Origin of the sequence: Parafrankia elaeagni (assembly GCF_000374165.1) — a bacterium.
GTDB classification, from domain to species: Bacteria; Actinomycetota; Actinomycetes; order Frankiales; family Frankiaceae; genus Parafrankia; species Parafrankia elaeagni.
On sequence record NZ_KB893750.1, the window covers coordinates 171,701 to 229,371 of the forward strand.

Consider the following 57,671-nt stretch of genomic DNA (forward strand, 5'->3'; position numbering starts at 1 on the left):
AGGTGGCCTTGTAGGTGGGGGTCGCCACGATCAGGACGTCCGCCGTTTTCATGGACGTGACAGCGGCCTTCACCGCGGGGTTGCCCCAGCCGAGCAGCCCCGGGCCGAGCTCGCTGACCTCGAGGACCTCACTCACTGCCTCGACCTCGGCGGGAAACGCGGCCACGACCTGATCCGCCACCGCCTCCGCCACCGACCGGGTGCGCGACTTCGGCCTGGGGTTGCCAACGACACTCAGAACGCGGCGCTGCGGCATGGGACGACCCTTCTGTGGTTCGCGCGACTCGGTTTCAGCGACGTGCCGAGAACTGACCGTAGGCGCCCCGGAAGTACAGCAGTGGTTCGCCGGCGTCCGCGGCGCCCAGGCGCTCGACCAGGCCAAGAATGATCACATGATCGCCGGCCTCGTACTCACGGTGCAGGGAGCACTCCATCCATGCGAGGGCCCCGTGGAGGATGGGTGCCCCGTTTTCGCCCGGCGTCCAGCCTATCCCGCGCCACTTGTCGGTGCCGCTCATTGCGAACTGCTGGGATATCGACTCCTGAGAGTTGTCGAGCACATTCACGCAGAAGCGGCCGTTCGACCGGATCCGCGGGTAGCTCGTGGACGTCCGAGCCGGTAGAAACATGATCAATGGCGGGTCCAGGGAGGCGCTGCTGAATGACTGACAGGTCATTCCGACGGGTTCGGCGCCAATGACGGCGGTGACAATCACGATCCCGGAGCAGAAGTGACCGAGAACGGTACGGAAATCCGCCGCCTCGGTAGCGGTGAAGACTCTCGGCGGTGGGATCGTCCCCGCCGGGGGCTGGCGCTGCGTGATCACGCCACGCGCTGCCTGGGTCATCGGTGCCTCCGCGGGTTGGGCCGGGCCGGCGCCGATCGTTGGAGACCGGACGTGCGCCGGCGAACAGTGCCACGAGATCCCGCGAGTTCCGTCCGTCATCCGTGCCGGCCGAGTTCTCGCGGGCCACACTCGTACGCTCACGCCCGCAGGTGTCACGGCTGTTACACCACAGTGGTGTGCCCGTTGCGCTGTCTGCTGCCGCCAAGGTCGCCTGGTTTGTCGGCGGCGGCGGGGGGAATCTCCCGAATTCCGCTGGCCCGGCGATGACGTCCGGCGGGTGGCGTGGGTCAGGACGTCCGCCGGTGCGGGGGGCGTGCCGGGCCAGGCCGGGCCAGGCCGGACGGGTGTAGGCGCCGGAACCGGCGCCGGCTCCGGCGCGGGGTGGTCCGGGGTCGGTCCGTAAACGGCCGTCGGACCCGGAAGCGACTGTCCGCCGATCGGTGGTTGTCCGTTGATGTGTGGTCGTCCAGTGGCTTCTCGGATGGACCGGGGAGATCCCCTGCCGTTGTCCGGAGACCCTTACGTAAGGGTAGAGTTGACTCGCGTCTCCGTGTAGCAGGGCGCTCTGCGACAGGCGCCCGGGGGAGGAATTCGATCCATGGCTGATTCCGAGCGCCGCAGTGGGCGGAGCATCGCGGAACTGGCGGCGGCCGCCGCCTCGGTCGAGGTCCCGACAGCTGGGCTGTGCCGTGACCTCGCCCTGGCCCACGAGCGGGCAGGTGATCACACCGCGGCCGTGCGCTGGGCGCTGGCGCTGACCGACGCGGGAGGGGACCTCGCCGGCTGGACGGCAGCCGCCGGTGTGCTGCGCCGCGCGCTCCCGGCGGCCGACCTGCGGCTGCGGCCGGTGAAGGTCGCTGTGCTCGGCAGCTACACCACCGCGCAGTTCGCCGCGCTGCTGCCGCTGGCCGCGGCCCGCGCGGGCGTCGCCGTCGAGGTGTACGAGTGCGGCTACGGCCAGTACCGCCAGGAGGTGCTCGACCCCTCCAGCGGCCTGTACGGATTCGGCCCGGACGCCGTCGTCCTCGCGGTGCACGCCGGCGACACCGCGCTGCCGGCCTTCGCCGAGGACCCCGACCAGGCGGTCCGCGCCGAGGCGGCCCGTTGGACATCGCTGTGGGAAATCATCGTCTCCCGGCTGGGCGCCCGCGTCATCCAGCACACCTTCGTCGTACCGGAGGTCGACCCGTTCGGCCACCTGGCCCGGCGCACGCCCGCGGCGCGTTCCTCGCTCCTCGCCGCGCTCAACACCGCGCTCGGCGAGGCCGCGGCCGGCACGTCGGCCTCAGGCACGTCGACCCCGGGCGCGTCGGTGGAGGGCGGGCCGGTGGAACGCGGGTTCGCCGGTGTGTCCTTCGTCGACTGCGAGCGCCTCGCCGCGACGGTCGGCAAGCGTGACTGGTTCGACCCCCGCTACTGGCACCGCGCCAAGCAGGCGGTTGCCCTCGGTCATGTTCCCGCACTGGCCCGGCACACCGCCGCCGTGCTCGGCGCCCAGCTCGGGGTCAGCCGCAAGTGCCTCGTCCTCGATCTTGACAACACTCTGTGGGGCGGGGTGCTCGGAGAGGAAGGCCTCGCCGGCATCGCGCTGGGCGACGGCCCGGTCGGGGAGGCCTTCAGCGCGTTCCAGGAGTACATCGCCCTGCTCCGCGACCGCGGCGTGATCCTCGCCGTGTGCTCGAAGAACAACGACGCTGACGCCCGCGAGGCCTTCGAGCGGCACCCCGCCATGCGGCTGCGGCTCGGCGACATCGCGATGTTCAGCGCGTCCTGGGACGACAAGCCGACCCAGATCCGCCGCATCGCGCACACGCTCGGCATCGGGCTGGAGTCGCTGGTGTTCGTCGACGACAACCCGGCCGAGCGTGAGGTGGTCAGGCAGCTGCTGCCCGAGGTCGACGTGATCGCGCTGCCGCGGGACCCCCACGAGTACGTGCGCGCACTCGCCGACTACCCGTTCTTCGAACCAGGCGTCCTCACGTCGGAGGACACCTCCCGCACCGAGCAGTACCGGGCCCGCGCCCAGGCGGCAGAGCTGGCTGCGTCGGCGTCCTCCCTGGAGGAGTTCCACCGCGGGCTGGAGATGACCGCGACCGTGGTGCCGCTCGACGAGCTGACGCTGCCACGGGTCGTGCAGCTCATCGGGAAGACGAACCAGTTCAACCTGACGACCCGGCGCCGGGGTGCGGCGGAGGTCGCCGAGCTGGCGGCTGATCCCTCGTCGGTCGTCCTCTGCCTGCGGCTGGCCGACCGCTTCGCCGACCACGGACTGGTGGCAGTGGTGATCGCCCGCCGGCAGCGGGAGACCGGAGCCGCGGCTGTCGCCGGGGCCGGGGCCGGGGCCGGTGACAGTGCCGAGGCTGATCTGACGGTGCTGGACGTGGACACCTGGCTGATGAGCTGCCGGGTCATCGGCCGCACGCTCGAGAACGAGATCGCCGGGCTGATCGTCGAGGAGGCTCGTCGCCTCGGGTGCGCCGCGGTGCGGGGCCACTACCTGCCGACGGCGAAGAACGCCCTGGTGGCGGATCTCTATCCCCGGCTGGGCTTCGACCCGATCGGCAGCCGCGGCAGCGGCGGCAGCGGCGAGGGCGGCGAGGGTGCGGACGGCGCTCCGGGGGGTGAGCGCACCGACTGGCTGCTGCCCGTGACGCACGCGCAGCGCAGTCCCGGCCTCATCCGGATCGTCGACGGCCGCCCGGCCGGTGACAGCCGGTGCGGGCCTGGCCGACAGGAACCTGGTCCCCAGCCACCGCGGTCGCGTGAACTGCCCGAACCCCGGCCGCACACGGTCGGGACCGCGGAGTCGAGTGCCTCGGCGCCAATCATGGAACGAGCGATGGAGGAGGTGGCCGGCTGATGGTGCACGAGCGCCTCACCCAGGTCTTTCGGGAGATCTTCAGCGACGACGAACTGGTCGTCTCCGACACCACCACGTCGGACCAGGTTCCCGGCTGGGACTCCCTGGCCCACATCAACCTGATCTACGCGGTGGAGAGCGAGTTCGGCGTCCAGATTCCCGACGAGCGGCTGGGCTCGTTCGCGAATGTCGGTGAGCTGCGGACCTGCATCGAGGAACTCAGCAGTGTCGGGTGAGCGGCTTTCGCTGCGAGAGCAGCTACGCGAGGACAGGGCCGTCCACTACGGCTCCTGGCTGCACCCCGGCTACCAGGCGCTGGCCGTCCACCGGTTCGGCCGGTGGTGCCGGGAGCGCGGCGGGGTCGTCGGGCGGCTCGGCACGCTTGCCTTCAGGGCCGTGAACAACATCGTCATCCGTAACCTGCACGGCACCGAGATCTCCGTCGATGCGGCGATCGGGCGTCGGGTGCTCATCGGACACCACCAGGCGCTCATGATCCCGCGCCACTGCGTGATCGGCGACGACACGATCCTCCGCCACGGAGTGACCATCGGCTACGCGAACCCGCAGGCGCCCCCCGACGCCGTCCCGAAGATCGGCTCCCGGGTGGACATCGCGCCGGGTGCCCACCTGATCGGGCCGATCACCATCGGCGACGACGTCCGGATCGGGCCCGGCTCGATCGTGACCGTGGACGTCCCGGCCGGGTCGACCGTTTTCGCCGCACCGGCGCGGATCATGCGTCCGGCGGCTGCTGCGGCTGCGGCTGCGGCTCCTCCCTCGTGAGTGACGAGGCCATCGTGACGCCGTGCCGCTCCGCCTCTGCGGACCGGGTCGGGCCTGGTCGCATCGGGGGAGTGCCGACCCTGCCGTGACCGCGAGCGCCGCTGGCGCGATGTCGGCGCCGCGGGTGAGCGCACGATTCCAGCCGCCGCGCAGGACACGACGAGGATGACCGTGGTTGCGACGCCGTTTGAGACACCTGCTGGCGGGCGGTGGCCGGGCTGTGGCGGGCCCGGCCACCGGTGCCTCACCGGCGGTGCCTCACCGGCCGCCCGCCGGCCGTTGCGGATGGGCGGCCGCCGCCTGCGGGTGGGCAGTCGGCGGCTGCGCGGCCACGGTCGCGGCAGCGACCGCCGCCTGCGGTCGGGCGTCGTGCGCAGGCGGCGTCCCCTGTTCGGACAGCCCGAACCGGGCGCCGAGTCGGCGTACCGGAGCCGGCGCCCACCAGCTCGCGTGGCCGGTGATCCGCAGCAGGGCCGGTGCGAGCAACGCCCGCAGCACGCAGGCGTCCAGCAGGACCGCGAGGGCGAGACCCGTCCCGAGCAGCTTGATGCTGGTGACTGACGAGGTGATGAACCCGGCGAACACCGTGGCCAGCAGCAGTGCGGCGAAGGTGACGATGCGACCGGTATGACGCATCCCGCTGACGATCGCCGCGGCCGGATCGCCGGTGCGGTCGTAGTCCTCGCGTACGCGGGCCAGCAGGAACACCGTGTAGTCCATCGACACACCGAAGGCCACGCAGAAGACAAGTACCGGCATGGCCGCCGGCACCGACCCGACCGCGGTGAAGCCCAGCAGACCGGACAGGTTGCCGTCCTGGAACACCCACACCAGGACGCCGAACGTCGCGCCGAGCCCCAACACGTTGAGCAGCAGCGCCTGCAACGGCACAAGCACCGAGCCGAGCATTGCGACCAGCGCCAGCAGCGTGACGGTCGCGATGAAGCCACCGACGAGCGGGAGCCGGGAGAGCAGCGCGTCGGTGGTGTCGACCTGCGCGGCCGTCGGGCCGCCGACCAGCGTCAGGAAGGGCGGGCGCAGATCTCGGACGTCGTCCAGGAGCGCCTCGGCCCGGGCCGAGTTCGGGTCAACCGTCGGGACCACCGAGAGATACGCGGCGTCCCCGACGACGCGGGGTGCGGTCACTCGCGCCACGTCCGGCAGCGCCGCCAGCTCCGCGGCGAAGGCGTCCAGGCTCGCCGCGGAGCTGGCGCCGGCCCCGCCCGCCGCTGCGCCCAGACCCGTCGCGACGACGTCGAAAGCCCCGCTCTCCCGCCCGTCGAACTCCTGGCGGATGACCTCGGCCGCCTGACGGGACGCGCTGGAGGTCGGCAGGTTGCGGTCGTCATAGACGCCGAGCGTGAGCTGGCCGACCGGCAGCGCGAGCACCAGCAGGACCCCGACGACGAGCATCGCGACCACCACCGGACGTCGCATCACCGCACCGGCGAGGGGCACCCAGAACCCGCCGGTGTCGGTGGCTGCGCGGCGCCCGCGCGGAATCATCCGATCGCCGACCAAGGCCACGGCGGCCGGGACGACCAACACGGTGAACAGGGCAGCCAGCACCGTGGCGATGACGCCGGCAACGGCCATCGTGCGCAGGAACGGCACCGGGAACATCGCCAGCGCCAGCAGTGAGACAGCCACCGTCGCCGCCGAGAACATGATCGTCCGACCGGACACCCGGACTGCCGTGGCCATCGCGGCGTCCCGGTCCGCCGCCGTGTTTCGGTCCGCCGCGGTGGCCCGGCCTGTCGCGGCGTCCCGGCCCGGTGTCTTGGCCAGCTCCTCCCGGTACCGCGCGATCAGCAGCAGCACGTAGTCGATGGACAGCCCGAGCCCGAGCCCGACGACGATGTTGGTGCTGAACGTCGTCACCTGGATGACGCCGGCCAGCAGGCCCATCAGCGCGATGCCACCGAGCACGGTCAGCATGCCGACGGCGACCGGGACGAGTGCGACCCGCACGCCGCGCAGGAACAGCACCAGCAGCACCATGATCAACGGTAGGGCGACCAGCTCGGCGCGCAGCAGGTCCGTCGCGGTCCGGTCGCCCACCTCGGCCGCGACGACGTCGGGACCGGTCACGCTGACCGTGGCCGCCGGGGTGGAACGGCGCAGCCGCTCGGCGAGGTCGCCTGCCAGGGAGGCCCGTTCGCCGTCGTCGCCGCGCAGGCTTGCCACCACGAGCGCGTGCCGGCCGTCGGCGGAGCACAGCGTCCCGCCCGCCGAGCTCGCGGAATCCCAGCAGGAGACGACCGACGCGACCGCCGGTTCGGCGGCGAGCAGGTCGCGGACCAGGGAGCCCTCCGCGACGAGCGCCGGCGCATCCACCGGCCGCATCGCCTCCGGGCCCGGCGCACCGGTGGCGGCGATCACGGCGACCAGACCCGTGGGGGTGTGGTCGAAATGATCCGTCAGCAGGTCGGCCGCCCGGGCGGACTCGCTGTCCGGCGGCGAGACACCGCCTTCGGCGAGTGCGCCGCCCGCGACGACGCGCAGTCCCGTCAGCACGGCCAGGCCCAGCAGGACGCAGAGGAGGACGCGCCCTCGGGCAGCCACGAGCCGCTCGGAGAAGTCGGAGAAGGCGGAGAAGGTGGATGAAGGTCCTGAAGGCATGGCCCGAGTAGGCCACCGGCGCCGGCCGGGCACATCCGGCCCGCGGCCATCAGCCCCCGGGACGTGGGCCGGCCGGGGGCTGTACCGCGGTCCAGGTGCCCGGACCGTCCTGAGTACGAGGCGGCGCACCGGGCCGCCTCGTACGGTGAGATGCGTGGGCATGAACCTCGGGCGGTCCGGTGGTACGCCGCTCGGCCGGCCCGCACGAGACAGCGCCGCCGACCCGCTGGCCGGCATGGTGCGGCTCGCGGACGGTGCCGTCTACGGCCTCACCTGCCTCGCCGCGCTCATCAGCGCGCTGCTTGTCGGTGCGGAGCCGGTGGCGCTGGTGCTGATCCTGCTCGCGGTGGCGGCGCCGGCCGCCGAGATCGGCGGCCGGCGGGTCCCGCCGGCTCTGGCCGCACCGGTCAGCGTCGCGTCGGTGACAGGGCTGATCCTGCTGGACGCGCCGAAGTCCGCGCTGCTGGTGCTGGTGGCCGTTGCGGCCTGGGTCGCGCTGCGGTCGCCGTCGGTGCCGCTCAACGCGTCGATGGTCACGGCGGTCGTCGTCCTGTCGTACGTGGACTTCAGCCGCCAGCCAGCCGGGGAGCACGATGGCTACCTGGCCTCGGGCTCGATCGTCTGGGGTGCCGCCGCGCTGTACGCGACCGCCACCGGCGGGGTGCTGCGACGGACCGGCGTTCTCGCCGCCGAGCTGGCCAGGGCGCAGGACCAGCTGGTCGCCGCCGCGGCGACCGACGAACGCCGGCGGATCGCGCAGGACGTCCACGACCTGGTCGCGCATTCGCTGGCGGTGGCGCTGCTCAACATCACCGGGGCCCGCCGGCTGATCCGCAGCGAGCCCGCGCGCGCTGACGAGGCGCTGGCCCGGGCCGAGGACGTCGGGCGGGAGAGCCTGCAGGGGATCCGCCGGGTCGTCGGCCTGCTCGGCGGTGACAGCCGGGGCGGCGGTGGTGGCGGCAGCGGAGTGGGCGTCGGTGGCGGTGGCGGTGGCATGGGCGCTGGGCCGCTGCCGGCGGCGCACGACATCGGCGCCCTGGTCGAGGGCTACCGGCGCAGCGGGATGGAGGTCGCCTTCTCGGTCGTGGACGACCGTGGCCAGGACAGTCTCGACGGGCTCGACCAGGCCGCCGGTTCGGTCCTGTTCCGGACGGTGCGTGAGGCGTTGGCGAACGTCCTGCACCACGCCGGCGGCGCCGCGACGGCGATCAGCATCGAGGTGGTCGCCGCCGCGGTCCACGTGGTGATCCGCAACGATGCGCCCCGGTGGGGCCTCCGGGGCCCGGCGTCCGGCAACGGTGCTGGCGCTCCCGAGCGGCGGTTCGCGGCGCGCGGCGGCCAGCTCGCCGGTGGAGAATCCGGCTCTGGGGGGTCCGGCTCTGCCGGCAGGGCCGCCGCAGGTCTGGCAGGGCCGCGTCCGCCGGGGATGGGGCTCTCCGGGATGATCGAACGGGTCCACGCGCTCGGCGGTTCGATCACGGCCGGCCCCCGGGACGACGGCTGGGAGGTGGCCGCCTCGATCCCCATGATGACCGCCGGCGGCCCGGTGGGCCCGGTGGGGTCGGCGGCGGGAGGTGCTCGGTGAGCTACCCGGAGCCGGTGCTGCGCGTACTGCTGGTCGACGACCAGCAGCTGGTGCGCGCGGGCATCGCGCTTGTCCTGAGCGCGGAGCCCGGCATCGACATCGTCGGTGAGCGAGCGGACGGCGACGAGGTCCTTCCCGCGGTTCGTGCGCTGTCGCCCGATGTCATCCTGCTGGATATCCGGATGGCCCGTATGGACGGCGTCGATGCCCTGCGCGCTCTCGGGCGGGCAGGGGAGCACCCGCCGGTCCTGGTGCTCACAACCTTCAGCGACGACGACGTCATGTGGGGCGCGATGGCGGCCGGGGCGGCCGGGTTCATCCTGAAGGACCGCCCGGCCGAGGACATCGTCCGGGCCATCCGGCTCGTCGCCCAGGGCGGCTCCTGGATCGATCCGTCGGCGAGCGGGCGCCTGCTCGCCGCACTGCGTACCAAGGCCGTCGCCGATCTCGGGGTGCGGCGGAGGTTCGAGCGCCTTTCCGACCGCGAGCTGCAGGTCCTGCAGGCGATGGCGCGCGGTGCCACGAATCGTGAGATAGCGGCGGAGCTGCGGGTGGCTGAGCGCACGGTGAAGGCCCACGTCGGCAGCATCTTCGGAAAGCTGGAGGTGCGTGACCGGGCCGGCGCGATCGTACTGGCGCATGACGTCGGCTTTCGTGCCGACGGACCGGACGGATCCGGGCCGAGGGGCGTGCGGAACCTGAGCACCTGAGCGTATGGTGTGCATTCGCCAACAGCCGTCGTGGTGTTTGCGTCCCATTGTCGGCCGGCGGATCAGAGCCGTTGAATCGTGCCGGAGAGCGGTCTCGAAGGGGAGATATCTCAATAATCAAGGTGTTGGGGCTCGGCTGGCGGAAAAGAAGCTGAGTGATCTCCGCTGCACTTCTCTGCGAGTGATCAGGTCACTTGGTTACCCTGTCCGGGCATCCGCTACCGTGCCGCCGTGTCTTTGAGTTCGCTATCCCAGATGTCTGTCGGTCCGCCCGCGGCTCCCGCCGCGCTGCCGACACCCCCACCTATTCGCATGAATGGACAGTCCGTGCCCGGAGGGGCCGCACCGGATGGATCCTGGCCGGCTGATCTGCTGACCGGCTCGTCGGTATTCGCGGTACTCGCCGTGCTGCTCGCGGCGGCGCTGGTGAGCGCACTGGTGGCCGTCGCCGTCGGCGGTGCCCTGCGCCCCGCCCGTCTGACACCCGCCCACCCTGGTCCGGCCGGCGTCGGATCCACCTCGCGGGTGCCCGCCGGTGCGGTGTCCGCCGGCCTGGCGGCTGCGCGATCGAGATCAGCCGGCCGGCATGGTTACACGGCGGCCGGGGCCCACTCCTGGGCCTGGGTGACGAGGCCCGTCCAGTCGACTCCCCGGCTCCGGGCCCGGTTCGCAAGCGACATGATCCCGTTGGTCAGCCAGGCGGTGGGGCGTACTGCGGAGGTCGCCAGCGCTCGGGTGGCCAGCGTCTGAGCCTCGTCGAGCGCGTCGGCGTGCATCGCGGCGGACGCCTGGTACAGCCGCACCGCGGCCAGCGCCCCGGGGGCACGCGACCGGTCGAATGACGTCGAGGCGGCCGTGAGCCGGCGGCGCCCCTCGGCCAGCGCGCCCGCGCCCACCAGCGCGGCGCCCCCGAAGGTCGGCAGGTAGCCCGGATGCAGGCCGTCAAGGGCGTAGCCCTGCGCGGCGGTGGGTACGTCACGGGCCAGTTTCTCGGCGTCCAGCACCACCTCCATCACCCGATCGGCGGGCTCGCCCCGACCGGCGCGGATGTTGGCCTCGGTGGTCATCGCGAGGATCGCCGTATGCGATCGGGGCGCTGTGGAACGGGCCGCGAGCGCGAGGGAGAGCCCGTCGTCGACACTGTCGAAGGTGTAGGCGGCCAGCTCGGCCAGGACGACGCCCGCGTGGGCGGCGGTCGGCGCGTCGCCGACGTGGCGGGCCAGGACCAGCGCCGTGCGGGCCGACACGACCGCCCGCCCGGACCGGCCGCTGTCGCCCTGCGCCACGGCCGCCATGACCAGGACCCTGCTGTGGGTACGGCGCCAGTCCCGACGGAGGGCTGCGGGCTGGCGCCGGCCCGCCATCGTCTCGGTGTGGCGGGCGATGACGTCGAGCCGTTCGACGAGGTCCGAGGGGGCCATCGTCTCCCAGCGGCGCGCCATGGTCGCCAGACCGGTCTCGATCCGGTCGAGAGTGTCCCGGCCCGGGTCATCCACGGCAGTCATGAGACGTGATCCCCCGAGAGCGAGCGCGGCTGCGGTCGCACCCGCGGCAACGACCAGCCGCCTGTCCGCGGCTTCGTCCATCCCGTACTCCTGGGCGTCGTTGTCCGGTCGCGGCGGCAGAAGCCCGGATGATCCGGACGTAATCTCATGATTAGTCTCCGGAAAGAGATGATCGCGAAGCTACTCTGACGGTAGCGAGACCGCCGCGTTCTGTCGTCATCCCGCTGTAATCTCGGGACTTTCGTCATATGGCGGGGTGTTTCTGCGCGCCAGCCGGTTCGAGTGTGCTGTTTTCCGGTTGGTGGGTGTTGGTCGTTCCCGCGCTGAGTGAAGTGTGCGATGGCGGGCTGCCGCCTGATCGTGCCCCGGGCACCCGCATGCGGGCGTCGGAGCGTCGAGGCGTGAACAGCCGGGCGGCCGGGTGCGTCGGCGGCCCACCCCGGTGATTCGCCGCCTCAGACGGTGTCGAGCGCCTGGTCGAGGTCGGCGAGCAGGTCGTCGGCCGCCTCGATGCCTACCGAGAGTCGGACGAGATCGTCAGGTACCGCCAGCGGGGAGCCGACGACCGATGCGTGGGTCATCCGGGCTGGATGCTCGATCAGCGACTCGACTCCGCCCAGCGACTCGGCGAGGGTGAACAGCCGAGTGGCCGCGCACACCGCCAGCGCCGCGTCCGCGCCGGCCGCGAGCTGAAAGGAGACCATGCCGCCGAAGTCCCGCATCTGCTTGGCGGCAGTCTCGTGGCCCGGATGGCTGGCGAGGCCCGGATAGTGGACGGAGGAGACGGCCGGGTGACCGGCGAGAAGCGCGGCGACCTCCCGGGCGTTCGCACAGTGCCGGTCCATGCGCACGGGCAACGTCTTGATTCCCCTCAGCACGAGCCAGGCGTCGAACGGCCCGGGAACCGCGCCGGCCGCGTTCTGCAGGAAACGCACCCGCTCGGCGAGCTCGGCCGACGCTGTCACCACCGCACCGCCGACCACGTCGCTGTGCCCACCGAGGTACTTCGTGGTCGAGTGGACGACGGCGTCCGCGCCGAGGGCCAGCGGTTGGCACAGGTACGGCGACGCGAAGGTGTTGTCGACGACGAGCAGGGCGCCCGCCTGGTGGGCGGCACTGGCGAGAGCCGCGATGTCCGCGATGGCCAGCAGGGGGTTGGTCGGCGTTTCGCACCAGACGAGCACCGTGGCCCCGGGCCGGATCGCCGCGCTGGCCGCCGCCGGGTCGCTGAGGTCGGCGGCGGTGTGCTCGACGCCCCATTCGGCCAGCACCCGGGCGAACAGGCGGTAGGTGCCGCCGTAGGCGTCGGCGGGGATGACGACATGGCTTCCGGGTCGGCACACCGCACGGAGCAGCGCGTCCGACGCGGCCAGGCCGGAGGCGAAGGCGAGGCCGGCGGCGCCGCCCTCCAGCGCGGTGAGGCTCGTCTCCAGTGCCGCTCGGGTCGGGTTGCCGGAGCGGGCGTACTCGAAGCCGGCCCGGAGCCCGCCCACCCCGTCCTGCGCGAAGGTGGACGCGGGATGGATGGGCACGACCACGGCACCGGTCGCCGCGTCGGGCTCCTGCCCGGCGTGCACCGCCACGGTCTCGAAGCCCGCATTCCGATCAGCCATGGAGCCAACCTTCGCGTGTGAGGGAGCGGCCACGGGCCGGTGTCGGGCGGCGATCACCGGTGGCCGGCTCCAGCCGGGGAACGTCAGTGAACGGCGAGGAACGTCAGCAGGTCGGCCCTGGTCAGGATGCCGGCGGGGTTGCCCTCGTCGAGGACGAGCACGGCGGGGTTCTCCCCCAGCGCGGTCACGAGGACCGACAGCGGTTCGCCGGCACCGATCGTCGGCAGCGGCGCGGACATGTGGTCGCCGACCGGCGCGTCCACCGTGGTGCGGTCGGCGAAGACGGCATCGAGCAGGTCCCGCTCGGCCACCGAGCCGGCGACCTCGGCGGCCCGCACCGGCGGTTCGTGCCGCACCACCGGCATCTGGGAGATGCTGTACTCACGCAGGTAGGAGATGGCCGCCCCGACGGTCTCGGCGGGATGCACGTGGACGAGGTTGGGCGGCCCGGCGGTCTGGCTGGTCTTGTGCGCGAGCACCGAGGCGACGGTCGGCTCGTCCGACGGCGGCTCGAGGAAGCCGTTGTCGTACATCCACTCGTCGTTGAAGATCTTGGAGAGGTAGCCGCGGCCGGAGTCGGGCAGCAGCACCACGACGCAGCCGTCGGCCGTGCCGGCGGCGTCCAGCTCGCGGGCCACCCGCAGCGCGGCGACGACCGCCAGCCCGCAGGAGCCACCGACGAGGATGCCGGCGCGGCGAGCGATCTCCCGGGTCATCAGGAAGGAGTCGCGGTCGCTCACGGCCTCCACCCGGTCGACCACGGACTTGTCGTAGGTCGACGGCCAGATGTCCTCGCCCACTCCCTCGACGAGGTAGGGCCGGCCGCTGCCGCCGGAGTAGACCGAGCCCTCCGGGTCGGCGCCGACGACCTGGACGGCACCGTCGCTGACATCCTTGAGGTAGCGGCCGGTTCCGCTGATCGTGCCGCCGGTACCGATGCCGGCCACGAAGTGGGTGACCAGGCCGTCGGTCGCGCGCCAGATCTCGGGGCCGGTGGTGGCCCGGTGCGCGGCCGGGTTGTCGGGGTTGGAGTACTGGTCGGGGCTCCAGGCGCCGGGCGTCTCACGCTGGACCCGCCGCGCGACCGAGTAGTACGAGCGGGGATCGTCCGGTGCGACGGCCGTCGGGCAGATGATCACTTCCGCGCCGTAGGCCCGCAGGACCGCGCGCTTCTCCTCGCTGATCTTGTCGGGCATGGTGAACACACAGCGGTAGCCGCGCCGCGCGGCCATCATGGCGAGACCGACGCCGGTGTTGCCGCTGGTCGGCTCGACAATGGTGCCGCCGGGGCCGAGCCGGCCGTCTGCCTCGGCAGCAGCGATCATCGACAGGGCGATCCGGTCCTTCACCGAACCGCCCGGGTTCAGGTACTCGAGCTTGCCGAGCACCGGCGTCCTGGTGTCGGCGATCGTCGGTGTCAGCCGCACCAGTGGCGTGTCACCGACCAGATCGGTGACATGGTCGTAGACGTTCATAGCCCGCCGCCCCCTCGCCGAGGACCCTGCGCCGACTGCTGGCGCAGCCGCCGGGACAGACGCTACCGGCGGTCATCCCGCTCCGCCGTTCGGCCACGGTCCGGACACGGGGAGACACCGAGCGAGCCTTCCGAGGCCTGGCCAGAGCAGGCCTGGCGACCATGCCTGACCAGGCCGGGGACCGGTCGGCTCAGGTCTGGACGGGTCCCACCCCGGCCGTCATGGCGTTCACGATCGTGGTGTTGTCCCGGATCGTGGCGTCGTCCCGGGCGACGAAGTGGGCCCGGCTCGTCACGTCCCGCTGGTTCTCCATGTAGTACTTCATGAACGCCGCGACGGCCGGTCGGCGCAACGCCTCCTTGCTGGCGTAGATGTACAGCGGCTTGCACAGCGGCATGTACATCCCGGTGCCCGCGGTGACCGCGTTCGGTTCCACGCAGCCGCGGCCGGCGTCGAGCTGGACGGCGCGCACCTCGTCCGCAGCCGCCTGGAAGTTCGAGTAGTCCATGAACCCGATGGCGCCGCGGGCGTACTCGATCTCCGCCGGCACCTCGTCCAGCTCGACCTCCTGGTACTGGCGGGTGTTGTCGGAGGCGCCGGTCATGCTGGCGAGGAAGACCTTGGCGTGGACGGTGCTCGGTGCGGGGCCGACGAGCCGTACCGGCTCGGCCGGGAAGGAGGGATCGACCTGGTTCCAGCTGGTGACGGCGGAGTCCCGCTTCCACAGCGAGCCGATCTGCGCCGTGGTGAGGCACTGCGCCCAGGTGTTCTCCCTGGACACCACGATCGGCAGCAGGTGGTGCGCGATCTCGAATCCGACCACCTTGTCCTTGCAGGCCTGGTCGGTCAGCGCGAACGATGCCCCGGCGATGTCGGCCTGGCCGGCGCAGAGCTTGGTGAGGCCGTCGTCGGTGTCGGTCGCGTTCACCTGGACGGTGACGCCCTTCTGCGCCTCGCGGAACATCGCGTACGCGGTCCCCGTGATGGGTGCGACCTCGGCGGAGCCGGTCGCGATCACCGTGTTGGGGCCGGCCGGCACCGTGGTCCGGCTCGCGGTGGCGTCGTCGGCGCTGATCCCGGCGGCCTGCTCGGCGGAGCGCATCGAGTCCGCCGGGAGCTGGGGGTGCTGGTCGATGGTCGACGGCGGCAGCGGTCCGGTGTCGGCGGCGGTGATGGCGGCGGGGTCGCTCCCGTCGTCCGCGAGAACGAGGCCGAGAGTCACGCTGCCGGCGACGAAGACGACGAAAGCCGCGGCGGCGGCGAGGAGCCGGCGCGTCGACCCGAACGACCCGAACGACCCGAACGGCCGGGTCCCTGGCCGTGGCCTGCTACCCGGGCTTCCCGCCGCGGGCCCACCGGCCGCGGGCCCGGCGGTGCCTGCCGGGGGCTGGTGACCGGCAGCTGTCGCGCGCTCCGTCAGCGCGGTGAGTGCGGTGACCGGCGCCACGGGCTCGCCACCCGTGCCAGCGAGGCCACCCGTGCCAGCGAGGCCACCCGCGACGGCACCGGGCGGGACGTCGACCGGCGAGCTCACTGCCGGCGGCCGGCTCACCGGCGGAATACTGGGCGGCGGGGTGGTCACGTAGGCCGCCGGTCCGAGCACCACGGTCTGGGAGCCGGCGGGCTCGGCCGGGCTCTCCGCCGCGGCGAGCAGCGCCGCACCCAGCGCCAGGTCGGAGTCGGCCTCGGTCCCGCGGCGGCCGATGCCGCCGAGTGATGCGTCGAGCAGCCTGCCGACGAGCGGGAGGCGCGCTCCCGGGCCGCGCATGACCAGGAGCGACAGGTCCTCCGGCGTGGCCGGAACCGAGCGGATGGCCCGGGCGAGGGCGCGCACGGCATCCTCGATCATCGGCCGGACGAGGGTCTCGTACTCGTCCCGGGTGACCGTCACGCTGATCGCGTCGCCGGTACCGGAATCGGCGGCGCTCACCTCGATCCGGGCGCTCTCCTGGACGACCAGCTCCTCCCGCGCCGCCGAGCACGCGGCCAGCAGGGGGCCGGATGCCGGTGCCGACACCGGTGATGTCGTCGATGCCAGGGGTGGTGCCGGAACCGGAGCCGGTGGCGACGCGGTTTCCGCCGCGGCGGCAAGCACGTGGGTCCGCAGCAGCTCGTCCAGCATCGAGGTGGTCACGTCGGAGAGACCGACCGGGCCGCCCGCGACCACGAACCCGGCTGGCATGGCCGCGTGCACGGCTGCCTCGAACCAGCCGGCGCCCAGGTCGAACGTGCCCACATAGCTGCCTGGGGTGGCCCTGCCAGCCCGGTTGAACAGGGCCGCGGACGCTTCGGCCGCGGTGCGCACGGTGAGCGCGACGTCGGCCTCGACCCGGGCCAGCGCGTCCGCCAGGCCTTCGCGCCGGCGCCGCGGCCAGCTGCCGGGGACGACCACCAGCACCAGGTCCGGTGCTGTGCCGCGGGCGGTGGTGACCGTCTCCACCAGCCACGACAGGTAGCGCGCCACCAGCGCCGAGGCGCTGTAGCCGACGCCGCCGACGAGAATGGGAGTGGGATCGCCGAGCCGTTCGACGAATCGTTCCGCGATATGGCCCTGGTCGGACCGGGCGAGCCTGGCGGCGGCCGGGCCGCCGCGGGCGGTGCCGTCAGGGCTCAGGTGAAGAATCGTGGGCACCGCCGCCGATGTTCCGATCGGAACGAGGCTCGGCCATCCTGCCTCGGCGACCGCGACGGTTGTTTCGGATACTCCCAGATCGATTCCGAGCTGATACCCCATGCTTTCCCCCCTGGCGTCCCATCACAGCGCGAAGATGGTACCCAGAGGGATTGTGGGTGCGATACCGCACCCACACGGGATTCGTGCGGGCGGTGGGGCCGGGGCGGAACGCGGGGGCCGCACCGTGCCGGGTGTCGCTACCGGCGCACCGTGCGCCGGTAGCGCGCTGTCACGGCGGTGCTGGCGGGTTGCGGGTGCGGCTATGGCTCCTCGACCGGGACGATGTCCTTTCCGAGGGGCAGCAGCGAAACCGGAATGAGTTTGAAGTTGGCCAGGCCGAGCGGTATCCCGATGATCGTCAGGCAGAGCGCGATGCCGGTGGTCAGATGCCCGAGCGCCAGCCACCAGCCGGCGAGCAGGATCCACAGGATGTTGCCGATCAGTGACGCGCTTCCAGCGTTCGGCTTGTCCACCACTCTGCGTCCGAACGGCCACAGGGCGTAGTTGGCCATACGCAGCGAAGCGATGCCGAACGGAATGGTGATGATGAGGATGAAGCAGATCAGCGCGGCCAGGGCGTAGCCGATCGCCAGCCACACTCCGCACAGCACCAGCCAGATCACGTTGAGTAGGATGCGCATCGATGTCGCCGCCTCCCTGGGTCGTGCGCTCAGGTGTGCTCATGGAACTCCGTGGAGGCGGGGCAGGTGCCGCCCGCGCCGTTCTCCGGCACGGGAGCCGCCCTCCGCGGCCGGGTTCAGGTCGGTCCTGGGGCACGCGACCAAGACATTCACCGGCCCGGAACTCCTGCCCCGGATGGACCTCCCCGGACGGGTCGAGAGCCGTTCGGCCCGCCTTACCACGGTCACCCGCAGTGCGGGTGGGCCCGTCGGGTGGCGGTGGCCGTGTTCAGGCCCCCGAGCCGCGGCCCCTTTCCGCCTCCCTGTTGTCTTTTCCGTGGGCAGACGCGATCGCAGGCGCCCGCGCGGCGTGGTGCTCCTCACAGCTCGGGTGCGGCGCTGCCGGCCTCATGGTGCTTTCCGGGCATGGTCGCGGTGCCTGCATGCCCCGTTCTCGGGCCGCCAAACGATGGCGGGACGGCAATCGTGCCGGTGGCGCGTATGGGCTGGGGACCACCCGTGGCGCGCAGACTGGAGTACGGTTTGCGGCAGTTGATGAAATAGACCGTTTTGTCCGTTTGACAACACGACGTGAGCAAGCGGTGCCGGTGAATGAGTGGCAACGCGAAAGCGGTACTCCACGGGCGGGACTGAGGTATCCGGTGACGATCGAGACCGAGACGGCGGAGCTGGTGGACCAGTGGTTCGCCGAGATCACCGCGGTCGATCTCCTGCCGCTCACCGCCGCGGACGCCCGCGCCTGGCTGGCACGCCTGGCGGCGGAGCTCCTCCGGGCGGTGCGCGCCGAGCCGTTCCGGCCCGAGATCGGCTACGAGACCGGTGCCCGGCTCGTGCACGGGCAGGTGATCTCCGGTGAGGCGCTGGGCCGGACCGTGCGGCTGCTCGGCCGCCAGCTGGCCACCCTGGCCCATCGGACCGACCCGGCCCGGCCGGCGTCGGCAGCCGGCCCGGTGGTTCTCGCCGGGCGGATCGCGGACCTGCTGGGCGAGCTCGTACGAGGCCACACGGAAGCCCTCCGGGAGCGGACCCGGGACGGCCACGCCGCCGTCCGCCGGGCAGATCTCGGTGCCCGCGCCCACGCCGAGCGGGCACAGCGGATCTGGCAGCGCAGGCTGGACGCAGTCCTGAGCGGTGCCTCGCTGGGCATGCTCGTCGCCGACCGTACCGGGCGGATCGTCGAGGCGAGCGACTCCGCCCTGGACCTGCTCGGCCTGGCCGCGCACCGCCCGCCGACGGCCTGGCCGCTGCGTGAAATCGTCCACCCGGCGGACCGGGAGGTCGTCGGGCGGCTGTGGCGGGAGGCCCGCCGCGGGCGTTCTCGCGCCGAGTGCCGCATTCTGCGACCCGACGGGACGCCGATGTGGGTGGCGATGACCCTGTCGACCACCCAGGGCGGTGCCGGCGACTGGTTCGGTGTCGCCATGCTCGAGGACATCACCGAGCGCCGCCGGCTGCAGGAGGAGATCCGGCTGCACGCCCGGCGCGACGCGCTGACCGGGCTGGCGAACCGGACCGCGTTCCTCGACAGCCTGCAGGCAGCGTTCCGGACCGCCGGGCCCGCGACGCGGATCGGCCTGTGTTTCCTCGACCTCGACCGGTTCAAGATGATCAACGAGGGGTTCGGGTACGAGGCGGGCGACCAGCTGCTCATCGAGGTGGCCCGCCGGCTCGACCGGGTTGTCACCGCGTCGCCGCCCGCGGGCACCGTGGCCCGGATGGGCGGTGACGAGTTCATGATCCTGGTGCCGGACAGCGCCGGGATCGACGCGGTCACCGGCATCGCCCGACAGGCCCTGACCGCCCTGCGTGACCCCGTCCGCGTCGACGGCCGGGACCTGCCGGTCACCTGCAGCATCGGTGTGGTCGAGATGGCCGTCGCCGAGACCCGGCCCGCCGATCTCATCGCCGCCGCCGACGCCTCGCTGACCTGGGCGAAAAGCGGAGGGAAGAACCGATGGACGGCGTTCGACGCCGACCGGGGCACCCGGGAGGCGACCCGGGGCCTGCTGTCCCGCTCGATGGGCCCCGGCCTGGCCCGAGGCGAGTTCTCGCTCGTCTACCAACCGATCGTCGACCTCGGCGGCGGTGCGATGGCCGGTGCCGAAGCGCTGCTGCGCTGGGACCACCCCCGGCTCGGGCCGACCCGTCCCGGTGAGTTCATCGACCTGGCCGAGGACACCGGCTTCATCGTCCAGCTCGGGGAGTGGGTGCTCGAGCGGGCGTGCGAGACGGCGAGGGACTGGCCGGCGCACATGTTCATCAGCGTCAACCTCTCCGCCCGCCAGCTGCGTGAGCCGGGCCTGGTCGACGTGGTCGAGGGCATCCTGGCCCGCACCGGTCTGCCGCCGGAGCGGCTCCAGCTCGAGCTCACCGAGACCGTGCTCATGGACTCCGGCGGTCAGCAGCTCACCGCGCTGCACGGGCTGAGCACGCTCGGCGTGCGCATCGTCATCGACGACTTCGGCACCGGCTGGTCGAACTTCGCCTACCTGTCGACCATGCCGGTACGCGGGCTGAAGCTCGCCGGCCTGTTCGTCGCGAAACTCGGCCAGGGCACCGAGCCGAGCCGGGACGACCACCTGGTCGAGGCGATCGTGGAGTTCGCCCGCAAACTGCGGTTGTCGGTCACCGCCGAGGGCGTGGAGACACCTGGGCAGGCCGCGGCGCTGCGCGCGTTCGGCGCCGACCTGGGCCAGGGCCACCTGTTCGGCGAACCGGCCCGGGCCGACGAGTTCACCGCGACTTTGCTGCGCCAGGCCTTCGCCGCCACCTGACACCCCCGCCACCTGACACCCCTGCCGCTGACGCCCCTGCCACCCGACGCCCACCCCGCTGCCTGACGCGGGCTCGCCCGCCGGCCGCGATGTCGGATTCCTGCTGGACCTGGCCGGCTCCGCGCGCGAATCCTGGACAGGTGCCCACCCCCGACGAGCAGCTGCGGGCGGCGGGCGCCACGGGTCCCGTGGCGCCGCTGCCGGACCCCGAGCTGTGCGCGCGCGCCGTGCGGTCCCGCGATGCCCGCTTCGACGGGTGGTTCTTCGTCGCGGTCACCTCGACTGGCATCTACTGCCGACCCAGCTGCCCGGCGAGACCGCCACGCACCGAGAACATGCGCTTCCATCCGACCGCCGCGTCGGCGCAGCGCGCTGGCTTCCGGGCCTGCAAGCGCTGCCGTCCCGATGCCAGCCCCGGGTCCCCGGCCTGGAACCACCGGGCGGACGTGGTCGCCCGGGCCGTGCGACTCATCGCGGACGGCGTCGTCGACCGCGACGGCGTCCCCGGGCTGGCCGTCCAGCTCGGGTACAGCATCCGGCAGGTCGAGCGCCAGCTGCTGGCCGAACTCGGCGCCGGCCCGCTCGCGCTCGCCCGCGCGCAACGCGCGCAGACCGCCCGGCTCCTGCTCGAAACCACGACCATGAGCATGGGCGACGTCGCGACAGCCGCCGGCTTCGGCAGCATCAGAGCCTTCAACGGGACGGTGCGCGAGGTCTTCGCGACCGCCCCGGGTGACCTGCGGTCGTCAGCCATGGCGATCTCACCCACCACGGCCGGCTCACCCACCACGGCCACCTCGGCACCCACCACGGCCACCTCGGCACCCACCTCGGTGGTGGCGCCCACCACCACGGCGAGGTCGTCCGCTCCGGCGACGTCCTCGCTGACGGTGCGCCTGCCGTTCCGCGGTCCACTGCATCCCGACGAACTGTTCGGGCATCTCGTCGCGACGGCCGTCCCGGGTGTGGAGGAGTGGCGCGACGGCGCCTACCGCCGCTCCCTGCGGACGCCGCACGGGTACGCGATCGTCGCGCTGCGGCCACTGCCGGACCAGATCGCCTGTCGGCTCTCCCTCACCGACATGAGGGATCTCGGCCCGGTCATCGCCCGCTGCCGTCGGCTCCTCGACCTGGACGCCGATCCCGAGGCGGTCGACAGCCAGCTCGCCGGTGACGCCGCGCTGGCTCCGCTGATCGCCCGTGCCCCGGGTCGGCGGGTGCCGCGCACCGTCGACGCGGCCGAGTTCGCGGTGCGTGCGGTGCTCGGGCAGCAGGTGCCGGTCGCCGCGGCCCGCCGGCTTGCCGCCCGGCTGGTCCAGGCTGCCGGCCAGCCGATCCACGACCCGGACGGGGGACTCACCCATCTGTGGCCGAGGACCGTCGAGCTTGCCCGGCTCACCGCGGACGCCCAGGTGCCCGCCATGTCGGCGGCGCGGCGACGGACCCTGACCGCGCTGGTCGCGACCCTCACCGCCGGTGAGATCGAGCTCGGCGCAGGCGGTGACTGGGCGCGAAGCAGGGCAGCCCTGGCGGACCTGCCCGGAATCGGCCCGTGGACGATCGAGACCATCGCCATGCGGGCCCTCGGCGACCCGGACGCCTTTCCCGCCGAGGATCTGGGTGTCCGGCGGGGTGCGGCACGCCTTGGGCTGCCCACCGGCCGCGGCGCGCTGCTCGCCCGTGCCGAGGCCTGGCGGCCCTGGCGGGCGTACGCCGTCCAGCACCTGTGGGCACTGCAGGGCAACGCGCGAGGAGAGGAAGAGCAGTGACCCGTCACACGCACACCGTCATCGACAGTCCGATCGACCCGCTCACCCTGGTGGCGAGGGATGGCGAGATCGTCGGCCTGTTCATGTCCGGCGGACGTCACCTTCCCGACCCGGCCTGGTTCGGCGACCGCGACGACGCGGCCTTCGGTGACGCGGCCCGCCAGCTCGACGAGTACTTCGGCGGGGGTCGGACGGCCTTCGACCTGCCGCTGCGGCCGGCCGGCACGGATTTCCAGCGGCGGGTCTGGGCGGCGCTGCGCGAGATCCCCTACGCGGTGACGATCTCGTATGGGGAACTGGCACGGCGGATCGGCCAGCCGAGTGCGTCGCGCGCCGTCGGGCTGGCCAACGGCCGGAACCCGATCGGGATCGTCGTCCCCTGCCACCGGGTGATCGGCGCGAACGGCAGCCTCACCGGCTACGGCGGCGGTCTGCACCGCAAGAGCCGGCTGCTGGTGCTCGAACAACGCGCAGCGGGCGTCTCGCTGCTGTGAGCCGGGGCCACCCGCGGGCGGGTGCCCCGCGGGTGGCCCAGCGGGTGGGCTCAGCGCGGCCGGCCACGGCGGCGCTTCTCCCTCCCGACCAGAATGTCGAGCCCGAGGTCGTCGGACGGCACCGCCTCGGCGCCGGGCGCCCGACGCGGTGCCGCCGGGACGGGGCGGTAGCGGGTGAGCGCCGCGAGTGAGTACCCCACAGCCGGGCCTGGCACCTGCGCTGGGACTGCCGGGACTGCCGGGACTGCTGGGACCGCCGGTGCCGTGGTGTGCGCCGGCAGCCGCACCGGCGCCGGCAACGGCTCGCCGCTGCCGGCGGGGAAGCCCGATCGTCGACGCTGGGCCGCGCGGTACGCCTGGCGCCGCGCTATGGGAGCGGTGATCGGGTCGATCGGCGAGTTCGTCGACGGCTCCGAAGGGCTGGCCGAACCGCCGGTGCCGGGCTGGCGGCCGCCGGCGGCGGCTCTGGCAGCCTCCGGGGTTCCGGCAGCTTCCGCGGGCGCGGCAGCGGAAGCCCTCGGGGCGTCCGCGGTCCCGGCGGTCCCGCGGCGGCGCGACCGGTTCGGAGCCTGTTGCTCGTCCGCGGGCCCGAACCAGTCGAAGGACCTGCTCCGGCCGCGGAGAGCCGTGTTCTCCGCCTGGACGATGACCAGCAGCGCGGTCGCGAAAGCGGCCCTTGTCCGAGCCTCGTCCAACTGCCGTGACAGCTCGGCGACGTAAGCCGCGTCGACCGGGGGTTCATCGGCCTCGGGGGCCGGCTGCCCGTCCGGGTCGACCGTGACGCCGAAGGCCTCGACATGCATCAGGCGCAGCTGTTCCAGCTGCTGGGGCAGCTCCGGGTCGGCGGCGGTGAAAAGGAGCTGGAGGTAGACCTCGATGACGCGCCATTCGATCGCCTTCTCGCCACGGAACTGCCGGCTCAGATCACGTGTTCGCGAGCGTTGGACCTTTGTGGGCTCGCTCTTGCTCCACAGCTCGCGAGCCACCATTTCGTAACTGACACGGTAGGGGTTGTTCAGCTCGTTTAAGCGAGTGAGCAGGACTTTCTGCGGACCATCACCGAGATCGGCGCGCGGCCCTTTGGGGCGGGCTCCCGCGAGGGTCACCCACACACCGTCCGGGCGTGCACTGCCAGCCTGGCCGAAGGACGCGTTCGCGGCACGGCGTGGATCCTCTCTCTGCTTCGATCGTCCGCGTGCCCTCGGGGCGCCGGACGGCGGGACGGTGGCGCCAGTGCGGTCGCCGGCGGCCCCTTCTGATTGTTGCGCATGATACGTGGCGTGTGCCCGGGATGGGTCGACGTGCCGAATCTGGCCGGCAGATTCGTTGTCGGGCGAACGATCGTGGCGGGTGAAGTGTGGTCTCTTCTGGTTCCGATCGGACTGGATAGCCGCCGCCGGGTCGATCTCGTTCGCGCGCCGTGACGAACGGCTCCTGGCCGTGTCGCGCCGTACGCGTTCTCGCATCTGCATTCCCCTTTCCCTGGGTGCGAGCGGCGAGTGGGTACCGACTGGGTACCGGGTGGGTGCCGCAGGCTCAGAAAACTGGGTGCCGGGATGCGCGGCAAGCACGCACAACCGGATCAATCGGACATCTTCGCGCCGATCCTCCCGGCTCCGGCGAGGTGGTGTCGTCGCAATTTCGTCTCAATTGCACGTTGACGTGCCAGCTGGGACTTCAGGCTGTTCCGAGGTGCCTCAAGGGTCACCTGGGCGTCGTCGGGCGTCCGAAGCGGGGGTGAGCGGAGCCCGCTCTGTCGCAACCGGATCCGGGCTGGTCCGAGCCCGGTGCCCGTCCCCGTCCGGGCCGCCCGGGACCAGGCGCGGACCCGTCGCGGGCGGGTTGCGGACGGGTCCCCGGGTCGGCGTCCGAACGTCCACGGCTGATTCCCGGGACGGCTTCCCGCCCGTCCTGACGGGTTCCTGGTCCGGACCGGTAGTTGATCGACATGCCGTTCCGTCGAACGGCACGATCTTGTTTCGCTGGATCAGTAATTGAATTCCGGTTTTCGGATACACCGCTCTTGAATCCGGGAGCGTACTTCTCCGGGCAGAGGTTGGCGGGCTGAGGAGTATCAGTCGACGAGCGCGTCGACAACGACCCGGCTTGCCTCCGCCGCGCCGAATGTCGGCGGCTGCGGCCGGCTCTCCGGGGTACCCAGGCGGACGACGACGGTTCCCGAGCCGGGATCGATCTGCACGATCTGGTTTCCGAGCCCGATAGCCCAGAACATGTCATCCGGCGCACCGGGCACCAGTCGGCCCTGTCGGGTCGCCGGATCGGCCGCCGCGGAAATGTCGGAGGCAGCCAGCGGCTGCGCCAGGACACCCTCGTGGTTAAGCCACCACAGATATCCGTAGGCAGCGTTCATTTCCGTGGACGACGGCCCGGTCGCCGCGGTGACCCAGTCGCTCGAGACGATCTGGTCGCCGGCCCAGTCGCCGTCACGCAGCATCAGGTAGCCGAACCGGGCGAGGTCCCGGCAGGTCGACTGCAGGCCCATGAAGGCGAGGGTGTTGCCGGCGGCGTCGGTCGTCATCGTGCTGTCGTTCATGCCGATCGGCGCGAAGACCCGCTCACGGGCGAAGTCGATGACTTCCTGGCCGGTGGAGCCACGCAGGACCTCTTCCAGCGTCTGCACGGCCGAGTTGTTGTAGGCCCAGACCTCTCCGGGCCTCCTGTCCTGGGGGAGCCCGATGGCGAAGGCGGTCTTGTCCTGGGCTTTGATCAGCTCGTCGTAGTCGATCCCGACGCTCCACCGCCGCCCCGAGTCATTGCTGACCAGGTCGCGAACGGTCACGGCCTCGGCCGGGGTGCCCTTCCACGGGGCGACCCAGGTGGACGCGGAGTCGTCCAGGCTCAGGTCGCCGTCGTCCTGGGCGATTCCCACCAGGGTGGACATCAGCGACTTCGTCACCGAGTAGACCGCCGCGGGTGTCTCGGCGGTGGCCCCGCGGAAGTACCACTCGCCGGCGATCTTCCCGCCGCGGGAGACCAGGAGGCACGTCGACTTGCCCTGCTCCGCCGTGGTGGCGATCTTCTCCAGCTCGGCCGGGTCGAAGCCGACCGACCGCGGGTCCACCGTCTCCCAGGTGTCACCGGGTACGGAGGACTGGGACGGGGCCCCGGATGGTGCGGCGCCCGTCGACGATGGTGCGGCGGCAGGCTCGTCGGGCGTGGTCTCGCCGCCGGAACAGCCTGCAGCCAGGAGTAAGGCGCCTGCTGCCGAGGCAAGGCAGAGGGCGAGCCGGGATGGTCGTCGCATCGGGAACCTCGTTCGGGCCGGAGCTACGGAAACGAGGTGTGACCGTATCCGCACTCATCTGGCCCGGAAAACCAAAAGCCGCAAGACGGGCACTGGGTGCCCTGGTTGGTCAGGACCTGGCGAGGTGGCGGCTGATGACGAGGCGCTGGATCTGGTTGGTGCCCTCGAAGATCTGCATGACCTTGGCCTCGCGCATGTACCGCTCGACCGGGAAGTCCTTCGTGTAGCCGGCGCCGCCGAGGACCTGGACGGCATCCTCGGTCACCTTCATCGCCGCGTCCGTCGCGACGAGCTTGGCGATCGACGCGGCGCGCCCGTAGGGCAGGCCGGCGTCGCGGCGCCGGGCGGCGGCGAGGGTGGTGGCGCGCGCCGACTCGACGGCCGCGGCCATGTCGGCGAGCAGGAACCCGAGGCCCTGGTGGTCGATGATCGACTTTCCGAACGCCTGCCGTTCCCGCGCGTAGGCGACCGCGTCGTCGAGGGCCCGCTGGGCGAGCCCGACCGCGGTGGCGGCGATGCCGAGCCGCCCGGAGTCGAGCGCCGAGAGCGCGATCGACAGCCCCTGCCCGCGTTCGCCGACCAGCCGCGACGCCGGCACCGGCGTGTCGTCAAAGCTGATCTGGGTGGTGGGGGAGGCGGTCAGCCCCATCTTCTTCTCCGGCGGGTGGAACCGGATGGCGGGGCTGTCCGCGTCGACGAGGAAACAGGAGACGCCCCCGCGGGTGTCCTGGGACGTCCGCGCGAACACGGTGTAGAAGTCGGCGGCCCCGCCATGGGTGACCCAGGCCTTCGTGCCGTTGAGCACGTAGCCGCTGTCGGTGGGGGTCGCCGTCACCCGCATCGCCGCCGGGTCCGACCCCGCGTGCGCCTCGGAGAGGCAGTAGGCACCCAGCAGGTCGCCGGACAGCAGCCGGGGCAGCAGTTCCTCCTGCTGCGCCGGGGTGCCGAAGGTCGCCAGCGGATAGCAGGACAGCGCGTGGACGCTGACGCCGACCGCCACGGCCGACCACCGGTACGAGATCTCCTCCAGGACCTGGAGGTACACCTCGTAGGGCTGCTCACCGCCGCCGAAGCGCTCCGGGTAGGGCAGGCTCAGCAGGCCGGCCTGGCCGAGCACCGTGAACTCCTTGCGGGGGAACCGGCTCTCGGCCTCGTACTCGACCACGATGGGCGCCAGCTCGCGGTCGCAGATCGTCGCGGCGAGGTCGACCAGCTCCTTCGCCTCCGATGACGGGAGCTGGCGTTCGGCGGGCATCGTGACCTCCGGTGCGTCGGCGGCGACCGCCGCGGACTCCGGGCGTACCGGGGTCCGCGGCGATCCGGCGTCCATGTCGGAACGTGGGACCGCAGTAGTTTTGTACCGCGATTCGGCGGCCCGTGACGGGCCTGCCGGAACCGGAGCCAGGACGCGTGGGCCGGTCGACGGATCAGCAGTCCTTGCGGTGGGTGTTGCTGGGCGGGTAGGGGCACGGCTCGCCGGGCTGGCAGCCGGCAGCGGTGGTGAGCAGGCCCAGAGTCGCGGTGGCGACGATCGTCACCGCGATGCGGCGGACCGGGCGGGTGGAACGGTTCATGGCAGTGTCCCTTCAGACCATCCCCGATCCGGTCTTCCCTACCGTCTCCCGGATGCGGACGCGAAGCGGGCGCGCGATGTCACACCGTGTCCTCTCGTGTCCGTGCGCCCCCTGTCGCCGTCCCGCGCGGGATTGTGATGGTCTGCCGATGTCCTCCGGTTGTTGGCGTGTATCCGAGATACTGAGATGCGGGCAGGTCGCCGGAAGCCGGACAGTCGGGCCGGGTGCTCGCGGGTTCGTCCGAAGGTGGCGGAACCGGTCTCGGTCGCGGGTCGTCCTGAAGGACGATGCGAGGGTGCGCCCCTGCAACCGGGGGCGCACGGTCCGCGATGACCTGGGGTCGCGGGCCGTGGGGGGATCAGGCGGGGCAGGACGGACTGGGGGCCGTCGAGGGAGGAAGGTCGATGGTCAACATGAACCCGGGTGACCGTGGTTGGCAGGGAGAGCGGTTCGCCCAGGCCCGCCGGTTCGCCGGCCAGGCGAGGCAGGACCGCACGACTGGTTGGTACATCCCGCTGGTGATCACCGTGGTCGGGGCCGGTGCCTCGTTCGACGCGTTCGGGCGCGGGTTCGGCTTCCTGTACGGGTGGGGTCTGGCGATCGCGTTCGTCGTGCTGACGTGGTCCACGATCCGGGTGATCCCGGCGATGCTCGACGATCTCAACGTGCGGCGGGAGAGCTGGCCGCGCAAGTTCAGCACGATGCTCAACGCCCCGGTGCGCAGCCGCGGGATCTTTCTGCTCGCCGCCGCGCTACCGGTCTTCGTCGCGCTGGTGAAGACGGTGGGCTTCTACATCATCGGCGGCCTGCTGATCGTCGGTGTGGTGCTGGCCGTGGCCGTGGCGGTCTCCTGGGTGCTCGAGCGCCGCTGAGCGCCGCTGAGCGCCGCTGAGCGCGCTGAGCCCCGCGGCCGCGGCGCGGCCGCGCCGGCGACCAGGGCGCGTTGACGCATTCCGGCCCCGTGTTCCCGGTGCCCGTGTCTCCTCGGAGGCCTGGGTGCGGGCACCGGGGCCGGTCTGTGTCCTGCTCCTGTCCGTGTTCTGCTCGTATCCGCCGATCCACCAGGCGCACCTGAGCGGCGGATTCAGTCGTACTCTCCGTATCGGCCTGCCGCAGTCCGGGACGACCCGGCGACCCGATGACCGATGACCGATGACCGACGGCCCGCCGACGGAGATCACATGCTTGTCAGACTGCTGAGGAGCCATCTCGCGCCCTATACGAGGGCGGTCTCCCTGCTGGTGGTGCTGCAGCTCACCGCCACGCTGGGCATGCTCTACCTGCCGACGCTGAACGCCGACATCATCGACAACGGGGTCGTGCCCGGCGACACGGGCTACATCGTCCGCCTCGGCGGGGTGATGCTCGCGGTCACGCTCCTGCAGGCGTCCTGCTCGGCCGGCGCGGTGTTCTTCGGCGCGCGTACCGCGATGGGGGTCGGGCGCGACCTCCGTGCCTCGGTGTTCGCGCGGGTGCAGTCCTTCTCCGCCCGGGAGATCGGCCGGTTCGGCTCGCCCTCGCTCATCACCCGGGCGACGAACGACGTCCAGCAGGTCCAGATGATGCTGCTGATGTCGTTCACGATGATGATCTCGGCGCCGATCATGTGCCTGGGTGGCATCGCCCTGGCGGTGCACCAGGATGCGACGCTCTCCCTCCTCCTGGTCGGGATCGTCCCGATCCTGGCCGGGATGATCGTGTTGATCATCCGGCGGATGCAGCCGCTGGGCCGCGGTATGCAGGAGCGCCTCGACGAGGTCAACCGCATCCTGCGTGAGCAGATCAGTGGCCTGCGCGTGATCCGGGCCTTTGTGCGGGACGGCCACGAGAAGCGCCGGTTCGTCACGGCGAACGCCGACCTCACCGACATCTCGCTGCGGATGGGGCGCCTGATGGCGCTGCTGTTCCCGCTGGTCCTGACGGTGGTGAACATCTCCAGCATCGCCGTCATCTGGTTCGGCGCGCACCGCATCGACAGCGGTGGCATGGAGATCGGGGCGCTGACCGCCTTCCTCAGCTACCTGATGCAGATCCTGATGGCGCTGATGATGGCCACCTTCATGTTCGCGGTGATCCCACGGGCCGAGGTGTGCGCGGAGCGCATCCAGGAGGTGCTGGCCACCGAGTCGACGCTGCGTCCGCCCACCGAGCCGGTGCGGGAGCTGGCCCGGCTCGGTGAGCTGGAGCTGCGCGGTGTCGGCTTCCGCTACCCGGGCGCGGAGGAGCCGGTGCTGCGCGAGATCAGCCTGCGGGTCGCGCCGGGGCAGACCGTGGCGGTCATCGGCAGCACCGGCAGCGGCAAGTCGACCCTGCTCGGCCTCGTCCCCCGGCTGTCGGACGTCTCCGAGGGCTCGGTGCTGATCGACGGCGTGGACGTCCGCGACCTCGACCCGAAGCTGCTCGCCGAGACAGTCGCTCTCGTGCCGCAGAAGCCGTACCTGTTCACCGGGACGATCGCGTCGAACCTGCGCTACGGCAACCCGGAGGCGACCGACGACGAGCTCTGGTGGGCGCTCGACATCGCGCAGGCCCGGGAGTTCGTGGCGGCCATGCCGGACGGCCTGGACACCCCGGTCTCCCAGGGCGGCACGAATGTCTCCGGCGGCCAGCGCCAGCGCCTCGCGATCGCGCGGGCGCTGGTCCGGCGCCCGGAGATCTACCTGTTCGACGACTCCTTCTCGGCGCTGGACTACGCCACCGACGCCCGGCTGCGGGCCGCGCTGGCCCGCGACACGGCGGCGGCGACCAAGGTCATCGTCGCCCAGCGGGTGGCGACGATCCGCGACGCCGACCAGATCATCGTCCTGGACGAGGGCCGGATCGTCGGCGCCGGCACCCACCACGAGCTCCTGGCGGAGAACGCGACCTATCGCGAGATCGTCTTCTCGCAGCTCACCGAGGAGGAGGCAGCGGCATGACGCGCCCACCGGCGGGCGGCGCCCGCCCGATGCCCGGCCCCGGTCGCTTCTTCAGCGCCGGCGGGGAGAAGGCCGGCGACTTCCAGGTCTCGATCCGGCGTCTGCTCGGGCTGCTGAGCCGGCAGCGCGTGTTGCTGCTGCCCGCCATCGCGCTCGCCGTCGTCAGCATCGCCCTCACCGTCACCGGCCCGCGGCTGCTCGGGCACGCCACCGACCTGGTGGTCGCCGGTCTGATCGGCTCGCGCCTGCCCGCGGGTACGTCCCGGGCGGAGGCGATCGCGCGGCTGCGGGCAGAGGGCCACGACACCCAGGCCGACCTGCTGGCCTCCGCGGATGTCACCCCCGGCACCGGGATGGACTTCGACGCGATCGGCCGGGTGCTGCTCCTCGTGCTGATCGTCTACCTGGTGGCCGGGGCGTTCGGGGTGGTGCAGGCCCGGCTGGCGAACCGGGCGCTGCAGCGCATGCTCAACGACCTGCGTGACGACGTCCAGGAGAAGATCACCCGGCTGCCGCTGCGGTACTTCGACCGCGGCCAGCGCGGGGAGGTTCTCAGCCGGGTCACCAACGACATCGACAACCTGGGGCAGTGCCTGCAGCAGAGCCTCTCGCAGATCGTCGTCTCCGTCCTGACCATCATCGGCGTGCTGGCGATGATGGTCTGGATCTCCCCGCTGCTGGCGTTGATCGCCGTCGTGACGGTGCCGGTGTCGCTCGTCGTCACCACCCGCATCGGCCGGATCGCCCAGCCGCAGTTCGTCGGCCAGTGGAAGACGACCGGGGCCCTCAACGGCCACATCGAGGAGATGTACACCGGGCACGCGCTGGTGCGTGCCTTCGGCCGGCAGGAGGAGGCCGCCGAGACGTTCCGGGAGTACAACGAGCGCCTCTACGAGGCGAGCTGGCGGGCGCAGTCCATCTCGGGCCTCATGCAGCCGGCGATGATGTTCATCGGGAACCTGAACTACGTGCTGGTGGCCGTGGTCGGCGGTCTGCGGGTGGCCTCCGGGTCGCTGTCCATCGGTGACGTCCAGGCCTTCATCCAGTACTCGCGGCAGTTCAGCCAGCCGCTGACGCAGCTGGCCAGCATGGCGAACATGCTGCAGTCCGGGGTCGCCTCGGCGGAACGGGTCTTCGAGCTGCTGGATGCCACCGAGCAGGATCCCGACCCGCTGGTGCCCGCCCGGCCCGGGGAGGCCCGCGGCCGGGTCGCCTTCGAACACGTGGCCTTCCGCTACGAACCGGACACGCCGCTCATCGACGACCTGTCGCTGGTCGCCGAACCGGGCCACACCGTCGCGATCGTCGGGCCCACCGGCGCCGGCAAGACCACACTGATCAACCTGCTGATGCGCTTCTACGAGGTCAGCGGCGGGCGGATCACGCTGGACGGCACCGACATCGCCGAGATGTCCCGGGCCCAGCTGCGCTCCTCCATCGGCATGGTGCTCCAGGACACCTGGCTGTTCGGCGGGACGATCGCGGAGAACATCGCCTACGGCGCCCAGGGGGCCACCCGCGAGCAGATCGTCGACGCGGCCCGCGCCGCGCACGTCGACCGGTTCGTCCGCACCCTGCCCGACGGCTACGACACAGTGCTCGACGACGAGGGCGTCGGCGTCAGCGGCGGTGAGAAGCAGCTCATCACCATTGCGCGCGCGTTCCTCGCCGAGCCGCTCATCCTCGTCCTGGACGAGGCGACGAGTTCGGTCGACACCCGGACAGAGGTGCTGATCCAGCGGGCGATGTCCGGCCTGCGGCACGGCCGGACCGCCTTCGTGATCGCGCACCGGCTGTCCACCATCCGCGACGCGGACACCATCCTCGTCATGGAGGACGGAGCCATCGTCGAGCAGGGCGACCACGTCAGCCTGCTTGCCGCGGACGGTGCCTACGCCCGCCTCTACCGCGCCCAGTTCGCCCAGGCCGTGGCGGAAGCAGGCTGACACCGCTCGGCTGGCCGGCCACCGCTCGGCTGGCCGGCGCGGGAGATCTGGCGGACCAGGGCGGCCAGTAGGCTTGGGCATGCGAGCCGTCGGCGCTCCCGCGCGCCGGGCCGTGAAGACGCCCGGGTGTCGCCGGGCGGGGAACCTCTCGCAAAAGGGTGTTGTGCATGGCGACGGACGAGTCCACGGCGGGTCCCCGCCCCGGGTATGACACCGACTCGGTGACCACCGCCGCCGGCGCCGCGGAGGACGGGGTGGTCGTCCGCCTCGCCGGCCGCGTCGTGCTGTGGCGGCGGATGGGTGGGCTGGTCTTCGGCCACATCCAGGACCGCGCCGGGCGGGTGCAGGTCTCGCTGTCCCGCGACGAGCTGGGCGTCGAGACGTTCCAGGAGTGGGCCCGCGCCGTCAAGATCGGTGACTTCGTCGGCGTCACCGGCAGGGTCTACACCACCCGCCGCGGAGAGAAGACCGTCGGCGCCTCCGAGCTCGTCGTGCTCAACCGCACGGTGCGCGCTCTGCCCGACAAGTGGCAGGGTCTGTCCAACATCGAGGCACGGCTGCGCCGGCGCTACCTCGACCTGCTGGTGAACAACGACTCCCGGGAACGCTTCCGTACCCGCGCCCGCGCGATCTCCCGCATCCGCCGCTTCCTCGACGACAACGACTTCCTCGAAGTCGAGACGCCGATGCTGACCGAAGCCGCGTCCGGTGCGGCCGCCCGCCCCTTCGTCACCCACCACAACGCCCTCGGTGAGGACTTCTACCTGCGCATCTCGCCGGAGACGTTCCTCAAGCGGGTCGTCGTGGGCTCGCTGGACCGCGTCTACGAGCTCGGCCGTAACTTCCGCAACGAGGGAATGGATCCCTCGCACCTGCAGGAGTTCACGATGCTCGAGTGGTACGCGGCCTACTGGGACTACCGCGACAACATGCGGTTCGTCCGGGAGATGCTCCTGGCCGTCCTCGACGACGTGTTCGGCAGCCGCACCGTCACCTACGACGGGGTGAAGCTCGACTTCGGCGCCGAGTGGCCGGAGCTCGACTACCGCGCCGAGGTCGCCCGGCACAGCGGCATCGACCTGACAGTCGTCCGTGACCTGCCGACGCTGCGGACCCGGATCGCCGAGCTCGGGCTGGAGGTCGACGACGCCGCCTCCTACGCGGGGCTCGTCGACCTGCTCTACAAGAAGACCGTGCGCCCGCACCTCGTCCAGCCGTGCTTCCTGGTACACCACCCGGCGGAGCTGGTGCCGCTGGCCCGGCGCAGCGACGCCGACCCCTCCCGGCTCGACATGTTCCAGGTCGTGGTGAACGGCTGGGAGCTGGTGAAGGCCTACTCCGAGCTGGTCGACCCGGTCGAGCAGCGCCGGCGGCTGGAGGAGCAGGCCGAGCTGCGGGCCGCCGGCGACGATGAGACGATGATGCTCGAGGAGGACTTCATCGAGGCGATGGAGTACGGCATGCCGCCGATGTCCGGCCTCGGTATCGGCATTGACCGGCTCATCGCGCTGCTCACCGACGCGCCGACCCTGCGCGAGGTCGTCCTGTTCCCGCTGATGCGCGACTCGCGCCGCGGGCAGCAGGCCGACGCCGCTGACGCCGCTGACGCCGCTGTCGCCGACGCTCTCGCGGGCGAAGGCGGTGTGCGCGCCACCGGCGTGCGTGACACCGGCGGCGGAGATGGATCCGGGGCGGTCTGAGAACCGACTGTCGGCAGACACAGTTCGCCCGCGGGTCATTCGGCTGACATCCGGCCGACGACCGCGCGGCGAAGGATTCAACGCCCGGCGGCGAAAGCCGTCTGGCCGCGGAGCGCGTCCGGTGATCTGACACCGCCGTCATCCGGCCGGGACGCCTACAGGACGTGTTCGTACAATCCCAGCCGTCTCGATACACCTCCGCGAGCAGCGGTGGAAGGGTGAGGTTTCAGGTGGATAAGGACGTCAGGGACGTCGTCGTCGTCATCGGTGTGGGCGGCATGGGCCGGGCGATCGCCCGGCGGATCGGCAGCGGCCGCAAGCTCCTGCTGGCCGATGTCAGCGACGCCGCGCTCGATGTCGCCGACGTCCTGCGAGGAGAGGGGCAGGACGTCGCCACCCAGGTGGTCGACGTCTCCAGCCGCGAGTCGGTGGCCGCTCTCGCCGACACCGCAGCCGGCCTCGGACGGGTCGCCCAGGTCGCACACACGGCGGGGCTCTCACCCACGCAGGCCTCGACCGAGGCGATCCTGCGGGTGGACCTGCTCGGTGTCGCGCTGGTGCTCGACGAGTTCGCCCGGGTGATCGCGCCCGGCGGCGCGGGAGTCGTCATCGCCAGTATGTCGGGGTACCTGGCGGGCCTGTCCCCGGAGCAGGAGTCCACCGCCGCCACGGCACCCACGGACGAGTTGCTGGACCTGCCGTTCCTCGCCCCCGACGCCCTCGGCTCACCGGGCGCCGCGTACGCCCTGGCGAAGCGGGCCAACATCGTGCGGGTGCAGGCCGCGGCGGCAGCCTGGGGCGAGCGCGGTGCGCGGATCAACTCGATCAGCCCGGGGGTCATCTCCACCCCGATGGGCCAGGGGGAGCTGTCCGGAGAGTCGGGGAAGCAGATGCGGGCGATGGTGGCGATGTCCGCGGCGAAGCGCCTCGGCACCCCGGACGACATCGCCGCCGCGGCGGCGTTCCTGCTCGGCCAGGATGCCAGCTACGTGAGTGGCACCGACCTTCTCGTCGACGGCGGGACCGTCGCCGCCGTCCGTCGCCTGCTGCCGACCGGCTGAGGCACCACCCTCCGGTCCCCGGCCGAACCCGCACGCCGACGGCCACCGACGTCGTGGTTGACCTGAACCGCGGTTGAGGGAGCAGCCTGAGCCGCGGTGGATGTCGGACCGGGCTCGGGCTTCCACGGCCGAGGGCCCCGCGGGAGGGGATCGAGACGTGGCCCTGCGATCAGGCGAGGAACCGGACACCGACGACAGACGACCAGCTCAGCCAGTCCCGCCAGCTCCGCCAGTCCCGCTAGTCCCGCCAGTCCCGTGGGCCTCGGCGACACCGTTGACCCCGCCGGTGACGTCCGGTGCCGGTGCGCTCCCGACCGGCCTTGTGTTCACGGTGCTGGTGCTCGGCGGGCTGCTCGTCGTCCTGGACATCACGATCATCAACGTCGCGATCCGGACGTTGGCGGAGGATCTTGACGCAACCCTCCCGGTGATCCAGTGGGTCTCGACCGCCTACACGCTGGCCCTGGCCGTCACCGTCCCGACCAGCGCCTGGCTGGTCGGGCGGTTCGGCGCCCGCCGGGTCTACACCGCAGCGCTGGCCGCCTTCGTGCTGGGCTCGGCGCTGTGCGGCCTGGCCTGGGACGTCGGGTCGCTCATTGCGTTCCGGGTCCTGCAGGGAATCGGCGGCGGGCTGGTCCAACCGGTCGCGATGATGATCGTCCTGCGGGCGACCCCGCCCGAGCGCCGCGGCCGCGCGATGGGCCTGCTGGGCCTGCCGGTCCTGGTCGGCCCCGTGATCGGGCCGACGCTCGGGGGCTCGCTCGTCGAGTTCTCCTGGCGGTGGATCTTTCTGGTGAACCTGCCTGTCGGCATCCTTGCCCTCCTGCTCGCGGCCCGCGCGCTGCGCCCGTTCACCGCCGAGCCCGCGCGGGGCGTCACTTCCGCGAGTGCCGTCACTTCCGCGAGTGCCGGCGGATCCGCGGATACCGGCGGATCCGCGGATACCGGCAGCCCACGCGAGCGGCTTGACCTGTTCGGGCTGGGGCTCATCGCACCTGGGCTGGCGCTGTTCGTCTACGGGCTGGCCGAGAGCGGGCGGCAGGGGACGGTGGCCTCCGCTGTGGTCCTCGTTCCCGCCCTTGCCGGCATCGCACTGGTGGCCGGGTTCGCCGTCCGCGCGGCGCGAGCGCCGGCCCCGCTGGTCCGGATCACGCTGCTGCGCCGGCGGGCCGTCGGGTCGGGCGCTCTGACGCTGGCGCTGTTCGCGGCGGCCTACTTCGGGTCGATGCTGGTACTGCCCCTCTACCTGCAGGCCGCGCGCGGGCTGAGCCCGGCGGCGACCGGCATGCTAGGCATCCCGCAGGCACTGGCGACCGGCATCTCCCTGCAGGTGGCGAGCCGGCTGGTCGACCGGGTCCCGCCGGCGCGCATCGTCGGCTTCGGCATCGCACTGGCGACCTGCGGACTGTTCACCGTGCTGCTCCTGCTCGACGCGGACACCCCGTACTGGCACCTCGTCGTCGCCCTGTCCGTCATGGGCATCGGCGCGGGTTCGACGATCATGCCGACCATCACGACGGCGCTGCGCTATCTGGACGACCGGGACGCACCGTCCGGGAGCACCCTGCTGACCATCACCAACCAGGTGAGTGTCTCGATCGGCACCGCGCTGACGTCGGTGGTGCTCGCCTCGGGCCTCGCTACCCGGGGCCTCGGTTCCCTGATCGGCGGCGGTGAGGCCGCCGGGCCGCTCGAGGTGGGGCACCCCGGCCAGGCTGGTGGCGGCCCGGCGGGTGCGGGCCCGGCGGGTGCCGGCGCGGCGGACACCGCGGCACAGCTCGCCGAAGCGTTCCGGAACACTTTGGGCGTGCCGGTCGGTCTGATGGCGGCTGCGCTGGTCGTCGCCCTGACAGCGCTGCCCCGCGGCGGCGGGCGAGCCCACCCCCGGCCGGCCGGGGGGGCGGGCGGACGTCGAGGTCGGCCCGGCCGAACCGGCCACGGCGCCGGATCGATGACCGACCGCGGGCGCCCCCGTGGGCGTGGGCCGTGGGCTTCGTAGCATCGTGGGCATGCCGTCACTGGAGGGCACCACCCGGGTCGACATCTGGATCTGGTCGGTCCGTCTCGTCAAGACGCGGACGCAGGCTGGCGACGCCTGCCGCGGCGGCCATGTCCGGTTGAACGGCGAGCGGGTGAAACCGGCGCGCGGGGTGCGGCCCGGAGACGAGGTGCGCATCCGTCAGGATGGCTACGAGCGTGTCGTCGTGGTGACCAAGGTGATCACCAAGCGGGTGGGTGCCGAGCTGGCAGCTGAGTGCTACCTGGACAACAGCCCGCCGCGCCCGGAGCGCCCGCCGATGATCGCGGTGCGCGACCGCGGTACCGGGCGTCCGACCAAGCGGGACCGCCGGGCGATCGAACGCCTGCGCGAACGCTGAGAGCCGCCGGTTCTACAGCGCGGGCGCGAGCCTGCTCGCCAGGGAACGGGACAGGCTGTCCATCACCTCCGGGGAAACCCATTCCGCCGGCGGGCGGCGCAGACAGCTGAAGACGGCCGGCCCCAGCTGGTCAGCAGGCAGGTCGCCGGCCCGGGGGATGACGTGCACATGAAGATGCGTGAATCCCGCCGCTTCCGAGAACGCCGCGACATAGGTCCGGGTACACCCGGTGACCTCGACGAGCGCCCGGCTCAGCCGCTGGCACAGGGGGCCGAGTTCGGTGGCCTCCGCATCGTCGAGCTCGGCAATCGTGGTGATGTGCCGGCGGGCGACGAGAACCAGCCAGCCGGGCATCGCGCAGCGGATCGCGTGTGCCACCCGCCAGCCGCCACTGACGTGAATCCGCTCGCGGGTGGGCAGGCCGGCCATGGCGGCATTCTGCTCACAGGAATAGCAGCCGTCCGAGTCGTTCTCGTCACGGGTGACCATGCGACAACGATAGAGCCGCGGGTATGGCCGCCGGGATGAATCCATGACGGAGAAGCCGGGATTTCAGCCGCTGGTGGAGGCTGAGTCGAAGGCATGCGCTGCGGACGGGGCCCCGTCGCCGCCTGCACCCCGGTGGTGGCGGGGCGCTCCCGGCTCGCAGGAGCGGCCGCGGCAGGCCCACCCGGAGATGCGGCAGGCCCACCCGGAGATTGTGCTCAGGCCCGCGGCGCGCCGTCTGTCCGTTATCACGCCGGATGGCTCCTGTCATCGGCATGTGCCCAGCTCACGGCGCTGAAGTGGGTCTTCCCGGCCCCACCTGCCGGAACCGGTCAATGGGTTTCTATCATTCCAGGTGCTGCATACGGAACATTCGGTACGCGATCAATCATCGTGGACGAATCCGCGCGCCGGCGTGGGATGGGGCTGAGCATGAACCTGATCGAAGATGTTCGACGCCTGTTCATGAAGCGTCCATGACGAGGACCGTCAGCGCAGACGGCGGCCGATGACCGTCGACGGGTCCGTCGACACGACGGTCGACGAGCCGGCCACCGGCCCCCTCGCCACGGACGGCGCGGTTACCGCCCCCGCGGGCGGGCGCACCGGCAGGCCGCGGATGCCGCCCACCCCGGCGTCGCCGTGGGTGTCGGAGGCGCTTCGGAGGTCGAGGGAGCCGCGCATCCCGCGCATCCCGCGCATCCCGCGTATTGCGGGAGCGGCGCGCTCACCGGCGTTCGTGGTCACCCTGCTTGCGCTGTGCTCGTTCGCGGTGAGCCTGGTGCTGCAGACGACACTGTTTCGGGACGGAACCGGGGACGCTGACGAGGCCGCGTACGTGCTGCAGGCGCGGATGCTGCTCCAGGGCCGGCTGACCCTGGACGCCTCCTTGGTCGAGCCGTTCTTCCGGCCCTGGCTCACCGGCGTGCACGACGGCCGGGTGTTCACCAAGTACCTGCCTGGCTGGCCCGCGGCGCTCGCGCTTTCGCAGGCGCTGTTCGGGACCATGGCGGTCGCGCCCGCGGCGATGGCGGCGGTGTGGGTCGCCGGGACGTACCGGCTGGCCCGGGAGCTGTTCGGCGAGGTGCGTACCGCACTCACCGCGGCTGTGGGGGTCGCGCTGTCACCGCTGGTGATCATGCACACCGCGCTGCCTCTCGCGTACGCGGCGTGCGCCGCGACACTCGTGTTCGCCAGCGCCGAACTGCTGCGCGGTCTCCGCACGGGCGCGCGGTCCGCCCTGTTCCTGGGCGGGGCCGCGGCGGGGTTCGCGCTGCTGATCCGTCCGTTCGACGCTGTGCTCGTGGTCCTTCCCGTGGCGGTCCTGGCGATGGTGCGGGCCCGTCGGGAGCTGCGGATCCTGCCGCGCCGGGCGCTCTGGGCGGTGCCCGGCACGCTGCCGATGGTCGCGGTCTTCCTGGTGTACTGCTGGCACGTCACGGGGTCGCCGCTGCGCATGCCGTTGTCCGCGTCGGATCCGCTGGACCGCTTCGGTTTCGGACCGCGTCGCATCCTGCCCTCCGAATCGAGCTTCATGTTCACTCGGCGGTTGGCCCTCGAAGCCCTCGGCGACACCCTCGCTGCCGCCCCGAGCTGGTTCTTCGGCGGTATGGGCCTGATCGTGCTCGCCGCCGTCGGCCTGTTCGCGCCCCGGCGCCGGCCTGAGCGGATCATGCTGTTGGCCACGACCGGCGTCGTTCTGCTGGGCTACGCCTTCTGGTGGGGGTCGGCCTTCGCGATGCCGGGCCTGCGCAACGGGCTCGGCCCGCACTACCACCTGGCGGCGTTCACTCCGGTCGTCATCCTCGCCGCCGACGGTGCGCGATGGCTCTGGAGCGTCCTGGCGCGCGTGCCGTCGCGGATCGCCCGCCCGGGCCTCGCCGTCGCGGCCGGGGTTGGGCTCGTCGCGATCACCCTGCCCACGCTGCCCGCCCGGGTCGACGTCCAGCGGGGGGTCAACGCGGGCAATGCGTTCCTGGAATCGATGATTCCCGACCAGCTGGACGGGCCCGCCGTGATCGTCGTGTCGCCGCCGGTACCGAGCCGCTACGCACAGATCCCCTACCACACGCTGCGAAACTCCCCGGATCTTGGCGGGCCGGTCGTGTATGCGGCGGACATCGGCTCCCGCATCGCCGAGCTGCCCGATCGCCTGCCCGGCCGCAAGATCTACCGGCTGCGTCCGGGCGAGGTGTGGGACCCTGCCGTCCCCGGAGGCTTCCGTGGTGCGTTCGTGCCGTTGCGGCAGGTCATCGGCACCCGCATCGAGATCCAGGTAACCCTTCAGCCGCCGCCGCCGCAGCAGCCGACGACGACGCCGACGGGCGGGCCGCTGCTGTACGTCCGGCTGGGAGATCAGCAGCGTGTGCTGCGGCCGGCGGATGGCCGTCGCCACACGTTCGTGCTCACCACCGGGCCTGCCACCGGGCCGGACGAACTCGGGACGGGCCCGGCGAACGGGGCCGACGGCGTCGCCCTGCCGGCAGACCTCATCGTCGGTTACGCGACGGGCACCGGGCCGGGAGCCGCCGTCTGGGAGGAACGGATCCCGCTGGCACGCCGGGCGGGAGGAGATCTCTCCCTGCTCGCTCCGGGTCTCGGGTGGCGGCGCCTGCCTGCGGGCCCGGGAGCCGCCGCCGGGCCCGGCGCCGACCAGGACGCGTGGCCGTGGATCTCAGCTGCGACCCAGTCGGTGCTGCGGGTCGATCTGGCACCCACCCGCCCCTGAGCGTCCCGCCCCCGATCTTCGCACCGCTCCCTGGACTCGGCGCACCGTTCTTCTCAGGCGTGTTCCCCGGTGGGCGCGGACCGCGGCGGGACGCCGTCGGGGCGATAGGTCCGCACCGGTGCGGAGGTCGGGTCGGTGCCCAGGGTGTTGCCGCACCGGGTGGAGAGCCAGCGGCGGCGCCCGGGTGTCGGCCGCCAGCTCTCGACGTCGAACGTGTCGCCGGTCGCGTACTCCTCGCTGCCGGAGCCGGGCACCAGGGCGAGGAACTCGTGGCAGCGGAGCTGGTCCTGCAGGCTCTCGGCGACTGCCTGGTCAGGTGTGCCGACACAGGTGCGGACGGCTGCCCAGATCTCGGCACTGGCGGCGTCCCGGTCGTCTGCGTGGCGTGCCTCGTCCCTGGGCCACACGGAGATTCGGAAGTCGCCGCCCGCCCACTCCTGGACCGTGATCTCCTCGATGTACCGGCTCGCACCGCAGAACGGCGCACTCGGAGCGGCGCTGTCGGCGCTGTCGGCGCCGTCGGGGGCGGCCGGAGCGCCCTGCTGGGCCGACGGCCCGCCCTCCGGGCCGCTCCCGCCGCTGCCGGAGCCGCTCCCGGCGTCACCGCCGGTGGCATCCCCGGGGCCGGCCGGGGCAGTGGGGGTGGGCGCGACGGCCGCGAGGTCGCTGGGGGAGCCGGTGTCGCCGGCCGAGTCGCTGTCCCCGTCGTTGCCCACCGCGATCGCCGCGGCGGCCAGCAGGGCGACGCCGCCGATCAGGACCCCGCGGGACCGGCGGCGCTCAGTCATACATCGAGGGTAGAGCCTTGCCGGACGGCTGCGCGGCGATCCGACGCGCTGGTGAGCCCACCTGCCCCCGGTGTCGGCAAAGTCAACACCTATCCCGTGGGCCGGGAGTCTGATAGTTCCCGTAGAGGTCGCCGTCCGCCCTGTGGGACCCGGAGGATCACATGTACCCGCCCGATTTCGTGTCGCTCACCCCTGACAAGCCCGCGGTGATCCTCACCGGTGGCCCGGGCGGTGAGGACCGCGTCCAGACCTACCGTGAGCTGGCCGAGGGGGCCGCGCGGCTGGCGCGTTTACTCGTCGACACGGGCCTGCGCCCGGGCGACTGCCTGGCGATCCTCGCCGAGAACCATCTCCGCTATTTCGAGGTGGTGTGGGCGGGCCTCAACTGTGGCCTTTACATCACGCCGATCAACTCCCACCTGACAGCACCCGAAATCGCCCATCTCGTGAACGACAGCGGCGCCCGGGCACTGATCAGCACCCGGAAGCTGGCCGCTGTCGCCGAGGAGGTCGTGCCCGACACGCCGCACGTGCTGCTGCGGCTCCTGCTCGACGGGACGTCCGCGCACTACGCGGAGCTCGACGCGGCCGCCGCCGGCTACCCGGCCGGGCCTCGTGACGACGAGGTCCGCGGCTCGTTCATGCTCTACAGCTCGGGCACGACCGGCCGGCCGAAGGGCATCCGGTTCCCGCTGCCGGACACCCCGGCCTCGGCCGGGGACGTCCAGCTGCTGAACGGGACGGCGCGCATGTTCGGTCTCGGCGCCGACTCGGTGTACCTGTCACCCGCTCCGCTTTACCATGCGGCTCCGCTGCGGGTGTCCGCCGTGTTGCACAGCGTCGGCGGCACGGTCGTCGTGCTGCCGCGCTTCGACGCCGAGGAGGCGCTGCGCGCGATCGAGCGCTACCGGGTGGGCGCCGCGCAGTGGGTGCCGACGATGTTCGTGCGGATGCTCAAGCTCCCACCGGAGGCCCGCGGCCGCTACGACCTGTCGAGCATGCGGGTGGCCGTCCACGCCGCGGCGCCGTGCCCGGTCGACGTCAAGCGTCGGATGATCGAGTGGTGGGGCCCGATCCTGTACGAGTACTACTCCGGTTCGGAGAACTTCGGGAGCACCGGGCTGTCCAGCGAGGAGTGGCTGGCCCACCCGGGCTCGGTCGGCCGCCCCCAGGGCGGTGTGCTGCACATCTGCGCGGACGACGGCACCGAGCTCGCCGCGGGGGAGACCGGCACCGTCTACTTCGAGAGCCGTGGCGCCGGCTTCAGCTACCACCGTGACCCGGCCCGGACGAAGGCGGTGAGCCACCCCGTCCATCCGGGCTGGCGCACCCTGGGCGACGTGGGCCATGTCGACACGGACGGCTACCTCTACCTGAGCGACCGCAAGGACTTCACGATCATCGCCGGGGGCGTGAACATCTACCCGCGCGAGATCGAGGACGTCCTGGTGATGCATGACGAGGTCGTGGACGTCGCCGTCTTCGGCGTCCCGCACCCGGAGCTCGGGGAGCAGGTCAAGGCCGTCGTCCAGCCGGTCGACCTGGCCGACGCGGGGGAGGCGCTGGCCGCGCGGCTGCTGGACCACTGCCGGGACCAGCTGGCGCCGTTCAAGTGGCCGCGGTCGATCGACTTCGTGCCCGAGCTGCCCCGTCTGGACAACGGCAAGCTCTACAAGAAGCCCCTGCGGGACGCCTACTGGGCCGCGGCCTCCACCGCGGAGCCGTCCACCGCGGAGCCCTCCACCGCGTAGCCGTCCACCGCGTAGCCGTCCACCGTGCCTCACAGCGGCAGCGGGTCGATGTCGCAGTCGAGGCGCACCCAGCTGACGGCGGACCGGGTCGCCGGGTGCGCGTCGCCGAGCACCCGGTCCAGGGCGTGGACCACCTCGGCGTGGAGGGCTTCGGCCGGCCCCGTCTCGCCGAGCGCACGCAGGTCCGTGGCCAGGTTCGCGTGGACCGCCAGCGTCGCCGGGTGCTCGGCGCCCAGGCGCTGGCGGGCGCGGGCCAGGGTCTCCTCGTCGAGCGCGCGGGCCGTCCCGGCCCGGCCCAGCGCGTGCTCGTCGCTGGCCAGGTTGACCGCACAGCGCACCCGCAGCGGATGATCCGGCCCGAGTTCGGACGTCAGCGCCGCGAGCACCCGCGTGTTGAGCTCGTGCGCTATCTCGGTGTCGCCGCGGAGCCGGTGGATCACCGCCAGATTCGCCTCGGCTGCGCGGGTGTGCGGATGGCCGGCGCCGGCGCCGCCGTGGAGGCCGGCGCGGACGTCCGCGCACAGCCGGAGCGCTCCGTCGAGGTCGCCGGTGTGCCGCAGGTCCGTCGAATGGCACAGTGCGGAGGCGAGTGTCTCCGGGTGGTCCGGGCCGTAGCGGGCCAGCAGCCGCTGCCAGGAGATCCGCGAGGTCCGCAGCGCCGTCTCGGGCTCACCCGCCCGGCGCTGGACGACCGCCAGGTGGCGCAGTGCCCGCAGCAGGTCGGGGTGGCTCTCGTCGGCGAGCAGCGCCCGCAGCCGAGCTGCCAGCGCCTCCTGGCGGTCCCGCGCGCCGAGATAGTCGCCCAGCGCCCGCAGGTTGAGGTTCCGGCTGCTGTCGGAGTCCAGGACGGCGAGGTCGTCCGCACCGGACCGGGCCCGGGTGCCCGCGCCCGCGGCCGCCCGCGCGCGGGACCGGTGCCCACGCCGACGCCGGTGCCAGGTGTCGTCGTCGATGTCCCGGGCCTGGCGGACCTCGCCCGCCAGCCGCAGCGAGACCGCCAGGTCGTGGGCGGCGCCGAGCGCCAGCGGATCGTCCGGCCCCTGGGCGCGCACGGCGCGTGCCCAGGCGGTACGGCCCAGCTCGACCGCCCGGGTGAACTCGCCAGCCGCCCGACGGTCCGCCGCCACGGCGGCCAGCGCACGCAACGTCACCGGATGATCCGGCCCGTGGACCCGCTCGCCGATCTTCAGGACCCGCGCGTTGACCGGCGCGGACACCGCGTGATCCCCGACGGCGAGCAGCAGCCGGCCGAGCCACCCACCCACCGCGACGGTGTCCGGATGCTCCTCGCCGAGGGCGACCCGCCAGCTCTCGTGGGCCTGCCGGGCCAGCTTCAGCCCCTCCTGGTGGTCGCCCCGACCGAGCAGGGAACGGACCGTGTTGACCAGCATGCCCCGCAGCAGGGGCTCCCGGCCCTCCACCGCACCCGCGGCGATCACGTGCGGGTACAGCTCCGCGTAGGCGGACCATGCCCACGGGGCCGCCGGCTCGCCGGGGTCGCTCGCGGCGAGCAGGCGGCGGGCGCCGGCACGCAGCTCCGCCCGCTCGTCTCCGCTCATCCGGTCGAGCACCACCAGCTGAACGAGGCGGTGTACCCGCAACGCTCCCGCCGACCCCGGCACTTCCGGCAACCCCACGCGGTGGTCGACGCGCGCCAGGGCCTGCCGGGTGATCGCGCGGATCGCCTCGCCCAGCCGCAGCGGGTCGCGCAGGACGGCGTCGAGCTCGGGAGTGATCGAGACGTTCCGTCCGGCCCCGAGCAGTCGCCGCGGGATCGGGGCCGACGCCAGACAGGCACAGAGCCGCAGCAGCCGCAGCGCCGCCGGGTCGGACGCCGCCAGCCGGTCCAGCGCGTCGTCCCAGGCCGCGCGCACCGGCAGTCGGTAGTCCAGCGGCGAGGACGTCCCGAGCGTCTCCAGCGGCCTGTCCGCGAGCAGTCGCAGGTACTCCCCGGCGGGCATGCCCGTCTCCGCCAGCCAGGCCGCGGCCTGCGCGACAGCCAACGGCAGGTCACCCAGGGCCTCGGCGACTCTGCCGACTTCGGGCAACCCGCCGGCTTCGGGGGCCGCCTCCGGGTCGGCCGTCTGGACGATGCCGGGAGTGGTGCGGGAAGCGCCGGTCCGGCCGGTCCGCCGGTGGAGCAGGTCGAGGCTCTCCTCGCGGCGGAACACGTCGACCTCGAGCGAGTGAGCCGCTTCCGCCCATCCGGCGTTGCGAGACGTGACCAGGACACGGCCATCGCCGCCGGCGGGGAGGAACCCACGCACCGTAAGCGGATCGTCGGCGCCGTCGAAGACCAGGAGCCAACGGCGGTGCGGCCGGCCGACACGCAGGGCCTCCAGGACGGCCGGTACGAGCCCTCCGACAGCTCTGTCGGTCTCGGTCGTTCCTGTTTCGGCTGCCTTGGCCACCCTGGTCCTGCGGACTGGCTTCGTCGTCCTGGCTGTTCCGGCGGCCTCGGCTTCCGGGCTGGTGCCCGCACCCGCCCCGGTGCCCCCACCCGTGCCGAGCCCGAGCCGCTCGGCCAGCTCCACCAGCGACTGTCGGATCCTGGTTTCGTCGCCGGCGGGTATCCACCAGACCACGTCGAAATCGGTCAGATGCCGGTACACATACTCGATCGCCAGCTGCGACGTGCCCACCCCGCCCATGCCGAGCAGTGCCACGGGCAGGTCGGACGTCTCCCCGGCCCGTAGCCGTTCGTGCAGGTCGACGAGCAGGCCGGCGCGTCCGGTGAAGTGCGGATTGCGCGGTGGCAGCGCCCCCCGGAGCGACGGCGGCGGGCCCGTAAGCGACGGCGGCGGACTCGTGCGCGGCAGCGGCAGCCGGGTCGCGGGTGCGTCGCCCACCACGACGGGCTCGACGTCCGCTGGCTCGATGTCGACGGCCCCGATGTTGACGGCCTTGACCTCCGTGGCCTTGGTGCCTCTGGCCTTGGCGTCCGTGATCTCGGTCCTGGCGTGTTCGGTGGCCGGCTCGGACGCGGCGGGCCCTGACTCGGCAGGTTCTGACTCGGCGGGTCCGGTGGCGGGGGGCGCCGTGGCCCGCGGCGTCTGCCGCTTCGTGCGGCGGCTTTTGGCGGCGGTGGTCGGGCCCGTGTCGTCCGCGGGGGTCCGGGCCTGGAGGGCGTCGACAGAGAGAAGATCACTACTTTCGGTCACGTGTTCAATACCAGTCGTGCCCGACGCGTTCGGTGGCGTGGACACGCCGTGAGACGTCCACGTCCCTGCCGGATCCTGGCGGCGCGGGGTCCGGGTGGGCGGTGGCGGCAGGCGGCGGTCGGCTCCGAACCGGGTCAGATCACAGGCCTGCGGCCGGCTGGCTGCACCGCGGCCGTCGTCGAAGAACGAAAACCTTCAGGCGAATTCGCGTGCAGCAGCGCCCAACGCGGCCAGCGTGGCACGAACAGGAAACGGGACACCCGACCAGCCTGGATCGCCACCAGACCGACACTGGTGAACCTTCCGTAGCCGGACGACCCTCCCACCCACGTCACGGAGGCCGCGACCCGCGATGAACGATCGAGACAAACCGAGATCCTGTGGCTGGTCAAGCACGCCTTGGCCTCGACGAACGGTGGTCCGCCTGACGGCGAACCACCCACCCCCGACTCGCTCCGCGGGAAACCGGATTCCTCTCCGGCCTGAAGACCGGCGCCTCCTCCGGAGACAGAGATGACGACATCCAGCGCAGTACCACCGCCCGAGCCGCCCGCCCCGGCTGGACCGGCTGGACCGCCGGGCGTCGCCGCGGCGCTCGACCAGGCAGCGGACCTGCTGCGCGACGCCGACGCGCTGCTGGTCTGCGCCGGTGCCGGCATGGGTGTGGACTCCGGCCTGCCCGACTTCCGGGGCGCCACCGGATTCTGGCGGGCGTACCCGCCCTACGCTCGTCTCGGGCTGTCGTTCACCCAGCTCGCGGACCCGGTGCACTTCGGCGCCGATCCGTCCCTCGCCTGGGGCTTCTACGGCCACCGCCTCGGCCTCTACCGCCGGACAGTCCCGCACGCCGGCTTCGCCGTGCTGCGCCGGTGGGGCGCCCGGCTGCCCGCGGGAATGTGGGTCTTCACATCGAACGTCGACGGCCAGTTCCAGCGCGCCGGCGTCGCCGAGGTGGCCGAGGTCCACGGCTCGATCCACCACCTGCAATGCCGGCTGCCCTGCACGCAGGACGTCTGGTCCGCCGACGCCGTCGAGGTGGACGTCGACCCGGAGACGATGCGGGCGCGGGACCCGCTGCCGCGCTGCCCGCACTGCGGGGACCTGGCCCGTCCGAACATCCTGATGTTCGGCGACTGGAACTGGGTCGGCCGTCGCAGCGAGACCGGTCTGGACGCATGCGCCTCCTGGCTTGACGACCTGACCAGCCCGCGGCGGCTGGCGGTGGTCGAGATCGGCGCGGGCACCGCGGTGCCGACCGTGCGCCGCCTGGCCGAGTCCGCCGCGGCGGCCGGCCGCCTGATCCGGATCAACCCGGATCAGGCGGATCTCCGCGGTGGGGCGGGCGTCTCCGTGCCGCTCGGCGCGCTCACGGCTCTGACCGAGCTGGACGCCCGCCTGCCCTGAGCCTCCAGCAGAGGCGAGGCGTCAGCAGTCGCCCCGGGGCAGCTCCTCGACCACGCTGGTGCCGGCGCCCGCACGTGACTCCCACTGCCAGACCCTGGCCGACTCGCTCACGCCGTCGGCCGGCGGGGGCCCCCGGGCCGGTGCCCGTCGCGGATGGCCTCCACCACCAGGCCCATCACCCAGCTGACGGCCTGTGTCGCCGTGTCGGGGTCGAGCTGCCAGACCCGGACGAGGCGCTCGTAGCCGGGGAGGCTCCACAGGACGTCCAGCACCGCGGCCGTGGCCCGGCGCTCGTGCTCCGTCCATCCGGTGCTGTGTGGGGCGACGGCGCCGAGGAGGGCGTCGCGCCGCTGCCGGTCCTCGGCGATCAGGACTGGTTGCCGTGGCTCCGTGTGATCCCATCGGGAGACGGCGTACGACGACAGCGCGGCGAACGACCGCGCGGTGACGTCGCTGACCGTGTCGAGGTCGAGATCGTCGTAGTCGACTCCGGCCTCCGCCTGCAGCCGGCGCATGACAGCGGCGTGCAGGTCGCGCTCGGTGGGAAAGTGCCGATAGACGGTGCGCTCGCCGACTCCCGCCCGCTCGGCGACGGCGCGGAAGGTCAGGCCGCTCCAGTCCCAGATCGGAAACTCGTGGACCAGGGCCGAGCCGGCGGCGACGATGCGCTCACGGGTCTGGCCGGCGCGTTCGCGGCGTACCGGGCTGTCGTAGCGCCGCCGCTGCCGGGGCTGACCGCCTTCGCCGTCGGATGTTGCGGGCGTACTCATATTGATGGCATCATACTGTCGCGAATCAACGGACGAAACCGGACGGACGAAACCGGACGGACGAAACCGGGTGGACGGGAGCGGTCAGGTGGATCTCGGCTTAGCTGGCGCCACGGTCGTCGTGCAGGGCGGTACCCAGGGCATGGGCCTGGCCGCCGCGGAGTGCTTCGCCGCGGAGGGAGCCAAGGTCGGCGTGCTCGCGCGCAACCGGGCGAATCTCGACGCCGCCGTCGAACACCTGCTGGCGCTGGGGGCGGCCGATGCCGTGGCGCTCCCCGCCGACATCACCCGGCCGGACGAGGTCGCCGCCGTCTTCGACCAGGTGAGGGAGCGGTGGGGTGCTCTGAACAGCCTGGTGAACGCCACCGGGCCGAAGAGCAGCCGGATGGGTCCGTTCGAGGAGCTCACCGATGACGACTGGCTCGCGGCGATCGATGTCGGTGTGCTGGGGATGGTGCGCTGTGTACGGGCCGCGCTGCCGCTGCTGCGTGCCGCGGAGTGGGCCCGCATCGTGAACATCTCGGCGCACTCGACCAAGCGCCAGACCGCCTCGCTGATCGCCTACACCGCGGCCAAGTCGATGGTCACCAGCATCACCAAGAACCTCTCCCTGACGCTGGCGCCCGACGAAATCCTGGTCAACACGGTGTCGCCGGGCAGCTTCGCCTCCGAGGGGCTCGCCACCTGGGCCCGTGGCGTCGGCATCGACCCGGGCGATCTGCACGCCGTCATGCGTGGCATCGCCGAGCACTTCGGCCATCCCGCGCACCTGCCGCGGGCGGGCGCGCCCGCCGAGATCGGCGCCGTGATCGCCTTCGCCGCCTCGCGTCGCAACACCTATATGACCGGCGCGAACCTCAACGTCGACGGCGGTTCCGACTTCTGCTGACCTGTGCTCCCACGCCACCCGAGGCGGTCGCGGCGGTCGCGCGGCGGCATGCGTCGCATGTCGCGGTGAGTTGTCATGAGGCACCGTGAGCCGTCACGTGTCGGACCACACATCGATGGCGCGGGCGTGGAAACACGCCTGCCGTTGGTTGGGTCCATCAGAGATGGCAGGCCGTGGCACGCGACCGTCGCCACGACCGGCCGCACGGGCCGCCGACCCGACGGGAGGATGGACGGATGCGCCGAGCGTGGACATGTCGACCTACGGCGTGATCATGGCGCCGGATGGCGGGATGGGCGCGGCAGTGCACGAACGGCGGGAACCACAGCGACGGAGAGAGGCAGCCCGGCATGGGTCGACTGACGCATCTGCAGCGGCTGGAGGCGGAGAGCATCCAGATTTTCCGGGAGGCCGTGTCGGAGTGTGAGCGGCCGGTGATGTTGTACTCGGTGGGTAAGGACAGTTCGGTGCTGCTGCATCTGGCGGTGAAGGCGTTCTACCCGTCGCGGTTGCCGTTCCCGTTGTTGCATGTCGACACGATGTGGAAGTTCCGGGCGATGTACGAGTTCCGGGACAAGGTCGCCGCGTCGCTGGGAGTGGATCTGCTGGTGCACCGCAACCCGGAGGCGGTCGCGCGGGGGATCAACCCGTTCGATCACGGGTCGGCGACACACACCGATGTGTGGAAGACCGAGGGGTTGAAGCAGGCCCTGGACAAGTACAGCTTTGATCTGGCGTTCGGGGGCGCGCGCCGGGACGAGGAGAAGTCGCGGGCGAAGGAGCGGGTGTTCTCGGTCCGGTCGGCGGCGCACCGGTGGGACCCGAAGGCGCAGCGTCCGGAGTTGTGGCGGTTGTACAACGCCCGGACGAGCCCGGGGCAGAGCGTGCGGGTGTTCCCGCTGTCGAACTGGACCGAGCTGGATGTGTGGCAGTACATCCACCGGGAGGAGATCCCGCTGGTGCCGTTGTACTACGCGGCGTCGCGTCCGGTCGTGGAACGCGACGGCACGCTGATCATGGTGGATGACGAGCGGATGCCGTTGCGGGACGGTGAGGTGCCCGCGGCACGCAGTGTGCGGTTCCGGACGTTGGGCTGCTATCCGCTGACGGGGGCGGTGGAGAGTACCGCCGCGACCCTCCCGGAGATCATCCGGGAGATGTTGCTGACGACGAGCTCGGAACGGCAGGGCCGGGTGATCGATCATGACTCGTCGGGGTCGATGGAGAAGAAGAAGCAGGAGGGGTACTTCTGATGGCGCACGCGACCGGTGAGCTCGCCGCGGCCGACATCGAGGGGTATCTCGCGGCGCACGAGCACAAGTCGATGCTGCGGTTCATCACCTGTGGCAGTGTCGATGACGGGAAGAGCACGCTGATCGGCCGGCTGCTCTACGACGCGAAGCTGGTGTTCTCCGACCATCTCGCCGCGTTGGAGGCGGACTCGCGTCGGGTCGGGACGCAGGGTGACGGGCTGGATTTCGCGTTGCTCGTCGACGGGCTGGCCGCGGAACGGGAACAGGGCATCACGATCGATGTGGCGTACCGGTTCTTCTCCACCGAACGACGCAAGTTCATCGTCGCGGACACCCCGGGGCATGAGCAGTACACCCGCAACATGGTCACCGGCGCGTCGACCGCGGACCTCGCCGTCATCCTGATCGACGCCCGCAAAGGCGTCCTGACCCAGACCCGGCGCCACAGCTACCTCGTGGGCCTGCTCGGGATCCGTCACGTCGTGCTGGCGGTGAACAAACTCGACCTCGTCGGCTACTCCCAGGAGGTGTTCGATCGGATCGAGGCGGACTACCGGGCGTTCGCCGCCCGGATCGGCCTGACCGACATCGTCGCGATCCCGCTGTCCGCGCTCGCCGGGGACAACATCACCACCCCGTCGTCGCACACGCCCTGGTACGGCGGGCCGACCCTGGTCGGGCATCTGGAGACCGTGCAGGTCGACGACGACACCGCCACCGCACCGTTCCGGCTCCCGGTGCAGTGGGTGAACCGGCCGAACCTGGACTTCCGCGGGTTCTCCGGGCAGATCGCGGGCGGTACCGTCCGGCCCGGTGACCGGCTCCGGGTCCTGCCCTCGGGGCAGGAGTCCACCGTGGGGCGGATCGTGACCGCCGACGGTGACCTCCCCGAAGCCGTCGCCGGCCAGTCGGTGACGGTGACCCTGGCCGATGAGATCGATGTCAGCCGTGGGGATGTGCTGGCCGCGGCGGGGGATCCGGCGGCGGTCGCGGACCAGTTCGAGTGCCACCTGGTCTGGATGGCCGACGAACCGATGCTCCCCGGCCGCCCCTACCTGCTCAAGATCGGCGCGCGGACGGTGAACGCGACGGTCGCGCAACCGAAGTACAAGGTCAACGTCAACACGTTGGAACACACCGCCGCGCGGACGTTGGACCTCAACGAGATCGGGGTGTGCAACCTCAACCTCGACCGGGCGGTGCCGTTCGACCCGTACACCGCGAACCGGCACACCGGCGGGTTCATCCTCATCGACCGGTACACCCAGGCCACCGTCGCCGCGGGGCTGCTGCACTTCGCGTTGCGCCGCGCGGACAACGTGCACTGGCAGGCCGTCGAGGTCGACAAGACCGCCCGCGCCCGCCACAAGGGGCAACGCCCCGCGCTGCTGTGGTTCACCGGCCTGTCCGGCGCCGGGAAATCGACCATCGCGAACCTGGTCGAGAAGAAACTCCACGACCAGGGCTACCACACCTACCTCCTCGACGGTGACAACGTCCGCCACGGCCTGAACCGCGATCTCGGGTTCACCGACGCCGACCGGGTCGAGAACATCCGCCGCGTCGCCGAGGTCGCGAAACTCATGGTCGACGCCGGGATCATCGTCCTGGCCTCGTTCATCTCCCCGTTCCGCGCCGAACGCCAACTCGCCCGCGACCTCCTCGACGACGGCGAGTTCCTCGAGATCCACGTCGACGCCCCCCTGCACGTCGCCGAGACCCGCGACCGCAAAGGCCTCTACGCCAAAGCCCGCGCCGGCCAGCTCACCAACTTCACCGGCATCGACTCCCCCTACGAACCCCCCACCCACCCCGACCTCCACCTCGACGCCTCCGGCACCACCACCCCCCAGGCCAACGCCGACACCGTCATCGACCACCTCCACCACACCGGCATCCTCACCCCACCCGAACTCACCTCACCCGAAACGCCGTGAGGCGATGCTGAACGTGTACTGATCAACGCTGAACGTGTACTGATCAACGACACGGCCCGGCTCGGGGGCTGATGGGGCGGTGGTGGCCGACGTGCCGGTCACCACCGCCGCTCCTGTCGAGGGACGAGCCAGGCGGGTGTCCCGGGTCAGTCGGGTGTCCCGGGTCAGTCGGGTGGCGCGATACCGCGGAGGATGACGGTCACTCGGTCGCGCAGCGTTTGGCTCAACCAGGATGTGGAGCGCTCGCCCGCTCCCCAGCGGATGATGGCCTCCATCGTGACGGCGGTCAGCATCGCGGCGACATCTTCCACATCGATCTGCGCAGCCAGCTCGCCGCGTTCTCTGCCGTGCCGGAGAAGAGCTTCGAAAGCGACGCTCAGGCGGGGGCTCGGCACCGTTCCCGTGTCGGCCTGCCCGGTGAAGCCGAACGTGCCGGCCCGCACCGCGGCCGCCTTCGGCCCGCGTGCCACGCGCCGAGCCATGGAATCCATCACCTGCTCGCTCAGCGAGGTGAGGGGGACATCCCGCGCGGTCTCGGTCTCGACCTGGTCGATCATCGCCTGGATCGTCGCCGAGCTCATCTCGAGGAGAATCGCCTCTTTGTTGGCGAAATGAAAGTAGAAGGTTCCCTTGCTGACACCGGCCGCGTTCGCGATATCGCCGACGGTGCTCGCCTCGTACGCCTCGTTGAAGTCGCCCTCACTCCACAGGTGAAGTGCGGCGCGGGTGAGTGCCTGCCGAGTCTCCCGTGACCTTGTGTTGACAAGCGTCGCCCGCTGGCGGGGCGGGTTACGCGTTCGGCCGGGTTCCATCGTGGAAAGCATACGCAGCGGGCGCAACCGTTTCGGGTGAGCGCTGGCCCGGTTCTTCTGCGAGCAGGGGACTGGTTCCTCGGTGGGCGCGGGATCACCCGGCCGGCGGTCGGGGCCCGGTCGGGGCCCGGTCGGGGCTCGGTCGGGGCGGTGCGGCCCCGGTCGGCCGTCCTGGTGGGGATGTCTGGGGATGTGAGCCGTGTTACTCTCCCATTTGAACACTGATCAAATGGGAGGCGGAGGTCGCATGGCGATGCAGCGCCACGAGGAACTCGATCTGACCGGCAAGGTCGTGATCATCACGGGGGCCAGTCGGGGAGTCGGCCGGCAGGCGGCCCAGGTGTTCGCCCGCCGCGGCGCGCACCTGGTCCTGGCCGCACGGACGGTCGAGCCGGACAGGAAGCTGCCCGGCACGTTGAACGAGACGCTGACGGAGATCGAGAACCTGGGCGGCCAGGCGATCGCCGTGCAGACCGACCTCGCCAGCGAGGCGGATCTCGGGCACCTGGTCGATGCCGCCGTCGAACGGTTCGGTGGCGTCGACGTGCTCATCAACAACGCGGCCGCCACCACCGGCGACATCTGGTCCAAGCGGTTCCTGGAGCTGACCCGCGAGGACTGGCTCTACCAGTTCGACGTCAACCTGCACGCGCCCTTCACGCTCATGCAGCTGGTGGTGCCCATCATGGAAAGCCGTGGCGGCGGGCGCATCATCAACCTCAGCACCGGCAGCGGCGAGGTCTTCCGCCAGCCCGAGGAGCTCCCCAAACTCGAGAGCGTCGGCGAGTTCAGCCTTGCCGTGCCCGGCTACTACTCCAGCAAGCGGGCGCTCGACCGGCTCGGCAACGCCCTGGCTCCCGAGCTCGCCCGCAAGGGCATCGCCGTGATCGGCATGCACCCGGGCCTGGTGGCCACCGAGCTCGTCGCCATCCGGGTGAAGGAGGCCGGCCTCGACGACAGCGTCGCCGTGCCGATGCAGGTTCCCGCGCGCATGCTGGCCTACTTCGCCTCCTGCGCCGACCCCATGGAATACACCGGGCGCCTGTTCTGGGCCGAACGTGAGCTCAGGGAACTCGGGATCGAGCTGGACGACGAGCCCGTGCTCGCGAACTGACCCGGAACGGGTCGGCGGCTCGGTCGCCGCCGACCCGGGCTACCCGGGGGCGGCGAGGTGGTGCTCGGCGCCCCCGGGTAGCCCGGATCGGCACGCAAACCGCGGGCGGCCCGGTGCCGGCGCCGCCGACATCGGAGGGGAAACATACATGGATCTGGAGAAGTACGGGCCGTGGGCTCTGGTCGTCGGCGGGTCGGAGGGCATCGGGGAAAGCTATGCCCGAAAGCTCGCCGCGCACGGATTCAAACTGATCCTCACAGCACGGAAGATCGGCCCCTTACAGGCGCTGGCCGATGATCTGCGTGCTGGGGGTGCCGAGGTACGGACCCTGTCCGTCGACCTGAGCGAGCCGGACGCGCTGGAGCGGACCAGAATCACGACCGACGACATCGAGGTCGGCCTCCTCATCTACAACGCCGGCGCCAACAACGTGCGCGGTGACTTCGTCGAGCTGGACCCGGCGGTCTACCGGTCGGTCATCGCTGTCAACGTGCTCGGCCAGGCCGAGTTCGCCCGGCACTACGGCGCTCTCATGTGCGGGCGAAAGCGCGGAGGAATCATTCTCTCCGGCTCGGGTGCCAGCTTCATGGGAGCGCCGTCCCTCGCCGCCTACTGCGGGTCCAAGGCTTTCAGTCGTATCTTCGGTGAAGCGCTGTGGATCGAATGCGAGAAGTACGGTGTCGACGTGCTGCATTTCAGCATCGGCTTCACCGCCACGCCGGCGATGGCCCGGCTGGGATATCCCCTCGACGCCGCCCAGGCGCCCGACGAGGCCGCGCAGGAGGCCCTGGACAACATCGCGGGCGGTCCGCTGTGGATCGCGGGCGGGGAGTCGTCTCTGGAGACCGCGAGGAGACGCTCCACGGTGACGGATCGCGCCGAGGCCGTGCGGACGTTCGCCACCCCGGGACGGTTCTGACCCCGGAGTCTCCGTAGTCAGCTGGTCGACAAGGCGTGTCGCGTAGGGTCGAAGGTGGCAGACACTTCGTGCGGCCCGTGACGGGCCACGCCGGCCGAGCAGGGCTTCTGCCCGGCACGGATGTCGGGAGGGGAAGCCATGTCGAACTCGTTGGACCTGGGCGGCTCACCGGCGTCGGGCGCGAGCGCCGCCCCCCCTGGCTCGCCGGCCGGTGCCCTGGAGCTCGTCCCGCCCCAGCCCGTGGCAGTCGTCGCCGACGACCGGGTGGACAGCATGGTCCCGCTCGACGAGGCGACCCGGGCACAGCTGCGGGAACGGGCCGCCGCGTTCGCGGACGACCTCGCGGCGCAGGACCCGCGCAGCCCCGCCTTCCAGGACAAGATCAACGACATCGTCCGCATGGGCGAGCGGGAGATCGTGGCGAGCGCGCGGGTGTCGAGTCGGATGCTCGACCGCCCGGCCGCCGCGCTGCGGGCGGGGCGCGGCGGTCGCGGGGGTGCGGACGCGCAGACCCGCGTCGCCGGCACCCTGCTTGAGCTGCGCCAGACCGTCACCGACCTCGACCCGGCGAAGGCGGACCTCAAGGGTGGCCGGAAGCTGCTCGGCATGGTCCCGCTGGGCAGCCGGATCTCGCGTTACTTCCAGCGGTACCAGTCGGCGCAGAAGCAGCTCGACGCCATCATCGGCGCGCTCGACTCCGGCCAGGACGAGCTGCGCAAGGACAATGCGGCCATCGAGCACGAGAAGGCCACGCTCTGGGCGGCGATGGGCAAGATCACCGAGTACGCGACGCTCGCGCGGGCCCTCGACGGCGCCGTCGCGGCCCGCATCGACCGCCTCCGGGCCACCGATCCGGCAGCGGCGGACGCGCTGACGTCCGACGCGCTGTTCCCCATCCGCCAGCGCCAGCAGGACCTGCTCACCCAGCTGGCCGTGAGCGTGCAGGGCTACCTGGCCCTCGACCTGGTCCGCAAGAACAACATCGAGCTGATCAAAGGTGTCGACCGGGCCCAGTCGACGACTGTCGCGGCGCTGCGCACCGCCGTGATCGTGGCCCAGGCGCTGGCGAACCAGAAACTGGTGCTGGATCAGATCACCGCGCTGAACGCCACCACCAGCAACATGATCATGTCGACCAGTGAGCTGCTGCGCCAGCAGTCCGGCCGCATCCAGGAACAGGCGGCGTCCAGCACGGTGGACGTCGAGACACTGCAGAAGGCCTTCGACAACGTCTTCGCGACGATGGACGCGATCGACACCTACAAGGTGAAGGCGGTGGAGAGCATCGCGACCACGGTCACCGCGCTGGAGGCACAGGTGCTCCGCTCCAGGGCCTACCTGGAGCGGGCACAGGCCGGCGAGGGCTGACCGGTGCCCGTCCGGCGTCGCGCGGGCCTGGTCCGGGTGGCTGCGGCATGATCTTCCGGTGGCGGGGTGAGAGCGCCGAGGCCGAGCCCACGGCCGGCGAATCGGCACCGCCCGCGTCCCCCGCGTCCCCCGCAGGGCAGGCGGGGCGGCTCCGGGAGGAGCTCGCGCGGATCGTCGGCCGCGCCAACGCCGACGGCGGCAGGCTCCCGCCCGGCGCGGTGCCGACCGTGCGCGACATCGACGACATCCTGCGGCCGCTGCTGGGCTACATCGAGACCAGAGGCGCGAGCGACGAGGAGCTGCGGTACATCGCCGCGATCGTCCAGGAGTACCTGCCACAGGCGCTGGACGATTTCCTGGCGCTTCCGCCCCGGTACGCCGACCGGCCAGGCGTCACCGGGACGACCCCCGCCGACGACCTGGTCCGCCAGCTCCAGCTGCTCGACGAGGGCGCCGGCGAGATCCAGGACTCCGTCTACAGCGGTGACGCCGCGAGACTGGCGATCCAGGCCCGGTTCCTGGACGCCAAGTTCCGCCGTTCCGACCTCGACGCATGACCGTGGCCCTGCCGCGCGGCGGCAACCTGCTGCTGGCGAAGGAGGCACCCGGCATCGAGCGGGTCCGCATCACCCTCGGCTGGAGCGCCACCACGCGGACGACCGGGGCCAGGTCGGGGGCCAGGTCGGGGGCCGGGGCGGGAACCAGCCCGGTGCCCGAGGCCGACGCCGTCGTCGTGCTTGTCGACACCGAGGAAAAGGCCCCGCGGCTCCTGCTCACCGACCAGGTGCCCAACCCGACCGAACGGATCGGCGCTCCGCGCGCACCCCACCGGACGGACGGGGACACCGAACAGATCGCCGTCGCGCTCCCCGCGGTGCCGGCGGACGTCACCCGACTGCAGTTCGCCGCGGCGGTCTACGACCCCACCGGCCGTAACCAGACCTTCCGGGCCGCCCCCCACGGCTTCATCCAGGTCTGCGACGACAGAGACGGCCGGGAGATCGTCAGCTACGCCTTCGAGGCGGAGACCGGCGCCGAGACAGCGCTCGTCTTCGGCGAGCTGTACCGGCACCCGACAGGATGGAAGTTCCGG

The 57,671-nt window shown here is 71.9% G+C and carries 43 protein-coding genes (2 of these 43 running past the window's edge); 26 read left to right on the forward strand and 17 right to left on the reverse strand.

What is annotated here, in order from left to right; translation table 11 throughout:
- Together B207_RS0124060 and B207_RS0124065 are read right to left on the reverse strand one after the other, a co-directional pair.
- On the reverse strand, nt 1-256 hold the start of the coding sequence (locus B207_RS0124060) for an NADPH-dependent FMN reductase (protein ID WP_018639208.1). The gene continues 293 nt to the left of window position 1, outside the view; the window shows 256 of its 549 coding nt (coding positions 1-256); its start codon is at nt 254-256; its stop codon lies off the left edge, out of view.
- Nucleotides 257-290: 34 nt separating this feature from the next.
- The gene (locus B207_RS0124065; RefSeq protein WP_230205195.1) at nt 291-827 is read right to left on the reverse strand and encodes a flavin reductase family protein; all 537 of its coding nucleotides are present in this window, start codon (nt 825-827) and stop codon (nt 291-293) included.
- Between the two features lie 619 nt (nt 828-1,446).
- On the opposite strand from B207_RS0124065, the gene B207_RS0124070 reads away from it, so the two are divergent.
- Genes B207_RS0124070 through B207_RS0124080 form a run of 3 tightly spaced genes read left to right on the forward strand, consistent with a single transcriptional unit; the run spans nt 1,447 to nt 4,494 of the window.
- Complete coding sequence (locus B207_RS0124070) at nt 1,447-3,708, forward strand: HAD-IIIC family phosphatase (protein WP_018639212.1); 2,262 nt, start codon at nt 1,447-1,449, stop codon at nt 3,706-3,708.
- Nucleotides 3,708-3,944 (forward strand): acyl carrier protein, encoded by a 237-nt coding sequence (locus tag B207_RS0124075; RefSeq protein ID WP_018639214.1) that lies wholly within the window; start codon nt 3,708-3,710, stop codon nt 3,942-3,944. The genes B207_RS0124070 and B207_RS0124075 overlap by 1 nt, the downstream gene beginning before the upstream one ends.
- Nucleotides 3,934-4,494: a serine O-acetyltransferase gene (locus tag B207_RS0124080; protein ID WP_018639218.1), complete on the forward strand. Its 561-nt coding sequence runs from the start codon at nt 3,934-3,936 to the stop codon at nt 4,492-4,494. Before B207_RS0124075 ends, B207_RS0124080 begins: the two co-directional genes overlap by 11 nt.
- 258 nt (nt 4,495-4,752) lie before the next feature.
- Here B207_RS0124080 and B207_RS35295 read toward each other — a convergent pair whose 3' ends face one another.
- Complete coding sequence (locus B207_RS35295; RefSeq protein ID WP_018639220.1) at nt 4,753-7,116, reverse strand: MMPL family transporter; 2,364 nt, start codon at nt 7,114-7,116, stop codon at nt 4,753-4,755.
- A 160-nt stretch (nt 7,117-7,276) separates the two neighbouring features.
- Here B207_RS35295 and B207_RS0124090 point away from each other — a divergent pair, with 160 nt between their 5' ends.
- Together B207_RS0124090 and B207_RS0124095 are read left to right on the forward strand one after the other, a co-directional pair.
- Entirely contained in the window at nt 7,277-8,701 is a 1,425-nt protein-coding gene (locus B207_RS0124090) for a sensor histidine kinase (protein WP_018639221.1), read from the forward strand.
- Nucleotides 8,698-9,411: a response regulator transcription factor gene (locus B207_RS0124095; protein WP_018639223.1), complete on the forward strand. Its 714-nt coding sequence runs from the start codon at nt 8,698-8,700 to the stop codon at nt 9,409-9,411. The genes B207_RS0124090 and B207_RS0124095 overlap by 4 nt, the downstream gene beginning before the upstream one ends.
- 590 nt (nt 9,412-10,001) lie before the next feature.
- Here B207_RS0124095 and B207_RS0124100 read toward each other — a convergent pair.
- From B207_RS0124100 to B207_RS0124120, 5 genes are all read right to left on the reverse strand, one after another.
- Nucleotides 10,002-10,997, reverse strand: a complete 996-nt coding sequence (locus B207_RS0124100; RefSeq protein ID WP_018639225.1) for a hypothetical protein — start codon at nt 10,995-10,997, stop codon at nt 10,002-10,004.
- Nucleotides 10,998-11,371: 374 nt separating this feature from the next.
- The gene (locus tag B207_RS0124105) at nt 11,372-12,529 is read right to left on the reverse strand and encodes a cystathionine gamma-synthase (RefSeq protein WP_018639226.1); all 1,158 of its coding nucleotides are present in this window, start codon (nt 12,527-12,529) and stop codon (nt 11,372-11,374) included.
- 83 nt (nt 12,530-12,612) lie between these two features.
- Nucleotides 12,613-14,004, reverse strand: a complete 1,392-nt coding sequence (locus tag B207_RS0124110) for a cystathionine beta-synthase (protein WP_018639227.1) — start codon at nt 14,002-14,004, stop codon at nt 12,613-12,615.
- Between the two features lie 190 nt (nt 14,005-14,194).
- The gene (locus tag B207_RS0124115; RefSeq protein WP_018639228.1) at nt 14,195-16,738 is read right to left on the reverse strand and encodes a substrate-binding domain-containing protein; all 2,544 of its coding nucleotides are present in this window, start codon (nt 16,736-16,738) and stop codon (nt 14,195-14,197) included.
- A 200-nt stretch (nt 16,739-16,938) separates the two neighbouring features.
- Nucleotides 16,939-17,319 (reverse strand): YccF domain-containing protein, encoded by a 381-nt coding sequence (locus tag B207_RS0124120; RefSeq protein WP_018639230.1) that lies wholly within the window; start codon nt 17,317-17,319, stop codon nt 16,939-16,941.
- Nucleotides 17,320-17,960: 641 nt separating this feature from the next.
- On the opposite strand from B207_RS0124120, the gene B207_RS0124125 reads away from it, so the two are divergent.
- The 3 genes from B207_RS0124125 (at nt 17,961) to B207_RS0124135 (ending at nt 22,356) form a co-directional block, all read left to right on the forward strand.
- A complete protein-coding gene (locus B207_RS0124125) occupies nt 17,961-20,093 on the forward strand; it encodes a putative bifunctional diguanylate cyclase/phosphodiesterase (protein WP_018639231.1) in 2,133 nt (710 codons plus the stop codon).
- 140 nt (nt 20,094-20,233) lie between these two features.
- Nucleotides 20,234-21,862 (forward strand): AlkA N-terminal domain-containing protein, encoded by a 1,629-nt coding sequence (locus B207_RS0124130; protein WP_018639232.1) that lies wholly within the window; start codon nt 20,234-20,236, stop codon nt 21,860-21,862.
- On the forward strand, nt 21,859-22,356 hold the full coding sequence (locus tag B207_RS0124135; RefSeq protein WP_018639234.1) for a methylated-DNA--[protein]-cysteine S-methyltransferase: 498 nt from the start codon (nt 21,859-21,861) through the stop codon (nt 22,354-22,356). The genes B207_RS0124130 and B207_RS0124135 overlap by 4 nt, the downstream gene beginning before the upstream one ends.
- Before the next feature lie 50 nt (nt 22,357-22,406).
- On the opposite strand, the gene B207_RS0124140 is transcribed toward B207_RS0124135, so the two are convergent.
- From B207_RS0124140 to B207_RS40795, 4 genes are all read right to left on the reverse strand, one after another.
- A complete protein-coding gene (locus B207_RS0124140) occupies nt 22,407-23,462 on the reverse strand; it encodes a hypothetical protein (RefSeq protein ID WP_154675586.1) in 1,056 nt (351 codons plus the stop codon).
- A gap of 968 nt (nt 23,463-24,430) precedes the next feature.
- Nucleotides 24,431-25,621 carry a serine hydrolase domain-containing protein gene (locus tag B207_RS0124145; protein ID WP_026311395.1) on the reverse strand — a complete coding sequence of 397 codons (1,191 nt, stop codon included), beginning with the start codon at nt 25,619-25,621 and terminating at the stop codon, nt 24,431-24,433.
- 109 nt (nt 25,622-25,730) lie between these two features.
- A complete protein-coding gene (locus B207_RS0124150) occupies nt 25,731-26,876 on the reverse strand; it encodes an acyl-CoA dehydrogenase family protein (protein WP_026311396.1) in 1,146 nt (381 codons plus the stop codon).
- 172 nt (nt 26,877-27,048) lie between these two features.
- The gene (locus B207_RS40795) at nt 27,049-27,195 is read right to left on the reverse strand and encodes a hypothetical protein (RefSeq protein WP_018639240.1); all 147 of its coding nucleotides are present in this window, start codon (nt 27,193-27,195) and stop codon (nt 27,049-27,051) included.
- Between the two features lie 404 nt (nt 27,196-27,599).
- On the opposite strand from B207_RS40795, the gene B207_RS0124160 reads away from it, so the two are divergent.
- From B207_RS0124160 to B207_RS0124190, 7 genes are all read left to right on the forward strand, one after another.
- The gene (locus B207_RS0124160; protein ID WP_018639243.1) at nt 27,600-28,067 is read left to right on the forward strand and encodes a hypothetical protein; all 468 of its coding nucleotides are present in this window, start codon (nt 27,600-27,602) and stop codon (nt 28,065-28,067) included.
- A gap of 309 nt (nt 28,068-28,376) precedes the next feature.
- On the forward strand, nt 28,377-30,113 hold the full coding sequence (locus tag B207_RS0124165) for an ABC transporter ATP-binding protein (RefSeq protein ID WP_026311397.1): 1,737 nt from the start codon (nt 28,377-28,379) through the stop codon (nt 30,111-30,113).
- Complete coding sequence (locus B207_RS0124170) at nt 30,110-32,059, forward strand: ABC transporter ATP-binding protein (protein WP_018639246.1); 1,950 nt, start codon at nt 30,110-30,112, stop codon at nt 32,057-32,059. Before B207_RS0124165 ends, B207_RS0124170 begins: the two co-directional genes overlap by 4 nt.
- A gap of 167 nt (nt 32,060-32,226) precedes the next feature.
- A complete protein-coding gene (gene lysS, locus B207_RS0124175; protein ID WP_018639248.1) occupies nt 32,227-33,759 on the forward strand; it encodes a lysine--tRNA ligase in 1,533 nt (510 codons plus the stop codon).
- A 230-nt stretch (nt 33,760-33,989) separates the two neighbouring features.
- Nucleotides 33,990-34,820, forward strand: a complete 831-nt coding sequence (locus B207_RS0124180; RefSeq protein ID WP_018639250.1) for an SDR family oxidoreductase — start codon at nt 33,990-33,992, stop codon at nt 34,818-34,820.
- 286 nt (nt 34,821-35,106) lie between these two features.
- Nucleotides 35,107-36,819: an MFS transporter gene (locus B207_RS0124185; protein WP_018639251.1), complete on the forward strand. Its 1,713-nt coding sequence runs from the start codon at nt 35,107-35,109 to the stop codon at nt 36,817-36,819.
- Between the two features lie 10 nt (nt 36,820-36,829).
- Complete coding sequence (locus B207_RS0124190; RefSeq protein ID WP_026311398.1) at nt 36,830-37,198, forward strand: RNA-binding S4 domain-containing protein; 369 nt, start codon at nt 36,830-36,832, stop codon at nt 37,196-37,198.
- Between the two features lie 12 nt (nt 37,199-37,210).
- Here the strand turns inward: B207_RS0124190 and B207_RS0124195 are convergent, their stop codons facing one another.
- Nucleotides 37,211-37,687, reverse strand: a complete 477-nt coding sequence (locus tag B207_RS0124195; protein ID WP_018639253.1) for an HIT family protein — start codon at nt 37,685-37,687, stop codon at nt 37,211-37,213.
- 505 nt (nt 37,688-38,192) lie between these two features.
- Between B207_RS0124195 and B207_RS35300 the strand changes: the two genes are divergently transcribed.
- Nucleotides 38,193-40,412, forward strand: coding sequence for a DUF6541 family protein (locus B207_RS35300; RefSeq protein WP_051102638.1), 2,220 nt, complete (start codon nt 38,193-38,195; stop codon nt 40,410-40,412).
- A 53-nt stretch (nt 40,413-40,465) separates the two neighbouring features.
- Here B207_RS35300 and B207_RS0124205 read toward each other — a convergent pair whose 3' ends face one another.
- Entirely contained in the window at nt 40,466-41,200 is a 735-nt protein-coding gene (locus B207_RS0124205; protein WP_026311399.1) for a DUF2599 domain-containing protein, read from the reverse strand.
- 161 nt (nt 41,201-41,361) lie between these two features.
- Here B207_RS0124205 and B207_RS0124210 point away from each other — a divergent pair, with 161 nt between their 5' ends.
- Nucleotides 41,362-42,951: an acyl-CoA synthetase gene (locus B207_RS0124210; RefSeq protein ID WP_018639254.1), complete on the forward strand. Its 1,590-nt coding sequence runs from the start codon at nt 41,362-41,364 to the stop codon at nt 42,949-42,951.
- A gap of 29 nt (nt 42,952-42,980) precedes the next feature.
- Here the strand turns inward: B207_RS0124210 and fxsT are convergent, their stop codons facing one another.
- Nucleotides 42,981-46,112: an FxSxx-COOH system tetratricopeptide repeat protein gene (fxsT, locus tag B207_RS35305; RefSeq protein WP_018639255.1), complete on the reverse strand. Its 3,132-nt coding sequence runs from the start codon at nt 46,110-46,112 to the stop codon at nt 42,981-42,983.
- A gap of 513 nt (nt 46,113-46,625) precedes the next feature.
- Between fxsT and B207_RS0124220 the strand changes: the two genes are divergently transcribed.
- On the forward strand, nt 46,626-47,516 hold the full coding sequence (locus tag B207_RS0124220) for an SIR2 family NAD-dependent protein deacylase (RefSeq protein WP_018639256.1): 891 nt from the start codon (nt 46,626-46,628) through the stop codon (nt 47,514-47,516).
- Nucleotides 47,517-47,623: 107 nt separating this feature from the next.
- On the opposite strand, the gene B207_RS0124225 is transcribed toward B207_RS0124220, so the two are convergent.
- Nucleotides 47,624-48,286: a TetR/AcrR family transcriptional regulator gene (locus B207_RS0124225; RefSeq protein ID WP_018639257.1), complete on the reverse strand. Its 663-nt coding sequence runs from the start codon at nt 48,284-48,286 to the stop codon at nt 47,624-47,626.
- A gap of 88 nt (nt 48,287-48,374) precedes the next feature.
- Between B207_RS0124225 and B207_RS0124230 the strand changes: the two genes are divergently transcribed.
- From B207_RS0124230 to cysN, 3 genes are all read left to right on the forward strand, one after another.
- Nucleotides 48,375-49,175, forward strand: coding sequence for an SDR family NAD(P)-dependent oxidoreductase (locus B207_RS0124230; protein ID WP_026311400.1), 801 nt, complete (start codon nt 48,375-48,377; stop codon nt 49,173-49,175).
- A 284-nt stretch (nt 49,176-49,459) separates the two neighbouring features.
- On the forward strand, nt 49,460-50,428 hold the full coding sequence (cysD, locus tag B207_RS0124235) for a sulfate adenylyltransferase subunit CysD (protein WP_084692299.1): 969 nt from the start codon (nt 49,460-49,462) through the stop codon (nt 50,426-50,428).
- Complete coding sequence (gene cysN / locus B207_RS0124240) at nt 50,428-52,365, forward strand: sulfate adenylyltransferase subunit CysN (protein ID WP_018639260.1); 1,938 nt, start codon at nt 50,428-50,430, stop codon at nt 52,363-52,365. Before cysD ends, cysN begins: the two co-directional genes overlap by 1 nt.
- Before the next feature lie 164 nt (nt 52,366-52,529).
- Here the strand turns inward: cysN and B207_RS0124250 are convergent, their stop codons facing one another.
- The gene (locus tag B207_RS0124250) at nt 52,530-53,177 is read right to left on the reverse strand and encodes a TetR/AcrR family transcriptional regulator (protein ID WP_018639265.1); all 648 of its coding nucleotides are present in this window, start codon (nt 53,175-53,177) and stop codon (nt 52,530-52,532) included.
- Between the two features lie 253 nt (nt 53,178-53,430).
- On the opposite strand from B207_RS0124250, the gene B207_RS0124255 reads away from it, so the two are divergent.
- The 5 genes from B207_RS0124255 to B207_RS0124275 form a co-directional block, all read left to right on the forward strand.
- Nucleotides 53,431-54,291: an SDR family NAD(P)-dependent oxidoreductase gene (locus B207_RS0124255; RefSeq protein ID WP_026311402.1), complete on the forward strand. Its 861-nt coding sequence runs from the start codon at nt 53,431-53,433 to the stop codon at nt 54,289-54,291.
- A gap of 148 nt (nt 54,292-54,439) precedes the next feature.
- Nucleotides 54,440-55,210, forward strand: a complete 771-nt coding sequence (locus tag B207_RS0124260) for an SDR family NAD(P)-dependent oxidoreductase (RefSeq protein WP_018639267.1) — start codon at nt 54,440-54,442, stop codon at nt 55,208-55,210.
- Nucleotides 55,211-55,348: 138 nt separating this feature from the next.
- Nucleotides 55,349-56,578: a toxic anion resistance protein gene (locus B207_RS0124265; protein ID WP_018639268.1), complete on the forward strand. Its 1,230-nt coding sequence runs from the start codon at nt 55,349-55,351 to the stop codon at nt 56,576-56,578.
- A 47-nt stretch (nt 56,579-56,625) separates the two neighbouring features.
- Nucleotides 56,626-57,135 (forward strand): hypothetical protein, encoded by a 510-nt coding sequence (locus B207_RS0124270; protein ID WP_018639269.1) that lies wholly within the window; start codon nt 56,626-56,628, stop codon nt 57,133-57,135.
- Nucleotides 57,132-57,671 carry the 5' portion of a TerD family protein gene (locus tag B207_RS0124275; protein WP_018639270.1) on the forward strand. The gene runs 1,137 nt beyond the window's last position, so 540 of the gene's 1,677 nt are visible here — the first part of the coding sequence; its start codon is at nt 57,132-57,134; its stop codon lies beyond the right edge, outside the window. Before B207_RS0124270 ends, B207_RS0124275 begins: the two co-directional genes overlap by 4 nt.

Coding starts and splice junctions, on each gene's coding strand:
- B207_RS0124170 (WP_018639246.1), top strand. CDS start 30,110: ATGACGCGCCCACCGGCGGGCGGCGCCCGCCCGATGCCCGGCCCCGGT.
- B207_RS0124075 (WP_018639214.1), top strand. CDS start 3,708: ATGGTGCACGAGCGCCTCACCCAGGTCTTTCGGGAGATCTTCAGCGAC.
- B207_RS0124100 (WP_018639225.1), bottom strand. CDS start 10,997: ATGGACGAAGCCGCGGACAGGCGGCTGGTCGTTGCCGCGGGTGCGACC.
- B207_RS35295 (WP_018639220.1), bottom strand. CDS start 7,116: ATGCCTTCAGGACCTTCATCCACCTTCTCCGCCTTCTCCGACTTCTCC.
- B207_RS0124160 (WP_018639243.1), top strand. CDS start 27,600: ATGGTCAACATGAACCCGGGTGACCGTGGTTGGCAGGGAGAGCGGTTC.
- B207_RS0124120 (WP_018639230.1), bottom strand. CDS start 17,319: ATGCGCATCCTACTCAACGTGATCTGGCTGGTGCTGTGCGGAGTGTGG.
- B207_RS0124105 (WP_018639226.1), bottom strand. CDS start 12,529: ATGGCTGATCGGAATGCGGGCTTCGAGACCGTGGCGGTGCACGCCGGG.
- B207_RS0124265 (WP_018639268.1), top strand. CDS start 55,349: ATGTCGAACTCGTTGGACCTGGGCGGCTCACCGGCGTCGGGCGCGAGC.
- B207_RS40795 (WP_018639240.1), bottom strand. CDS start 27,195: ATGAACCGTTCCACCCGCCCGGTCCGCCGCATCGCGGTGACGATCGTC.
- B207_RS0124110 (WP_018639227.1), bottom strand. CDS start 14,004: ATGAACGTCTACGACCATGTCACCGATCTGGTCGGTGACACGCCACTG.
- B207_RS0124210 (WP_018639254.1), top strand. CDS start 41,362: ATGTACCCGCCCGATTTCGTGTCGCTCACCCCTGACAAGCCCGCGGTG.
- B207_RS0124070 (WP_018639212.1), top strand. CDS start 1,447: ATGGCTGATTCCGAGCGCCGCAGTGGGCGGAGCATCGCGGAACTGGCG.
- cysD (WP_084692299.1), top strand. CDS start 49,460: ATGGCGGGATGGGCGCGGCAGTGCACGAACGGCGGGAACCACAGCGAC.
- B207_RS0124150 (WP_026311396.1), bottom strand. CDS start 26,876: ATGCCCGCCGAACGCCAGCTCCCGTCATCGGAGGCGAAGGAGCTGGTC.
- B207_RS0124250 (WP_018639265.1), bottom strand. CDS start 53,177: ATGGAACCCGGCCGAACGCGTAACCCGCCCCGCCAGCGGGCGACGCTT.
- B207_RS0124145 (WP_026311395.1), bottom strand. CDS start 25,621: ATGCGACGACCATCCCGGCTCGCCCTCTGCCTTGCCTCGGCAGCAGGC.
- B207_RS0124255 (WP_026311402.1), top strand. CDS start 53,431: ATGCAGCGCCACGAGGAACTCGATCTGACCGGCAAGGTCGTGATCATC.
- B207_RS0124115 (WP_018639228.1), bottom strand. CDS start 16,738: ATGGGGTATCAGCTCGGAATCGATCTGGGAGTATCCGAAACAACCGTC.
- B207_RS0124090 (WP_018639221.1), top strand. CDS start 7,277: ATGAACCTCGGGCGGTCCGGTGGTACGCCGCTCGGCCGGCCCGCACGA.
- B207_RS0124205 (WP_026311399.1), bottom strand. CDS start 41,200: ATGACTGAGCGCCGCCGGTCCCGCGGGGTCCTGATCGGCGGCGTCGCC.
- lysS (WP_018639248.1), top strand. CDS start 32,227: ATGGCGACGGACGAGTCCACGGCGGGTCCCCGCCCCGGGTATGACACC.
- B207_RS0124270 (WP_018639269.1), top strand. CDS start 56,626: ATGATCTTCCGGTGGCGGGGTGAGAGCGCCGAGGCCGAGCCCACGGCC.
- B207_RS0124195 (WP_018639253.1), bottom strand. CDS start 37,687: ATGGTCACCCGTGACGAGAACGACTCGGACGGCTGCTATTCCTGTGAG.
- B207_RS0124260 (WP_018639267.1), top strand. CDS start 54,440: ATGGATCTGGAGAAGTACGGGCCGTGGGCTCTGGTCGTCGGCGGGTCG.
- B207_RS0124165 (WP_026311397.1), top strand. CDS start 28,377: ATGCTTGTCAGACTGCTGAGGAGCCATCTCGCGCCCTATACGAGGGCG.
- cysN (WP_018639260.1), top strand. CDS start 50,428: ATGGCGCACGCGACCGGTGAGCTCGCCGCGGCCGACATCGAGGGGTAT.
- B207_RS0124220 (WP_018639256.1), top strand. CDS start 46,626: ATGACGACATCCAGCGCAGTACCACCGCCCGAGCCGCCCGCCCCGGCT.
- B207_RS0124225 (WP_018639257.1), bottom strand. CDS start 48,286: ATGAGTACGCCCGCAACATCCGACGGCGAAGGCGGTCAGCCCCGGCAG.
- B207_RS35300 (WP_051102638.1), top strand. CDS start 38,193: ATGACCGTCGACGGGTCCGTCGACACGACGGTCGACGAGCCGGCCACC.
- B207_RS0124190 (WP_026311398.1), top strand. CDS start 36,830: ATGCCGTCACTGGAGGGCACCACCCGGGTCGACATCTGGATCTGGTCG.